This is a genomic window from Monashia sp. HAY1-2A (assembly GCF_056755315.1).
In genome coordinates this window covers 1-47,438 of record NZ_JBNDHY010000013.1, presented here as the reverse complement: position 1 = coordinate 47,438, position 47,438 = coordinate 1, and the positions used below count along the sequence as shown (strand labels likewise).

Genomic DNA, 47,438 nt, shown 5'->3' with positions numbered 1-47,438 from the left:
GTGACGGTGTAGCTGCCGGCGGTCGTGTAGCTGTGCGTCGCGGTGGCCGAGGTGGAGGTGCCGGTGATGGTGCCGTCACCGAAGTCGAAGGCGTAGGACAGGGTCTGCCCCTGCGGGTCCGTGGAGGCCGACGCGTCGGCGGTGACCGAGACGGGCGCGGTGCCGCTGGACGGGGTCACGGACAACGAGGCCGTCGGCGGCCGGATCGCCGCGGAGACACTGACCGTCTTCTGCGCGGTCGCGGTCAGGCCGGACGAGTTGGTGACGGTGACCGTGACGGTGTAGCTGCCGGCGGTCGTGTAGCTGTGCGTCGCGGTGGCCGAGGTGGAGGTGCCGGTGATGGTGCCGTCACCGAAGTCGAAGGCGTACGACAGCGTCTGCCCCTGCGGGTCCGTGGAGGCCGAGGCGTCGGCGGTGACCGCGAGCGGTGCGGTGCCGCTCGACGGGCTGACGGACAGGGCGGCGGACGGCGCGCGGGGCGGTGGCGGCGGTGCCGACACCAGCACCGACTTCTGGTCGGTGGCGGTCAGGCCGGAGGTGTTGGTGACCGTGACGACGACTGAGTAGCTCCCGGCCGAGGCGTACGTGTGCGTCGCCGTGGCTGTCGTCGACGCGGGCACCGTGGTGCCGTCACCGAAGTCGAAGGCGTACGACAGGGTCTGCCCCTGCGGGTCGGTCGACGCCGAGGCGTCGGCCGTGACGGCCAGCGGCGCGGTGCCGCTCGACGGTGTCAGGCTCAGCGATGCCGTCGGCGCCTTGAGCGGCGGGGGCGGAGTTGCGACGCTGACCGTCTTGTGGTCGCTCGACGCCAGGCCCGACGTGTTCCGCACCGTCACGGTGAGTGTGTAGCTGCCCGCCTCGGTGTAGGTGTGCGTCGCCGTCGCGCTCGCCGACGCCGGCGCCGTGGCGCCGTCACCGAAGTCGAACGCGTACGACAGCGTCTGCCCCTGCGGGTCGGTCGAGGCCGACGCGTCGGCCGTGACGGCCAGCGGTGCCGTGCCCGTCGAGGGGCTCACGGCCAGCGAGGCGACCGGTGGCTGGACCGGTGGTGGCGGTGCCGTGACCGCCACGGTCTTGGCCGCGCTGTCGCTGAGGCCGGAGGTGTTCGTCACGGTGACGGTGACCGTGTAGCTCCCGGCCGAGGCGTACGTGTGGGTGGCGGTCGAGGTCGTCGACGCGGGCACCGTCGTGCCGTCACCGAAGTCGAACGCGTACGAGAGCGTCTGGCCCTGCGGGTCGGTGGAGGCCGACGCGTCGGCGGTCAGGGCCAGCGGGGCCGTCCCGCTCGACGGCGTGGCCGTCAGCGACGCCGACGGCGGCTGGACGACGGGCGGTGACGTGACGCCGACCGTCGCGGTCGTGGAGCTGCTGAGGCCGCTGCTGTTGCGCACGGTGACCTTCGCCGTGAACGTGCCGACGGTGGTGAAGACGTGGGTCGCGGTGGGCGAGGCCTGAGCGGCCAGCGTCGTACCGTCACCGAAGTCGAACGCGTAGCTCAGGCTCTGGCCCTGCGGGTCGCGCGAGGCCGACGCGTCGGCGGTGACCGACAGCGGGGCGGTGCCGTTGGCCGGCGTCATGACGAGGCTGGCGGTCGGCGGCTGCACCGGTGGCGGCGGTGCGGCGACGGCGACCGAGCCGCTCGCGGTGCCCACGAGCCCGGAGGTGTTCCGGGCGGTCACGGTGACCGTGTAGGTGCCGGCGGACTGGTAGGTGTGGGCTGCGGTGGGGGACGACTGCGCGGGCAGGGTCGTGCCGTCACCGAAGTCGAACGCGTACGAGAGGGTCTGGCCCTGCGGGTCGGTCGACGCGGAGGCGTCGGCGCTGACGGCGAGCGGAGCCGTACCGCTGGTCGGGCTCAGCGTCAGCCGCGCGACCGGTGGCTGGACCGGTGGCGGCACGTCGGGCTGGAACTCGTACGCGCCGAGGTCGTCGTAGAGCCGCGGCCCGGCCGCGAAGGTGTTGGCGACGTTGGGGTCGCGGACGCGGGGGTAGCCGAGGATGTCGGTGGCCTGGGCTCCGGGCACGCCGCTGTCGCCGCGGTCGATGGCCGGCGACCCCTCGCGCAGCGAGAGGTCCCACGTGCCGACGTTGCTGAACTTGGCGTCCGCCTGGACGCCGGCGGCCTCCTGCCCGGAGGCAGCGCGCATCGCGGTCAGGCTCGTGTACGTCGTGCCCCAGGCGTACATGACGCCGCTCTTGCTGAGGTAGACGAGGTTGTGGTCGACGAGCGTGCTGTTCTGGGCGCCGTCCCAGACGCCGATGTTGCCCGCGCGGCGCGCGCACGCGATGCCGGCATAGGCCGGGTAGACGGCGTTGTCGACGGCGATGTTGTTGGCGATCTGGTAGCTGCCCGCGGACGTGCCCTCGAGGTTGATGCCGGTGGTGCAGTTGCGGTACACGGTGTTGCCCACGATGGTCCCGCCGGTGACGTTGAGGTTGTCGATGCCGTGGTCGCCGTTGTTGTACGTGACGTTGAGGGTGACGAGGTTGTTGTTGCCGCCGGTGTAGAGCTGGATGCCCGTGTCCTCGTTGTCGTGGGTGACGTTCCTCGAGATGACGTTGCCCGGGCTCGTGACGTTGATGCCGTTGGCGTTGCGCTGCCAGCCCTGGGCGTTGAAGCTCGACTGGTTGTTGGTCACGGTGTTCCCGGTCGAGGTGTTCGTGACGTAGATGCCGGTGTCGCTGTTGTGGTTGGTGTTGTTGTCGGCGACGAGCGAGCTGTTCGTCGCGCGGATGCTGATGCCGGGTGCGGTCGCCCCCTGGGCCTGTCGCCCCGTGTTGGTGACGGTGTTGCCGCGGATGGTGACGTGGTCGCTCTTGGTCACGTAGATGCCGTCGCCCGTCGTTCCCGTGAAGGTGAGGTTGGACAGCTCGATGTAGCTCCTCGTCGACAGGTACGCGCCGTTGGTCACGCCGGTGCCGATGACGGGGCTGCGGCCCGGCCAGCTCGTGATGGTGATCGGCGCGCTCGCGGTGCCCGACACCGACGGCTTGACCGTCTCCGCGTAGGTGCCGTCACCGATGTAGAGCGCGTTGCCGGCCTGCAGCCGGCTGACGCCCTTGGTGATCGTGCAGAACGGCGTGCTCGACGTGCCGTTGCCCGAGTCGGTGCAGACGGGGCTGGTCTTGTCGACGTAGTAGTCGGTCGCCACGGGCAGGACCGGCGGCGTGCCGATGACGAACTCGTCCATGACGCTTCCCGCGACGCAGGCCATGTCCTCCTTCGTCGTCGACTCGTCGCACACGGCCTGCAGCTTGAGGCCGGTCGACCCGACGTCGACGCGCAGGTGGGACAGGTGGAAGGCCCGGAACGCGGTGCGCGGGTCGGTGCTGGTCCACGGCGTCTCGAGCGACGACGGCGCGCCGACGGTGACGTGCGTGACGCCCTGGATCGGCTGGAAGCGCTCGTAGTCGTGGGAGTGGCCGTTGATGTTGAGGACGTACTTGCTGTAGGACTGCCCGAACCCGTCGAGGATCGAGGCGATGCCCGCTTCGCCGGGGTGGTAGCCGGTCGAGTAGGCGGGCCGGTGGCCGTACGTGACGATGTACTTGATGGTGGGGTCGTCCTGCGCCTGCCGCATCAGGGGTCCGGCCTTGGACTGCCAGTCGCTCCAGGCACCCGTCCAGGGTTCGGGGTAGGCGATGAACCGGACCGGACCGGCGTCGAACCAGCCCCAGTCGTTGCCGCCGGCGGAGATGGCCGGCGACCCGGGGGAGGCGGCCGCGTTCGGCATGAGGAGCCGGCCCTTGTAGTTGCGCAGGTCGTCCGAGCCGGCCACGTCGTACTCGTGGTTGCCCCAGGCAGGCATGTACGCCACGCGGGTGCTCCAGCGCATGACGTCGTTGAAGTGCTGGTGCACGGCGTCCATCGTCGTGCCGTTGGCGTACGTCAGGTCGCCGACCATGAGCACGAACGACGGGTCGTCGGAGGTGATGTTGTCGAGGGTCGCCCCCAGCTTGGAGAAGTTGACGGTGTCGCCGACGTCACCGATGGCATCGAACCGGAAGCTCGAGGTCGGCGGCGCGTGGAAGGTGTAGTCGGGTCCGCCGCCGATCGAGTAGTGGTAGGTCGTGCCCGGCACGATGCCGTCCAGCTCGAGCTGCCAGAAGGGCCCGGGGGAGTCCCACGGCGTCCATCCGGGGGCCACGCCGGTCGCGGTCTGCCCGTACGTGCTGCTGGTGCCCCACCGCACGTCGTTCGCGCTGCCGCGCCAGTCGAGGGCGACCGACGTCGACCCGGTGAAGGTGTAGTGCACCTCGTCCACCGAACCGGCGGCCCAGCCGGGCTGCATCGGTCCCCCCACGAGGAGCGCCAGCGCGGCGACGATGGCGGGCGGCAGCAGGCGGGCGAGCCACCGTCCCCGCCGGTGCCGGTTCAGGGCAGGAGACGCTGACGACCCCGGGTTCATGGGCTGACGGTAGGTCCGGCCACGAGGGCGGTCGACCCGCCCACGGACGAGCCGTGACTACGTCAGCGGCTGTAGCCCCTCAGACCCAGCTCGGGAACCACATCCGGGCCTGCCACTCCGTCAGCGGGATGACGTCGGCGACGTAGATCGGGTGGAAGAACGCGAACAGGGCCATCGTCAGGAGGACGAACCCGCCGATGACGCCCAGACCGACGCGTCGACGCGTGACGGACGCCTCGCGCCCGCCCATGACCATCCCGAGGACGTACACGCAGGCGAGGACGACCCATGGCACGAACGCGACCTCGTAGAAGGAGTAGATCGTGCGGTTGCCGAGGAAGAACCACGGCAGGTAGCCCGAGAAGAGGCCGCAGAGCACGGCGCCGGCCCGCCAGTCGCGACGCAGGGCCCACATGAACAGCAGGACGAGAATCGCGACCGTCGCCGTCCACCAGATCGACACGGTGCCGATCGAGGTGATGGCCTTGCTGCACTGGTCGACGAGGCAGCCGTCCGAGCCCTTCTTCGGGCCCTCGTAGTAGAACGACGTGGGCCGGCCCTGGATGAGCCAGGACCAGGGGTTGGTCTGGTACGGGTGCGAGGACGTGATCGCCTGGGTCGAGGCGTACATCTGCTGGTGGTAGGCCCACAGCGAGCGCCACCAGTCCGGCAGCCACGCGTACCGGGTGTCGGGGTTCGTGGCGCCCCACGTGCGGAACGAACCGCCCTGCGTGAGGATCCAGCCCGTCCAGCTGCCGACGTAGGTGAGCACCGCCGTCACGACGAGCTGGACGAACGCGAACGGGCCGTCCTTGACCAGCGCCCCGACCCCCCAGCCGCGGACACCGGCCGCGCGGCGGGCGCCGACGTCCCAGAGGACGGTGAGCAGGCCGAACCCGACGAGGAAGTAGAGGCCGGACCACTTGGTGCCGGCCGAGAGCCCGAGCATGACGCCGGCGACCCAGCGCCAGGGCCGCCAGCCGAGCCAGGGGCCGAGCCATGACGTCGCGGCACGCGGCCGGTCACCCACCTTGCGCGCCAGCACCTCCCGCGCCCGGTCCCGGTCGAGGAGCAGCGCCCCGAAGGCGGCGAGCCCGAAGAACATGACGAAGATGTCGAGCAGGCCGGTGCGGGAGTGGACGAAGTGGTGCCCCTCGAAGGCGAGCAGCGCTGCCGCGACGGTGCCGAGCAGGTCGGAGCGGAAGAGCCGTCTCGCAATACGTCCGAGCATGAAGATCGAGATGGTGCCGGCGAGGGCCACGGCGAAGCGCCAGCCGAAGGAGTTGAGGATGCCGAAGGGGACCTCGCCCCAGCCGATGAGCCACTTGCCGACCGGCGGGTGCACGACGAAGTCGCCCTCGGTGCCGTAGACCATCGGGTCGTTGGCGGTGAAGTGCTGGTCGACCTGGTTGGCCTGCTGCAGCACGTCGTCGTTCTTCATCTCGAACCAGAACAGGACCATCGACCAGCCCTGCTTGACGTAGTACGTCTCGTCGAACACGAGCTGGTGCGGCGCCCCGACGTGCCAGAAGCGCATGAAGCCGCCGACGAGCGTGAAGAACAGCGGTCCGGCCCAGCCGAGCCAGGCGATGCGTCCGGCGACACGTCGCCTCAGGCGGAAGTCGTCGGCCGGGTCCCCGAGCAGGCGGACGCGCACCTGTCGGGTCGAGTTCATGCGCGCCATCGTATGCAGTGCCCCTGGGTGCGACGGGCCGGGAGTCAGAGGGAGATGCCGCGGGCGCGGAGCACCGAGTACCCGACGAAGGCGACGACGTCGAGGACCGTGTGGCACACGACGAGGGGCATGACGCGCCGGGTCCGGACGAAGACGAGGCCGAGGAGCAGGCCCATGGCGATGTTGCCGACGAACCCGCCGAAGCCCTGGTAGAGGTGGTAGGTGCCGCGGGTCACGGCGGAGGCGGCGATGACGAGGGGCCAGGCCCACCCGACCTGGCGCCACCGGGTGAAGAGGTAGCCGACCATGACGACCTCCTCGAGCACGGCGTTGCCGACGGCGGCGAGCACGAGCACCGGCCCGGACCACCACACGGCCTCGAGGTTGGCGGCCGACACGGTCGTGTTGACCCCGAGCGCGCGGGCGAGGAGGTAGAGACCGAGGCCGGGGACGCCGATGACGGCGGCGAGGCCGACACCGCGGAGCAGGTCGCGCCGGGGCTCGGTGCGGTCGAGCCCGAGGAACCGGGCGGCCCGGACCGCGGGAGCCGGGCGGCGCACGTGGTCGAGCAGGTAGAGGGCGAGGACCACGGGCACGAGCGGCAGCAGGATGTTGGCCAGCTGGTAGGCGAGGTCGAGCCAGGGCCGGTCCGGCGTGGCCGACTGGTTCATCGCGGTCGTCTGCTGCGACAGCGGCACGGCCCGGGTCAGCTTCTCGATGATCGACAGCACGGCGTACACAGCCGACGACCCGAGGCTGACGCCGAGGACGAGGAGGGTCTCGCGCCGCAGCCCGTGTCGCGCAACGGGGTCGTCGACGGTGACCGGGTCCCAGGGCGAGGGGCGCGAGAGCAACCGCGTCAGGAGGCCCGGGGTCGACATGGCGTCACTGTAGCCACGCAGCAGCTGCGGTCGGAGGGCACGACGCGGTGCGCGGGTACGGTCAGCGCGTGGCGTTGCTCTCCGGCTGGCAGCGCGGCGAGCACGCCGCGGACGGGTTCACCCATCCCGTCTACGAGCGCGGCTCAGGGCCGGGCATCGTCCTCGTGCACGAGAGCCCCGGCCTCACGCCGGAGGTCGTCGAGCTCGGCGACCAGCTGGCCGGTGACGGCTTCACCGTGGCGATGCCGCACCTGTTCGGCTCCGCGCACGCCCCGCCGCGCACGTGGGAGGCCGTCCGCGTCGTGCCACGGCTGTGCGTGACGCGCGAGTTCACCATGGTCGCGGTGGGCCGCACCGCGCCGCTCGCCGGTTGGCTGCGCAGCCTCGCCCGCGACCTGCACGCACGCGCCGGCGGCGTCGGCGTGGGCGCTCTGGGCATGTGCGTCACCGGCGGCTTCGCGCTCGCGATGATGGTCGACCCCGTCGTCGTGGCGCCCGTCGTCGCCCAGCCCGCCGTGCCGCTGCCGCTCGGGCCGCGGCGGGCGGCCGACCTCAACCTCGGGGCCTCCGACCTCGCGGCCGTCCGACGCCGGGTCGCGGACGGGTGCCCGGTGCTCGGCCTGCGCTACCGCGGCGACTGGGTCACCGGGACGCGCTTCGACACGCTGCGGCGCGAGCTGGGTGAGGGCTTCCTCGCGGTCGAGCTGGACGGCGCGGGGCACTCCACGCTCACCGACCACCGGCACCCCGAGGCGGTCGCCGCGGTGCGCCGTTTCTTCCGCGAGCGACTGCTCGAGATCCACTGAGCCGCAGCCATCTTCGTGGCTTCATTCGTGGTGGTGTCGAAATGCGCTGGCTCCCTTGGTGACTCGCGTCTAGCGTCGTCGTCATGACGACCTCGCCCCTGCGCCGCGCCCTGCGCGACCGCCTCACCACCGCCATGCGCGAGCGTGACCGGGACCTCGTGTCGGCGCTGCGGTCGACGCTCGCCGCCCTCGACAACGCGGAGGCCGTGCCGCTCCGCGACGCGTCCGGGGTCGGGCGGCCCCTCACCTCGTCCGAGCACGTGGCCGGCGCGGCCATCGGCGTCGGGGCGGCCGAGGTCGAGCGCCGGGTGCTCGGGCGCGGCGACGAGCGAGCGGTCGTCGCCGACGAGGTCGCGGGCCTGCGCGAGGCGGCGGGGCACCGGCGTCGGGCGGGCGACACGTCCGGTGCGGAGGTCGCGGAGGCGGCGGCCCGGCTGCTCGAGGGCGTCCTGGCGTCCGCCGGCTGACGCGGCGACGCCGCCACCCCGAGGCCCGCCCTCGGCCGTCCACAGGCGCCGGGGGACAACCTGTGCACATAGCAGCTCCGGGTGTGGACGAGCGTCGCCATGCTGTGGACGACACGCGATCGTCCTGTGTACCGGGACTTTCTTGCACGAAAACCCTTGTGGGACAGCCTCGTACCGGATAGAAATCTCTCACGCCCTCCTCCGGGAGAGCGGGACGGGACGGGGACGATGGTCCGTACGGTGGGGTGACCCACTGCGCCAGCCGGGTGACGGGGCTGGTGGGACCAGAGGAACCGAGCCGTCGGCCGGGAGCGTCACCACGACCGGTCGCCCAGAAGGGCCCTTGGGACTCATACTCCCAAGGGCCCTTCGCCTGTCGCTGGCTCGGCTCTCCCGGCTCAGGCCTGCGTCGCCACCGGGGGACGCCACGGCTTGAGCCACGGCGTGTCCGGCCAGCCCTCGCGCCCGGCGACGAGCTCGTACATCGTCGCGCCGTCGATGGACTCCCGGACGATGTCGGCGTGCCCGGCGTGGCGGGCGAGCTCCTCGACCAGGTGCAGCGCCACCCAACGCACGGACCACGCCTCCAGGTCCCGGGGGAACCACGGCGCGTCCCGCGGCACGGGGACCGCGGCGTCGAGGTCGGCGGTGCGCAGCACCTCGCGCGTCACGTCGCCCTGGGCGGCGAGGGCGGCGAGGAGCGAGTCGAGGGTGTCGGAGTCGGTGACGCGGAAGTCGTCGCCCCAGGCCGCGGCCTGCTCCTCGACCGAGGCGTCGGGCGGTGCCGGGGCCCCGGGCGCCGCGGCGATGCGCTCGACCCAGCCGCGTTCGCACCTCGTGACGTGCTTGACGAGTCCCCCGATCGACAGGGTTCCGGCGGTGGGGGTGAGGCGGATCTGCTCCTCGGTCAGGCCGTAGGCGGCCGAGGCGAAGGCGTCGCGCTGCTGGTCGATGTAGGCGATGAGGCCGTGTGACGGTCGGAGGGTGCGGGTCGGTGGGTGCCGGGTCAAGCGGTGCGGTGGGCCCAGAGGTCGCGCAGCAGGGCGATCTCCGCGCCGTGGTGGATCAGCTCGCGGTTGATGTGCAGCACGAGGGTGGCGCGCGACGCGTCCGCGAACAAGCCCTCCGCGGGGCCGCACGGCTCGGTCAGCCCCTCGGCGCCCCAGCTGCGCACGCCGTCGAACCAGGCGGCGTAGGCACTGTCGAGCTGGGCGAGGGCCTGGTCGGCCGTCGCGGCGTAGTCGAAGGTGAAGTAGTCGGCCTCGGGCGCCCCGAAGTGGTTGTGGGCCCGGGCGCCGAGCACCCCGACGACGATGTGGGCCAGGCGCCAGGCGATCGTCGTCACCGGCGTCGGCTCGGGGGCGGGGTAGGCCCAGTCGATCGTCATCGCGCCGCTGCCGCCCTGGATCTCGGTGCTGCCCTCGCCGCGCCGGTGGACGTTCCAGGCGCCCGGGACCGGCTCCCAGAAGTACTCGTCGTCGGTCAGGCCCTCGAAGCGGGCGCGCAGCTGGTTCTTCCAGTGCCAGTCGGCCTGCTCGACGAGGGTCTCGTTCCAGTCGATGGTCGTGCTGGTCGTGCGTGTCGTCCGTGTCATGGCTCGATCGTCGCAGGCATATAGGACAGGAACTGTCCTGAGTGAATGGCAGACTCCGACCATGTCCACGACGAGCGACGGCAACGGCACGACCGCCCGCGTGCTCCGGCTGCTCGACCTGCTCCAGAGCCGGCCGGTCTGGAGCGGCACCGAGCTGGCCGAGCGCCTCGGCGTGACGACCCGCAGCGTGCGGCGCGACGTCGACCGCCTGCGCGAGCTCGGCTATCCCGTCAACGCGGCGCACGGCGCGGGCGGCGGCTACCAGCTCGGGGCCGGGCGCCGGCTGCCGCCGCTGCTGCTCGACGACGACGAGGCCGTCGCCATCGCCGTGTGCCTGCGGCTCGCGGCGGGCGGCACCGTCGAGGGCCTCGGCGAGGCCGCCGTGCGCACGCTGGCCAAGCTCGACCAGGTGCTTCCGGGCCGGCTGCGCTCGCAGGTCGAGGCCATCCACGAGGCCACCGTGACGCTCGACAGCACGACCTCACCGGTCGACGCGTCGACGCTCCTCGTGCTCGCGCGGGCCTGCCGCGAGACCGAGCGGGTCAGGTTCGCCTACGACGGTCCGCGCGGGGCGGGCGAGCGGACCGTCGAGCCCTACCGCCTCGTCGCCACCGGCCGTCGCTGGTACCTGCTCGCCTACGACCTCGACCGGCAGGACTGGCGCACCTTCCGGCTCGACCGGATCAGCGGCCCCGAGGCCCGCGGCTGGCGCTTCAAGCCCCGGGACGACGCCCCCGACGCCGCGGAGCACGTGCGTCGGTCGATCTCCCGCGGCGCCTACGACCACGTCTGCCGCGTCCGCATCCATGCGTCGAAGTCCGTGGTGGAGCAGCAGATCCCGCCGTCGGTCGGCACCGTGACGGCCGACGGCCGCGCGCACTGCATCCTCGAGGCCGGCGGCAACCACCTCGGCTGGATGGCGATGCACCTGGCCGTGCTCCCGTGGGAGATGACGGTGCTCGACCCGCCCGAGCTGCGGGACGTTATGCGGGAGCAGGCCGAGCGCCTGCTCCGGGCCGCGGGCAGCACAGTCGGCTGACGCGTCAGCCGGTGTTGCGCAGGCCGGCCGCGATGCCGTTGATGGTCAGCAGCAGCGCCCGCTGGACGTCGTCGTCGGGCTCGGCGTCGTCGGGCACGGCACGCGACCGCGCGAGCAGCGAGGTCTGCAGGGCGTGCAGGGGAGCGAGGTAGCTGTCCCGCAGCTGCAGGGTCCGCCGCAGCACGGGCGCCGACTCGAGCAGCTCCTTCTGGCCCGTGACCCGCAGCACCTCCTCGACCGTCCGGGCGTGCTCGGCGCGGATCGTGTCGAAGATGCCGGCGACGTCCTCGGGCACGAGCGCCCGCACGTACCCGGCGGCGATGTCGAGGTCGGTCTTGGCCAGCGTCATCTGGACGTTGGACAGGAAGGTGCGGAAGAAGGCCCACGAGCCGTACATCTCGCGCAGCGTGCTCTCGCGGCCGTCCTCCCGGGCGGCGGCGAGCCCGGAGCCGACGCCGAACCAGCCGGGCAGGATGATCCGCGACTGGGTCCAGCCGAAGACCCACGGGATGGCGCGCAGGTCATCGAGGCCGCCGGCGCCACCGGGACGCTTCGAGGGGCGCGAGCCGATGTTCATCTTGCCGAGCTCGTCGACGGGCGTCGCGGAGACGAAGAACGGGACGAGTCCGGGGTCGCGCACGAGCGCGCGGTAGGCGTCCTGGCCCCGACCGGCCACGACGTCCATCGTGCCGTTCCAGCCGTCGAGGACGTCCCGCGGCAGGAGGGACCGCCGGTGCAGGGCCGACGCCTCGAGCACCGCGGCGAGGGCCACCTCGAGGTTGAACCGGGCCAGGCCCGGCAGCGTGTACTTGTCGCTGATGACCTCGCCCTGCTCGGTGATCTTGATCGGCCCGTCGAGGCTGCCGTAGGGCTGGGAGAGGATGGCCTCGCCCGTGGGGCCGCCGCCGCGTCCGACCGAGCCGCCGCGGCCGTGGAAGAGCCGCAGCACGACGCCGTGCCGACGCGCGACGTCGCGCAGGGCGCGCTGCGCGCGGTGGATCTGCCACTGCGACGCGGCGATTCCCGCGTCCTTCGACGAGTCGGAGTAGCCGAGCATGATCTCCTGCACGTCGCCACGCGCCGCGACGACGCGGCGGTAGGACGCGTCGGACAGGAGCGCGTCGAGGAGGGGGCCCGCGGCCTCGAGCTCGGCGACCGTCTCGAACAGGGGCGCGAAGCCGATCCGGGCCGTCGCCGCCGTCGTCTCGCTTCCCGTGTCGACGAGTCCGGCCTCGCGGGCCAGGACGACGACGGCGAAGAGGTCGTCGACGTCGTGGGTCATCGACACGATGTAGGTCTCGATGCACTCCTCGCCGTACGTGTCGAGCGCGCGGCCGATCGCGGCCATGAGGGACAGCGAGGCCGTCGCCGCCTCACCGAGGTCGTGCGTGCCGGCGCCGGTGAGCGGGCGGCGCGAGGCCATCTCCCGCGACAGCACCTTGATGCGGCCCGCGTGGTCGAGCTCGCCGTACGGGGTGTCGAGCTCGTCGAGGCGGTCGTACAGCTCGGCGAGCGCGGCGTGGTGCTTGTCGCTGTGCTCGCGCACGTCGAGGGTCGCCAGGCCGGTGCCGGTGGCGACCGCCGCGCGGATGAGCCGCAGGATCGCGCCGTCGGCGGTCAGGGTGTCACCGCCCGCGACCATCGACTCGCGGATGAGGACGAGGTCGGCGAGCAGCTCGTCGAAGGTCGCGTAGTCGCGGCCGGGCTCGTGCGGCGTGCCGTGTGCGAGGCGGTCCCGGGTCCGCAGCAGGCGGACCCGCACGAAGCTCAGCTTGAGCCGGTACGGCTCCTCGGCGTTGAGCCGTCGGACCGACTCGTAGGTCACCGGCAGCGCCGTGGCGTCGCGCTCGAGGCTCTCACGCAGGGCGTCGGTGACCGTGACGACACGGGTCGACGAGGACAGCTCGTGGAGCATGTGGTCGAGCTTGTCGACGAGCTCCTCGAGGCCCACGTCGTGCTGCAGGCCGATGACCTCCAGCGTCACCTCGGGCGTCACGTTGGGGTTGCCGTCGCGGTCACCGCCCGCCCAGGCGCCGAAGCGCAGCGGACGCGCGGACGCGGGCAGCTCGACGCCGATGCCGGCGAGGGTGCGGTCGAGCTCGCCGAGGAGGTCCGGCACGACCTGGGCGGCGAGGAAGCGCAGCGTGTGCATCGCGGTGCGCGCCTCGTCGGTGGGCTCGGGCCGCACGATGCGCAGCTCGTCGGTCTGCCACAGCATGTCGACGAGCTCGGCGAGGCGGCGCTCGGTGCGCGCACTCTCGGTGGCCGGGCGGCGCGGGTCCTCGAGCTCGGTGACGGTGGCCGCGATGCGCCGTAGGAGGTTCAGGACGGTGCGCCGGGTGGCCTCCGTGGGGTGGGCCGTGAAGACCGGCCGGTACTCGAGCCGGGCGAGGACGTCGTCGAGCTGCTCGCGCTCCAGGCTGCCGGACTCGAGCGCCTCCCCGATGCGCCGCACCGTCGCGGCGAGCGGTCCCTCGTCGACGGCGCTCAGCTCCTGCCACCGGTGCAGCTGCTCGGTGACGTTGACGAGCTGGAAGTAACCGGTGAAGGCCCGGGCGAGCACGACGGCGGTCGGTGCGTCGACCCCCTCGAGGAGCGCACGCAGCTCGTCGTCCTGGGGCTGGCGGGCCAGACCACGGACCTTCTCGACGAGCTCGAGCAGCTCGGGTCCCTCGTGCCGCGTGAGCGCCTCGCCGAGGAGCGTCCCGAGCTGGCGCACCGACGCCCGGAGGGCAGCGTGCTGCTGCGCGGAGGAGACGCCACCGGCAAACGTCGCGACGTTCGGCTCGCGCCGGTCGGCCTCGAGGAGCTGCTCGGTGGTGGCCCGGTCCTGGGTGCTCATGCGTCAGTGGTACCGCGTCGAGGTTTCCGGATGGTTACCGGTCCACGATGGGGGACGGAATCTGGACACCTGGGTCGCCGTCCGTCCGGCCCGCCGTCCCCGGTGGCCGGGCGGTGGCCCTGCGAGGATGACGCCATGAGCACCGGCACCCTCGTCCTCGCGGCCACCCCCATCGGCGACCCGCGCGACGCCGCGCCCCGGCTCGGGGCCGAGCTCGCCGAGGCGGACGTCGTGGCCGCCGAGGACACGAGGCGGCTGCGGCGGCTGCTGACCGAGCTCGACGTCACCCCGCGCGGCGCGGTCCTCAGCTACCACGAGCACAACGAGGCGAGCCGGACGCCCGAGCTCGTCGAACGGCTCGTCGCGGGCGAGCGCGTCGTCGTCGTCACGGACGCGGGCATGCCCTCCGTCAGCGACCCGGGCTACCGCCTCGTCGCCGCGTCCGTCGAGGCGGGGGTGCGCGTCACGTGCGTGCCCGGGCCGAGCGCCGTCCTCATGGCGCTCGCCGTGTCGGGCCTGCCCGTCGACCGGTTCTGCTTCGACGGGTTCCTCCCGCGCAAGCCGGGCGAGCGGGCCCGCGCCCTCGCCGAGGTGGCCGAGGAACGCCGGACGCTCGTCTTCTTCGAGGCGCCGCACCGCCTCGCCGACACCCTCGCCGCGATGGGCGACGCGTTCGGGGCGGACCGTCGGGCCGCGGTGTGCCGCGAGCTGACGAAGACGTACGAGGAGGTCCGACGCGGCACCCTCGCCGAGCTCGTCGAATGGGCACAGGCGGGGGTCAAGGGCGAGATCACCGTCGTCGTGGCGGGGGCGGATCGACGCCTCGCCTCGGTGGACGACGCCGTCGAGCAGGTCCGCCGACGCGTCGGGCAGGGGGAGCGGCTCAAGGACGCCGCCGGCGTCGTGGCCGCCGAAACCGGCCTGTCGAAGAAGGTGCTCTACGACGCGGCGGTGTCCCGGGGCTGAGGCATGCCGGCCACGACCGCGGCTCCCGGCGTCCCGTCGTACGGGTCGGCGGGTCGGGCTGGTAGGTCTTGAAGGGTGGACGCCCTGGGGTCAGGGTGGAACACGGCCGGGACGCGGCGCGTTGCGCCGGCGGGTGCTGCGACCGGCGCCGCATCCAGACACACGAGGCAAGGAGCAGGGATGGCTACGATCCGCAACGCGTCCGCGCACTGGGAGGGCTCGCTCATGGAGGGGTCCGGACAGGTCACCTTCGAGTCGTCGAACCTCGGCACCCACGAGGTCACGTGGGCCTCGCGCGCCGAGCAGCCCGGCGGGCGCACGAGCCCGGAGGAGCTCATCGCGGCGGCACACTCGACCTGCTACTCCATGGCGCTGTCGAACGGGCTCGCCAAGGCCGGGACGCCGCCGGAGAGCATCGACACCAAGGCCGCCGTCACCTTCCAGCCCGGCACCGGCATCACCGGCATCGAGCTGTCCGTCACGGCCAAGGTTCCCGGCCTGACGGCCGAGCAGTTCGAGGAGGCCGCCCAGGCCGCCAAGGAGGGGTGCCCGGTCAGCCAGGCGCTCAAGGCGGTGCCGATCAGCCTCGAGGTGAACTTCACCGAGTGACCCGTCGGCCACGGCCGACCAGGGCGACGACACAGCCGTGCCGGCGTCACCCCTGCCGGGTGGCGCCGGTTCGGCTGTGTCCCAAGGGTCTCGGCCCGTCAGCCTCGTTCGGCGACGGCCTTGAGCCCCTCGAGCATCGACTGCCAGTTCTGCGAGAACTGCTCGGCCTGCGCGGCCGACTCGTTGCCGTCCTGCTCGAGCGACACGGTCGTCGGTCCCTCGCCCGCGCCGTCGAGGGTGTAGGTCACCGTGTGGTAGTTCTCCGGGACGTCGTCCTGGCCCATGAGCGGGCTGTAGTGGGTCACCGACAGGCGTCGGGGCTCGTCGACCTCGAGCACCTCGCCCCTGTCCTCGTAGGCCCGACCCTCGATCTCACCCGCCCAGGTGATGGGTCCGCCCACCGACCAGTCCGTCGTCAGCGTCGTCCCGGCCATCCACTGCGTGACCCGCTCGGGGTCGGTCAGGGTCTGCCACGTCCGCTCGGGTGACGCGTCGACCGTCACCTGTGCCGTCGCCACATGTCCAGTCATGCCTCCGTCATACCCGCCCGGCCGCGTCGGCGCTTGAAGGATTCCGACACCGGCGCGACCCCATCCGGCGGGTGCCTAGGATTCACCGCATGAGTCATGTCCTGTCAGCCGTCGCCTGGCCGTACACCAACGGCCCGCGCCACATCGGCCACGTGGCCGGTTTCGGCGTGCCCTCCGACGTCTTCAGCAGGTACATGCGGATGGCGGGGCACGAGGTGCTCATGGTCTCCGGCACCGACGAGCACGGCACGCCGATCCTCGTCCTGGCCGAGGAGGAGGGCCTGACGCCGCAGGAGCTCGTCGACAAGTACAACGCGGTCATCGCCCAGGACCTCACGGACCTCGGCCTGTCCTACGACCTCTTCACCCGCACGACGACGCGCAACCACTACGCCGTCGTGCAGGAGCTGTTCCGGCAGGTGCACGCCAACGGCTACATGATCGAGCAGACGACGAAGGGGGCGATCAGCCCTTCGACGGGTCGCACGCTGCCCGACCGCTACATCGAGGGCACCTGCCCGATCTGCGGGTTCCCCGACGCGCGCGGCGACCAGTGCGACAACTGCGGCAACCAGCTCGACGCCGACGAGCTCATCGACCCGCGCAGCAAGATCAACGGTGAGACGCCCGAGTTCGTCGAGACGCAGCACTTCTTCCTCGACCTCCCGGCGCTCGCCGACGCGCTCGGGCAGTGGCTCGACGGCCGGGAGGCGTCGGGCACGTGGCGCCCGAACGTCATCAAGTTCAGCAAGAACCTTCTCAAGGACGTCCGGCCGCGTGCCATGACCCGCGACATCGACTGGGGCATCCCGGTGCCGCTGCCGGGGTGGCAGGACAACCCGAACAAGCGCCTCTACGTCTGGTTCGACGCCGTCATCGGCTACCTCTCGGCCTCGATCGAGTGGGCGCGTCGTCTGGGCCCCGGCCGCGAGGACCGCTGGCGCGAGTGGTGGAACGACCCCGAGGCCGTGTCCTACTACTTCCAGGGCAAGGACAACATCACCTTCCACAGCCAGATCTGGCCGGCCGAGCTGCTCGCCTACGCGGGCCACGGTGACAAGGGCGGCGTGCCCGGGCCGTACGGCCAGCTCGACCTGCCGACCGAGGTCGTCGCGTCCGAGTTCATGACGCTCGAGGGCAGGCAGTTCTCGACGAGCCGCAAGCACGTCATCTACGTGCAGGACATCGTCGCCCGGTACGGGCCGGACCCGATCCGGTACTTCATCTGCGCGGCCGGGCCCGAGAACCAGGACGCCGACTTCAGCTGGGCCGAGTTCGTCCAGCGCAACAACAGCGAGCTCGTCGCCGGCTGGGGCAACCTCGTCAACCGCACCGCCGCGATGGTCGCCAAGAGCTTCGGCCAGATCCCGGAGCCCGGCCCGCTCGAGCCCGTCGACGAGGAGCTGCTCGCCACCGTGCGCGGTGCCTTCGAGACCGTCGGGGGCTCCCTCGAGCGGCACCGGCAGAAGGCGGCGCTCGCGGAGGTCATGCGCGTCGTCGGCGAGGCCAACGCGTACGTCTCGAGGACGGAGCCGTTCAAGCTCAAGGGCGATGACCAGCGCGAGCGGCTCGGCACGGTGCTGCACACGCTGACCCAGGCCGTCTCGGACATCAACACGCTCATCGCGCCGTTCCTCCCGCACGCCGCGAACCGGGTCCACGCGGTGCTCGGCGGCGAGGGTGAGCTCATGCCGATGCCTCGCCTCGAGATGGTGCGCGACCTCGACGACGACAGCCGCTGCTACCCCGTCATCACCGGCGACTACTCCGCGACCCCGCGGTGGGAGTCGAGGCCGGTCGTGCCGGGAACGCCGATCGCGAAGCCGACCGGCGTCTTCACCAAGCTCGACGCCGAGGCCGTGATCGAGGCCGAGCGCGGTCGCCTCGGCGACGCGTCCACCGATTCCGACGAGCCCGCCGAGTCAGTCGAGTCCGGCGAGTCCGGCGAGTCCGGCGCGGAGCCGGACGCCGACGAGGCCGCGGGCGCATGAGCCCGCACTCGTCGGGACACCACGGTCTGCCGGACCGGCCCGACCCGCTGCCGATCGACGTCGTCGACAACCACGTCCACCTCGACATCACGCGCGAGGGCGACGCTCCCTTCGACGTCGCCGAGGCGGTCGCCTGGGCCAGGTCGGTCGGTGTGACCCGGATGGTGCAGGTGGGCTGCGACCTCGAGGGCATCGCCTTCACCGTCGACGCCATCGACCGCTTCCCCGAGCTGGTCGGCGGGATCGCCTTGCACCCCAACGAGGTTCCGCGTCTCGCGGCGGCCGGTCGGCTCGAGGAGGCCTATGCACAGGTCGAGCGGCACGCCGCCCACGAGCGCGTCCGCGCCATCGGCGAGACCGGGCTCGACTACTTCCGCACCGGCCCCGAGGGCATCCCGGTGCAGCAGGACGGGTTCCGCTGGCACATCGACCTGGCCAAGCGGCTCGGCAAGGCCCTGCAGATCCACGACCGCGACGCCCACGACGACGTCCTGCGCATCCTCGACGAGGAGGGCGCGCCCGAGCGCACCGTGCTGCACTGCTTCTCCGGCGACCTCACGATGGCGCTGCGGTGCGTCGAGCGCGGCTACTACCTGTCCTTCGCCGGCACCGTCACGTTCAAGAACGCCCGGGGGCTGCGCGACGCCCTCGCCGCGACCCCCCTGGACCACCTCCTCGTCGAGACCGACGCGCCCTATCTCGCACCGAGCCCGCACCGGGGCGCGACGAACGCGTCCTACCTCGTCCCGGTGACCCTGCGGGCCATGGCCGGGGTGCTCAACGTCGACGTGCCGTCGCTGTGCCGGGCGGTGTCGGAGAACAGCGAGCGGGTATACGGCTCATGGCGTCCGGCCGGGACAGCGGGCGCGGCCGAGGCTGCGTCCGGACCCGGACGAACCGCCTAGCGCAGGCCCTGTCGGCCCGCCCGTCGACAGGCCGCGTCGTTACCGAAACTTGACCTGACGGCCGGTCGTCGGTCACTGTGGACGACTGTTGGCCGGCTGCAGCCCCGCATCGACCTCGTCCCGACGCCGCGACGAGGGCTGTTCGAGAGCGCGTTGCACCCGGGACGTTCGACGTTCGGAGTGTTTTGGTTTCGCGCAATCTCAAGGTCCTCGCCCTCGCCGGCGCGGCCGTCGTGCTCACCAGTGGCGCGGTCGGCGCAGCGCAGCTCGACAAGGCCGTGACCCTCTCGGTCGACGGCAAGACCACCGCAGCCCACGTGTTCGGCAGCACCGTCGGTGACCTCCTCGACTCCGAGGGCATCACCACCAAGCCCGGCGACGTCGTCGTCCCGGCTGCCGACAGCCCGCTCAGCGACGGCGAGACGGTGACCGTCCGGTACAGCCGCCTGCTGACCCTGACCATCGACGGCAAGCAGCGCCAGATCCGCACGACCGAGACCACGGTCGACGGAGCCCTGCTCGCCCTCGGCCTGCGCAGCGACGGTGCCCGCATCTCGGTGTCCCGCTCGCAGACCATCGGCCGTCAGGGCCTGTCCCTGACGATCGTGACCCCCAAGCCGGTCACCGTCGTCGCCGACGGCCGCACGACGACCAAGACCGTCGCCGCCGCCACCGTCGGCGAGGCCCTCAAGCAGCTCGGCGTCCACCTCGGCTCGACCGACCGGGTCACACCGGCTGCGACGACGCCGCTCACCGCCGGTACGACGATCCGCGTCCAGCGCGTCCAGCAGAAGTCGGCCACCGTCACCGAGACCATCGCCCACGGCACGACCAGGCGCAGCTCCTCGGACCTGTACACCGGCCAGACCAAGGTGCTGCGTGCCGGGAGCGACGGCACCCGCGTCGTCACGGTGCAGCGCACCGTCGTCGACGGCAAGGTCGTCGCCACCAAGCGCCTGTCCGCCAAGGTGACCAAGGCCCCGGTCGACCGCGTCGTCCTCGTCGGGACCAAGGCGCGGCCCACCACCTCGAGCACCTCGAGCACCTCGAGCGGCTCGACGGGTGGCTCCGGGGCCGCGATCAACCTGGCCCGCGCGTCGATGTGGGACTCGATCGCCCAGTGCGAGTCGAGCGGCAACTGGCACATCAACACCGGCAACGGCTACTACGGCGGTCTGCAGTTCCTGACCTCCACGTGGCTCGCCTACGGGGGCGACGACTTCGCCTCGCGCGCCGACCTCGCCTCGCGCGAGGAGCAGATCACGGTGGCCAACCGCGTCTACGCCGACAACGGCACGTCGCAGTGGAGCTGCGGCTGAGCCCACGGGCCGGCCGCGGCACCCGCGCACACGCCCGCTCGACCCCCTCGGGTCGGGCGGGCGTCGCCGTCCGGTGGCCGGGGTGGGCCATAGGGTGAGGCCATGGCGAAGAAGGACGCGACCGGGGCGGCCCAGGTCGACGACTCGGCGCTGCTCGGCCCGGCCCAGGTGCGGCAGCTCGCCGAGCGCCTCGAGGTCCGCCCGACCAAGCAGTGGGGCCAGAACTTCGTCGTCGACCCGAACACCGTGCGCAAGATCGTGCGCGTGGCGGGCGTCGGCCCCGACGACGTGGTCGTCGAGGTCGGTCCGGGGCTCGGTTCGCTGACCCTCGCGCTGCTGCCCGTCGTCCGGCAGGTCACCGCGGTCGAGGTCGACCCGCGCCTCGCCGGCGCCCTGGAGGACACCGTGGCGCGTCTCCAGCCGCAGCACGCCGACCGGTTGCGCCTCGTCGCCGCCGACGCCCTCACCGTGACGAAGCTCCCGAAGCCGCAGCCGACCGCGCTCGTGGCCAACCTGCCGTACAACATCTCCGTCCCGGTGGTGCTGTCCTTCCTCCAGCACTTCCCGAGCCTCGAGCGCGTCCTCGTCATGGTCCAGCTCGAGGTCGCCGAGCGGCTCGCGGCCAGGCCGGGCAGCAAGATCTACGGGGTCCCGAGCCTCAAGGCCGCGTGGTACGCGGACGTCGAGCTGGCCGGACGCGTCGGACGAACGGTCTTCTGGCCGGCCCCCAACGTCGACTCCGGGCTCGTGTCGCTGCGCCGACGCACGCCCCCGGTGACGACGGCCACGCGGGAGGAGGTCTTCCGCTGCATCGACGCCGCCTTCCTCCAGCGGCGCAAGGCCCTGCGCGGCGCGCTCGCCTCGTGGGCCGGCTCGCCGGCGCTGGCGGAGGAGGCGCTCCGGGCGGCCGGCGTCGACCCTCGGGCGCGCGGGGAGCAGCTCGACATCGAGACGTTCGCCCGTATCGCCGCGGCGCGGCCACAGGCCGGCTCGCCGTCGCCCTCGACGTCTCGGTCGACATCTCCCTCGCGGTCGCCGAAGGGTCGGGGGTCAAAGAAGAGCCGGTCGCACGAGTCCTCGACGCCGCCGGCCACGGACGACTGACCGGACCCATAGGGTGGGCGCATGACTGTCGCTCCGACCCTGCCGGGCGCGGTGACCGTGCGGGTCCCGGGCAAGGTCAACCTCGAGCTGCGCGTCGGCCCCTGCCGGGCCGACGGCTACCACTCGCTCGCGACCGTCTACCAGGCCGTCTCCCTGCACGACGAGGTGTCGGTGGCTCGCTGGGACGACTGGCAGGTCGTGCCCGCCGGCACGTACTCGGACCGCATCCCGACCGACGGCGACAACCTCGCCGTCCGCGCCGCCCGACTCGTCGCCGAGCGGTGGTCGGTCGACGAGTCCCTCTCGATCCGCATCGACAAGGACATCCCGGTGGCGGGCGGCATGGCGGGCGGCTCGGCGGACGCCGCCGCCACCCTCCTCGCCTGCGACCACCTGTGGGGCCTCGGCCTCGACCGTGACGAGCTCACCGAGCTCGCGTCCCTGCTCGGCAGCGACGTCCCGTTCCCGCTCGTGGGCGGCAACGCCATGGGGTCCGGGCGTGGCGAGCAGCTCGCACCGGTCCTGGCCCGCGGCACGTTCCACTGGGTCTTCGCCATCAGCGACACCGGCCTGTCGACGCCGCAGGTCTACGCCGAGTGCGACCGGCTGCGCGAGCGCGACGGCGTGCACGTCCCCGAGCCGCGGGTCAGCCCCGGCCTCATGGCGGCGTTGCGCTCCGGCGACCCCGCGGCGCTCGGGGCCGCGCTGCACAACGACCTCGAGCCGGCCGCGTTCTCGCTGCGCCCCCAGCTGCGCGAGCTGCGCGACGCGGGCGTCGAGTTCGGGGCGCTCGGCGGCGTCGTGTCGGGGTCGGGCCCGACCGTCGCGTTCCTCACCGAGAGCCACGAGGCCGCGCTCGACCTGTCGGTCTCACTGGCTGCCTCCGACCTGTGCCGCGACCTGCGTCGCGCCAGGGGCCCGGTCCACGGCGCCCAGGTCGTCACGAGCCCCCGCCCCGCCGACTGACCGCCGGCCGGCCCACGTTCGCGGGGGCTCGTCGCGAGCGCATAGGGTCTGCTCCGATGGCCAACCTCGTCTCCCTCGAACGCGTCTCCCTCGTCTTCGGCACGACCCACGTCCTCGACGACGTCAGCATCGGTGTCCTCACCGGCGACCGCATCGGCATCGTCGGCGTCAACGGCGGTGGCAAGTCGACGCTGCTGCGCGTCATGGCGGGTCTGCAGGAGCCGGACTCGGGCCGCATCAGCAAGCAGGGCGGCCAGGGCGGCATCCGCGTCGGCATGCTGAGCCAGGACGACGCGCTGGAACCGGCGTGGACGGTCCGGGAGGCCGTCCTCGGCGACCGGCCGGAGCACGTCTGGGCAGGTGACCCCCGCATCCGCGACGTGCTCACCGGGCTACTGGGTGGCATCGGTGCCGAGGCCATGGGCGGTCTCGACAGCCGCGTCGGCCCCAAGTCCGGCGGGGAGCGGCGGCGGCTGGCCCTGGCGCGCCTCCTCGTCGAGGACCCCGAGCTGCTCCTGCTCGACGAGCCGACCAACCACCTCGACGTCGAGGGCGTCGCCTGGCTCGCCGACCACCTGGCCCACCGTCGACCGCGCCCGGGCAACGCGACCGTCGCGATCACCCACGACCGCTGGTTCCTCGACGCGTACGCGACGGTGACGTGGGAGGTCGAGTCCGGTGGCGTCAGCTCGTTCGAGGGCGGCTACGCGGCCTACGTCCTCGCCAAGGCCGAACGGGACCGCCTCGCCGGCGTCGTGGCCGACCGGCGCGCCAACCTCATGCGCAAGGAGCTGGCCTGGCTGCGCCGCGGCGCGCCGGCCCGCACGAGCAAGCCGAAGTTCCGCATCGAGGCCGCCAACGCCCTCATCGCCGGCGAGCCGGAGCCCCGCAACAGCGTCGAGCTGGCGTCGTTCGCCACGCGTCGCCTCGGCAAGGACGTCATCGACCTCGAGGACGCGACCCTGACGGTCGGCGAGCCGCCGTATGCACGGACCCTGCTCGACCGCGTCACGTGGCGCCTGGCGCCGGGGGAGCGGGTCGGCATCGTCGGTGTCAACGGCGCCGGCAAGTCGACCCTCCTGCGCGCCCTGACCGGCGAGGTCCCGCTGACTGCCGGTCGGCGCCGGGTCGGCAAGACCGTCGCGATCGCGCACCTGACCCAGGAGGTGCGCGAGCTCGAGCGGTTCGAGCAGTGGCGGGTCATCGAGGCCGTCGAGGACGTGCGCCAGTACACGATGCACGGGGGCAAGGAGGTGAGCGCGGGCCAGCTGGCGACGCGGCTCGGGTTCCCGGGTGGCCGGCAGCAGACGCGCGTCGGCGACCTGTCGGGTGGCGAGCGGCGACGCCTCCAGCTGACGCGGCTGCTGCTCACCGAGCCGAACGTCCTCGTCCTCGACGAGCCGACGAACGACCTCGACATCGAGACCCTCACCTCGCTCGAGGACGTCCTCGACGGGTGGGCCGGCACGCTCGTCGTCGTCTCGCACGACCGGTACCTGCTCGAGCGGGTCTGCGACCACCAGCTGGCCCTGCTCGGTGACGGGCGCGTCCGCGACCTGCCCGGTGGCGTCGACCAGTACCTCGAGCTGCGCGCCGCCGCTGCGTCGCAGGCGGCGACGGGCGGGGGGCCGGCGTCGTCGTCCGGCGCGGCCGGGGCGGCGTCCCGGGGAGCGGCCCCGTCCGGCGCGGCCGGTGCCACCGCCGCAGCGGCGCCGGCGAGCGGGGCGGTCACGACCGCGAGCCCCGGCGAGGTCCGCGAGGCGCGCAAGACGATGGCGCGCGTCGAGAAGCAGCTGTCGCGCCTGGCCGACCGCGAGGAGCGGATCCACGGCGAGATGGCCCAGCAGGCGACCGACCCCGCCGCCCTCGCCGACCTCAACGCCCGCCTCCAGGAGCTCGTCGCCGAGCGCGAGGGGCTCGAGCTCGAGTGGCTCGAGGCCGCCGAGGTCGTCGGCTGAGGGGCGGTCCCGGCGGAGGGTTGCCAAGTATCTTGATGTCAAGATACTTTCGAGGCATGGAGATGACCCTGCACCACGTCCAGGTCTCCGGTCCCGCCGGCTGCGAGGATGCGATGCGCGACTTCTACGCCGGGGTCCTCGGTCTGACCGAGCTGCCCAAGCCCGAGAGGCTGCGCGCCCGCGGCGGTGCCTGGTTCCGGGCGGGTGGCGAGCCCGGCGCGGCGGAGGTGCATGTCGGCATCGAGGAGCCCTTCGCCCCCGCCCGCAAGGCGCACCCCGGGATCGCGGTGGCCGACGTCGACGCGCTCGCGGCCGCGCTCGCCGCGGCCGGTGCCCCGGTCGTCTGGGACGACGCCATCCCCGGCCTGCGCCGCTTCCACACCAGCGACCCCGTCGGCAACCGCCTCGAGTTCCAGCAGCGGACCGACGCGTGAGCCGGCCGGCGTCCGGCGTCCCGGTGCGGCGCCCCCTGTCAGCCCGTGGGGTCGGTCGGGCGTGCCTCGAGCGGGGCGAGCATCCGGCGCAGCAGCGCGGCGAGGTCGCGGCGCTCGGCCGGGCCGAGCTCGGACAGGAGCGACTTCTCCTGCTCGATGAGGTCGGCCATCGCCGAGTCGACGACATCGCGCCCGGCGGGCGTCAGCCGCACGAGCACGCCGCGGCGGTCGCCCGGGTCGGGGCGCCGCTCGACGAAGCCGCTGCGCTCGAGCCGGTCGACGCGGTTGGTCATCGTGCCCGAGGTCACCAGCGTCTGGTGCACCAACGCCCCGGGCGAGAGCTGGTAGGGCTCCCCGGCACGACGCAGCGCCGACAGCACGTCGAAGGCCCAGCCCTCCAGCAGGTGCTCGGAGAAGGCTCGCCCCCGCGCGAGATCGAGGCGGCGGGCGAGCCGGGACACCCGCGAGAGGACCTCCAGCGGCGACACGTCGAGGTCGGGCCGCTCTCGGCGCCAGGCCGCGACGATCTCGTCGACGTCGTCGCCGCCGACGCGGGCCGGGCTGCGGTCCTGGCTCATGCCGTCAGCGTAGTGGCCATCAAGACTCTTGACATCGAAAGAAAGTGAGGTCGCCGTGTCCGACGCCACACCTCCGACTCCCAGCGACCAGGTTCCGGACGGCTCCGCCTGGGACCCCGGCCAGTACGGGCTCTTCGCCGACCATCGCGGCCGGCCGTTCGCCGACCTCCTCGCCCGGGTCGACGCCCCGAACCCGCGGCTCGTCGTCGACCTCGGCTGCGGCCCGGGCGAGCTGACGCTCGGGCTGGCGCGGCGCTGGCCCGAGGCTCGCGTCATCGGCGTCGACTCCTCGCCCCAGATGCTCGAACGGGCCCGGGCCCTCGACACCGGCGGCCGTGTCGAGTGGGTGGAGGCGACGGCCGAGGACTGGGACGCCACCGGGTGCGGCGGCCCCGTCGACGTCCTCGTCACCAACGCGACGCTCCAGTGGGTCCCGACCCACCTGCGGCTGATCCCGCGCTGGCTCGACGCGCTGACGCCCGGGGGCACCTTCGCCATGCAGGTGCCGGCCAACTTCGACGCCCCGTCGCACCGGCTCATGCGCGAGGTGGCCGCCCGCCATCCGCGCGCCGACGACCTGCGCCCCGGCCTCGACCGGGCCGCTGCCGTCGCCCTGCCGGGCACGTACGCGGCGCTCCTGCTCGACCGCACCCCGGACGTCGACGTGTGGCAGACGACGTACGAGCACGTCCTCGACGCGCCCACAGCAGGGCCGCACCCGGTGCTCGAGTGGGTCCGGGGCACCGGCCTGCGCCCGGTCCTCGGAGTGCTCGAGGACGCCGCGGAGCGCGAGGCCTTCGAGCAGGAGTATGCGCGCGAGCTCGAGGCGGCCTACCCGCGTCGGCCGTTCGGGGTGCTCTTCCCCTTCACCCGGACCTTCGCCGTCGCCCGCACCCGCCGGCCCGACGGGCAGGCCCCGGCACGGTAAGGCGCCGACCACGACCTGCCCAAGGCCTTGCCAACACGTCCCATGGGCCCTGCTGCTACCGACGGGTCGAGGTCAGTTTCTGGCATTTGCCCACATTTGCACCGAAGATGACGTGAAATAGGAAGTGGCACGTCTCACGGTTGACGGCACCGCACGGAGCGTCCCGCTCGGTCAGGGGAGGGAGCGGCTCCGCGCCGGCACCCGTGGTGTCGCCAGGTTTCGTCCTTCCGCGATGGTTTCGTGGAGGGGACCATCCGGAAGGGCGAAACCTGCCAACGCTCCCGCGGTGCGAGTCGACGCGCGCGGCAGGCCGGGGCAGACTGTCCAGCACCGGAAAGTGGCTGGAAGGGCTCGAGGTGTCGGCTGACCTGACCATGTGGTCGAGCGAGGCGTGGTCCTCCGCTGCCGACGTGCAGCTGCTCGCCCGTAGTCGCGAGGGGTCGGCCGAGGCGTTCGGCGAGCTGTGGCGCCGTCACCTGCCCGCGGCCTATGCCGTCGCGCGTCGCTACCGGGGGCGCACCAGCCCCGACGACGTCGTGGCCGAGGCCGCCGCCCGCGTCTTCTCCCTCATCCGCGACGGTCGCGGGCCGGAGGAGCACTTCCGTGCCTACTTCCTGTCGGCGGTGCGCACCGTCGCCCTCGACGCCGGCAGCCGTGACCTGCGGCTCGTGCCGACCGAGGAGGAGGACCTCGACGCGCTCGCCGAGCCCGTCGACCAGCCCGAGCCCGACCTCGGCGACGACGAGACCGTCGCCCTCGTGCGCGAGGCGTTCCGGTCCCTGCCCGAGAAGGACCAGCGGGTGCTGTGGCACACGACCGTCGAGGGCGCCGCACCGCGGGTCGTCGCGCCGAGCCTGGGCATGACGGCGAACGCCGTCAGCGTCCGCGCCATGCGCGCCCGCGAGAACCTGCGCGCCCTCTACCTCGACGCCCGCGCCGAGCGGGGCCTGTCCGAGGCGGACACGGACGAGTGCCGGTGGACCATCACCCACCTCGGCGCCCTCGTGCGCGGTCGGCTCCCCAAGCGGCAGACCGAGCGCGCCCGGGCCCACGTCGCCTCGTGCTCGCACGCCGCCCGCATCGCCGCCGACCTGCGCGTCATCCACGACGGCTTCCCGGCGCTGCTCGTCCCCCTGGTCCTCGCCGCCGGGGTCTCGACCCCGGGCTTCGTCACCGCGGGTGGTCTGGGTCTGGTCGGCGGCGCCGCAGGAGCCGCGGGTGCGGGTGCAGCGGGGGTCGTCGGTGGAGGCGGCGCCGCTGGCGGGGTTGCGGGCGCGGGTGCGCCGCCAGGGTCGTCGGTCGCCGCCGCAGGAGCCTCGGGTGCCTCGGGCGTCGGCCGTCTCGGCTCGGGTGCCGACGCCCTGGCGCAGGTGGCCAGCCGCGTCGCGAGTGTCGTGGCAGGCGTCGCCGTCACGGCTGGGGCCACCGGCCTGCTCGGTGCCCCGGCCTCCACGACGCTTCCCGCCGGCGCGTCGCCCCGACCGTCCGTGTCCGCCTCGCCGAGCCCAGGGACGCCGTCCGTCCCCGGCGCCCCGGGAACAGCGGCGAACGCGGGGGCTGCGGGGGTCGCCACGGCGGTCCCGTCGGTGGCCGCACGCGTGGCCCGGGGTCTCACCGGCACCCCGGCACCGCCGGCACCGGGCGGCGCGGCGACGCCGACGCCCGGTGGCGTGGGCGCCGGCAGCACGGACCAGACCGGCGTGACCGTCGCACCGGGGCCGAGTGACGCGGCCGGCTCTGCCGGCTCGACCGGTTCGGGCGGTTCGGGCGGCGACACACCGGCCACGCGCCCCCCTGCCTCGTCGACGCCGCCGGCCGTCTCGAGCCCGCCCGCCCCGCCGCCGACGACGCCTCCCGCGCCGCCCACGACGCCACCGAGCCCGCCGCCGACGACCGATCCGTCGCCCCAGCCCTCGAGCCCGCCGACGATGACGGTCAAGGTCATCGCGACGGGCGACCCGAGCAGGTTCACGCTCTCGGTCCGCACCACCGTCGAGGGACGGCTGCGCATCTCCGTCGCCAACGCCTCCGGAGCCGGGTCGCTGGTGGCGAGCAACAGTGCCTGGACGTGCTCGAACACGTCCGCCTCGCGGGTCACCTGCTCGGGGTCGGCCAGTGCCGGACGCATGCAGCTGACCCAGGGCGGCCTCGGGGGGCTCGGTCCCGTCCTCGTGACCGTCACCGACGGCGCCGGCGACACCTATCGCCGGACCTTCTTCGGCTGACACGCCGGCACGGGGCCCGGAGTGTGCCGGCACGCGCGCCGGGGGTCAGCGACGCCGCAGCGTCACGAGGCGCGGTCTCCGATCGAGCCCGGACAGCCCGTTCCAGGCGAGGTTGACCAGGTGCGCGGCCACCTGGTCCTTCTTGAACTTGCGCTGGTCGAGCCACCACTGGCCGGTGAGGGCCACCATGCCGACGAGCATCTGCGCGTGGATCGGCGCGGACTTCGGGTCGAGCCCGCGGGCCTTGAACTCGGCGGCGAGCAGGTGCTCGACCCGCGTGGCGACGTCGCCGAGGACGCTGGCGAACGAGCCGGTCGACTGGCCGGGTGGGGAGTCCCGGACGAGGATCCGGAACCCGTCGGGGTCGCTCTCGACGTAGTCGAGCAGGGCGAGCGTCGCCCGCTCGAGGAGCATCCGGGCGCCGTCGCCCCCGTCGAGCGCGCGCGTGATGCCGCCGAGCAGGGCCTGGATCTCACGGTCGACGACGACGGCGTACAGGCCCTCCTTGCCGCCGAAGTGCTCGTAGACGACGGGCTTGGACACGTTCGCCTTGGCCGCAACCTCCTCGACCGTGGTCGCTTCGAAGCCCTTCTCGGCGAAGAGCCTCCGACCGACGGCGACGAGCTGCTCGCGCCGCTCGGGCCCGGTCATCCGGGCGCGGGTGCGCGGCCGCTCCCCGCGCGCGGCGCGCCGGGGCCCTTCAGCACTGGCTGCCCTCGCTGCCCTGTCTGGGCTGTCCGGCCGGTCGGCGGTCACGCCGTCATGGTGCCACCCGCCGACCCGGCGCGGGCCCGACCGGCCGTCGGCGCGTCGGCTCGGGCATCCCGGGACGCGCGCTCCCGGCAGGGACGCGCGCATCATGTCCGCATTGCACAAACCACGCACGCGACGCCGGGCCATGTCGCACACTTGGGCTCTCTCCACACCCGAAAGGAACCCGGTGTCTGCGAACGCCATCGGTGCGACACCCGACTCCGTCCTGCTCACCGACCTCACGGATGCGGATCTGCTGCACCGCGTCAGGCACGGGGACGACGACGCGTTCGTCGTCCTCTGGCGGCGGCACCTGCCGGCCGCGCACGCCGTCGCGACCCGCTTCCGTGGCCGCGTCGCCCCGGAGGACCTCGTCGCCGAGGCGTCCGCGCGGATGCTGCGGCTGCTGCGCGAGGGCGCCGGACCGCGCGAGAACTTCCGCGCCTACTTCACCTCGACGGTGCGCACCGTGGGGGTCGACGCCGTCCGCCGCGACCTCAGCGTCCTGCCCACCGACGGCGCCGAGCTCGACGGCGTACCCGACGTGGCACCGGCCACGGGCGCAGATGACGTGCTCGGCAGCGACCTCGTCCGCGAGGCGTTCGCGCGCCTGCCCGAGCCTGAGCGCCGTCTGCTGTGGATGACGCTGGTCGACGGGGACGCGCCCCGGGCGGTCGCGCCGCGGCTCGGGGTGTCGGCGAACCTCGTCAGCGTCCGCGTCATGCGCGCCAAGGAGGCGCTGCGGGGCCACTACCTCGATGTCTGGGTGCAGCAGCGCAGCAGCGGGTGCGCGACCCCCGAGTGCCGCTGGACCCTCGACCACCTCTCCGCCCACGTGCGCGGGCGCACGACGCCGCGGCGGCGCGCCAAGGTCGAGGCCCACCTCGCCTCGTGCCCCCAGGACGCCGCCCTCGCCGACCACCTCCGACGCATCAGCACCGGCTTCGCGGGCCTCGTCATCCCGCTCCTCGTCGCCGGCGCCAGCCAGGCCCTCGGATCGGGGGCCGGCCATGGTGCTGCGGGCCTGCTCACGACCGGCGGCGCCGGGGCGGGCGCCGGCCTGACCGGAGTGTCAGGCGGTGGCGCCTCTGCGACGGCGAGCGGCACGGCCGTGACCACCGCGTCGGCGACGGCAACCGGAGCGAGCGCCGCCTCGTCCGCTGCCTCGACCGCTGCCTCGACCGCTGCCTCGACCGCTGCCTCGACCGCCGCCTCGACCGCCGCCTCGACCGCTGCCGTCACGGGCTCGTCCGCGGGCGTCGTCTCCTCCGGTGCGGTGGCGTCGGCTGCCGTCTCCGGGGGGTCGGGTCTCGCGGCCTCGGGTGCTGCGTCGGGTGTCGCCGCGTCAAGTGCTGCGGCCTCCGGCGTCGTGTCCGGCGCGCTCGTCTCGGGTGCTGCCACAGCGGGCGCCTTCGTCCCCGTCGCCGTCGCGGCGGGTGGCGCGACGATCGGGGGCCTGACGATCTCGCCACCGGTCGCCACCGCCGTCGCCGGCCTCGTCATCGGCCTCGGCGTCGCCCCGGCCGTCGTCCTCACCCACGGCAAGCCCGCCGTCGTCCAGCAGCTGCCCTCGCCCGCGTCGACGTCGGCGCGTCCCGGCGGGCTCGGCCCCACAACGCTGCCCGACCTGGGCTCAGCGGTCGGGGGAGCGGTCGCGGGAGCGGTCGGGGTCGTCGCCGGGCCGCTCGTCAGCCCGTCGGCGGTGGCTCTCGACGCCGCGACGGCCGTCGCGCCCATGGACCCCGCGAGCACGCCCTCGTCGCCGACGGCGACCGCTGCCGTCCCGGAGACCGGTTCGCCGGCCCCGACCTCCTCCCCGACGCACCCTGCCGACGGCCTCGAGACCCCGGCGGTGCCGTCGCCCACCGCGCCCACCGCGCTCACCGCGCCCACCGCGCCCCCGACGTCGACCCCGACCGCCGACGGCGCGGGCGACGCTGCGACGGCGCCCTCGAACGGCTCCACGGCTGCCCCGTCGGGTGGCCTCGCGGGAGCCCCGGCGTCCGACGGCCCGGGCGAGGCGGCGCCGGGAGGCCCTTCCGGTCCCTAGCAGCCATCGGTGCGCCGGCCCCGGCAGACCGCGGCCGACGCTGTCGACCCGGGCGACCTGGGCGACGGGCGGGACGCCTCGCTGCACTACCCTGTCCCCGTCCTCGTGGACGTTCCCCGGTTGGTCTGTCGGCAGGGCCCGCCTGACTTTGAATCAGGACTAGCGACGTAGGTTCGACTCCTACCCGGGGAGCGCGGTCGGCAGGGGGCCGAGCCGAGGGCGCCCGGCCGCGCCAGGCCCTGTGAGCGGCGTCACGCGTCGCCCACGGACGCGCGGGAGCCCTCCCGGCCCCACGAGTAGAGTGGCCGCGGCGCACCCCCGGTGCCACCGCGTGGGCACGCGCTCCACGGCCGGTCCGGGGCTGCAAGGCACCGCACCCGACGACAAGGAGCTGCGCCCCGTGAGCGATCCGCGGCCGACCGCCGTGATCGTCCTCGCCGCCGGCGAGGGCACACGCATGAAGTCCACGACCCCCAAGGTCCTCCACACGATCGGTGGCCGCAGCCTCGTGGCCCACGCGGTCCGCGCGGCCCGGGGGACTCGGCCGGAGCACCTCGCCGTCGTCGTCCGGCACGAGCGCGACCGCGTCGCCGAGCACGTGGCCCTCGTGGACCCCGACGCCGTCATCGTCGACCAGGACGAGGTCAAGGGCACCGGCCGGGCGGTCGAGTGCGCGCTCGAGGTGCTGCCACCGGGTCTGTCCGGCACCGTCGTCGTCACGTACGGGGACGTCCCGCTGCTGACGACCGAGACGCTCGAGGGACTGGTCGCGGCGCACGCTGCCGGCGGCAGCGCCGTCACCGTTATCACCTCGACCCTGGCCGACCCCACCGGGTACGGCCGCGTCCTGCGCGACGCCGACGGCCGGGTCGAGGCCATCGTCGAGCAGAAGGACGCCACGCCCGAGCAGCGCTCGATCCGCGAGGTCAACAGCGGCCTCTACGCGTTCGACGCGCTCGTGCTGCGCCAGGCGCTGGCCGAGGTGGGCACCGACAACGCGCAGGGCGAGAAGTACCTGACCGACGTCGTCGCCATCGCCCGGTCACGCGGTCTGGGCGTCGACGCCCACCTCGTCGACGACCTCTGGCAGACCGAGGGCGTCAACGACAAGGTGCAGCTGGCCCGGCTCGGCGCCGAGCTCAACCGCCGAATCGTCGAGCAGGCCATGCGCGACGGCGCCATCGTCATCGACCCGGCCACGACGTGGATCGACGCCGACGCCACCGTCGGCGCGGACACCGTGGTGCACCCGAACACCCAGCTGCTCGGGGCGACGAGCGTCGGCCGCGACTGCGTCGTCGGCCCCGACACGACCCTCAAGGACACCGAGGTCGGAGACGGCGCGAGCGTCGTGCGCACCCAGGCCGAGCTGGCCCGGATCGGGCCGGCTGCCACGGTCGGCCCCTTCTCGTTCCTGCGCCCCGGCACGGTCCTCGGCCGCGCTGGCAAGATCGGCGGCTTCGTCGAGACGAAGAACGCCCGGATCGGCGACGGCGCCAAGGTGCCGCACCTGACCTACTGCGGCGACGCGACCATCGGAGAGGGCGCGAACATCGGCGCGGGCACGATCTTCGCCAACTACGACGGCGTGACCAAGGGGCACACGAACGTCGGCCGCTGGAGCTTCGTCGGCAGCAACTCGGTCATCGTCGCGCCGCGCACCATCGGCGACGGGGCGTACGTCGCGGCGGGCTCCGCCGTGGTCAGCGACGTCGCCCCGGGGCAGCTGGCGGTGACCCGGGCCCAGCAGCGCAACATCGACGGCTGGGTGGCGCGCCGCCGGGCCGGCACGAAGACCGACGCGGCGGCACGGACCGCTGTGGAGGCCGAGGCGGCACTGGCCGGCGAGGCAGGAGCCGTGGTCGACAACGACCGGCTCGGGAGCGACGAGAAGGACGCGCACGCATGAGCGGCATCAACAAGACGACCGAGAAGCACCTCATGCTCTTCTCCGGTCGCGCCCACCCGCAGCTGGCCCAGGAGGTCGCCAAGGAGCTCGGCACCGACCTCGTGCCGACGAGCGCCTACGACTTCGCCAACGGCGAGATCTACGTGCGCTACGAGGAGTCGGTGCGGGGTTCGGACGCCTTCGTCATCCAGAGCCACACCTCGCCGATCAACGAGTGGATCATGGAGCAGCTCATCATGATCGACGCGCTCAAGCGTGCCTCGGCCAAGCGGATCACCGTCGTGCTGCCCTTCTACGGCTATGCCCGCCAGGACAAGAAGCACCGCGGTCGCGAGCCCATCTCGGCCCGCCTCATGGCCGACCTGTTCAAGACCGCCGGCGCGAACCGGCTCATGGCCATCGACCTGCACACGGCGCAGATCCAGGGCTTCTTCGACGGCCCCGTCGACCACCTCATGGCCCTGCCGATCCTGTCGGACTACGTCGCGGAGAAGTACGGCCACCTCGACCTCGCCGTCGTCTCGCCGGACGCCGGCCGCATCAAGGTGGCCGAGGACTGGTCGACGCGCCTCGGCGGCGCGCCGCTGGCCTTCATCCACAAGACGCGCGACATCAACCGGCCCAACGAGGTCGTCGCCAACCGCGTCGTCGGTGAGATCAAGGGCCGCGTCTGCATCCTCGTCGACGACATGATCGACACCGCCGGCACCATCACCAAGGCGGCCGACGCCCTCATCGAGGAAGGCGCCCAGCAGGTCGTCATCGCCGCGACCCACGCCATCCTGTCCGGACCGGCCGTCGACCGGCTCAAGGCGTGCAAGGTCGACGAGGTCGTCGTCACGAACACGCTGCCGATCCCCGACGACCGGCGCTTCGACAAGCTGTCCGTGCTGTCCATCGCGCCGCTGGTGTCGATGGCGATCAGGGAGGTCTTCGAGGACGGCTCGGTGACGAGCCTCTTCGACGGCAAGGCCTGACGACGCCGCACCTGCTGCGACGGTCCCGACGCCGGCCCGCCGCCGACGCGCCGCCGACGCGCCCGAGGCCGCCGACGCGTCAGGAGCCGGCCCGCCGGGCCCGGTAGGCGGCCGTGTGCGCGCGGGCCGCGCACCCTCCGTCGCAGTAGACCCGCGACCGGTTGCGCGACAGGTCGACGACGACGTCGTCGCAGTCGTCGGCAGCGCAGACGCGCAGGCGCTCCAGCTCGCCGGCGCGGACGACGTCGACGGCGGCCAGGGCGGCCTCGACGGCCATGCGCCGTGCGAGCGGTGCGTCCGCAGGGGTGGCGTGCACGTGCCAGCCGAGGCCGTCGTGCTCGACGAGCTGGGGCAGCGCGGGTCCCTCCCGGAGCAGCTCGTTGACGAGCGTGACGACGCCGGCCTCGTCGTGCTCCCACATGCCGCGCAGGCGGGGGCGCAGCGCGCGGACCGCGTCGAGCTCGGCGGTGTCGCGGTCGAACCGCCCGGTCCACCGCTGCTCGGCGTAGAGGGCCTCGAGGTCGGCGACGGTGACGAGGGTGTCCGCGTCGGAGTCACCGGGCACGCTGCCCGGCATCGTGTTGACGAGGGCCGCCGCGGCGAGGAGAGCCGCCTCGGTGTCATGGGTGAACACGCTCTTGACTCCTGACATCGCGGGTCGCTACCGTCAGGAGTCTAGTCGCTGACGGTCCTGACAGGATGATGGGGCGGTGACCGCTCCCACCCAGCCCTCCGCCGGCAGTCCCTCGTAGGAGCAGGAGGTCGTCGTGTCCCCACTGACGAGCGCCCCCGCGTCCGGCGTCCTGCCGCCGCCCGGTCCGACGGTGGCCCCGGCGCTCGCCGGTGGACCCAGCCTCGGACCGGCCGCCGCCGGCGGGACGGCGGCGACGCGGCACCCCCTCCTCGGTCTCGGCCTGGCCCTCGCCTCGGCGGCGGCCTTCGCGACCTCCGGCGCGTTCGCCAAGCCGCTCCTGCTCGCCGGCTGGGCGCCGGGCGCGGTCGTCACGCTGCGCATCACCCTCGCCGCGCTCGTCCTGCTGGTGCCCACCGCGCTGTCCCTCCGCGGCCGCTGGGGCGTCCTGCGCCGCAACGCCCGCGCGGTCGTCGGCTACGGCCTGACCGGGGTCGCCGGCTGCCAGCTGGCCTACTTCAACGCGGTGACGCACCTGTCCGTCGGCGTCGCCCTCCTCCTCGAGTACCTCGCCCCGGTCCTCATCGTCGGCTGGCTCTGGGCCCGGCACCGCCGCGCGCCCCGCCGGCTCACCCTCGCCGGCATCGGGCTGGCCCTCGTCGGCCTGCTCCTCGTCCTCGACGTCGTCGGCGGAGCCCACCTCGACGTCGCCGGCACCCTGTGGGGCCTCGGCGCCGCCGTGTGCCTCGTCCTGTACTTCCTCATCGCCGACCACGTCGACGCCGACCTGCCGCCGCTCACGCTCGCCGGGACCGGGCTCCTCGTCGGGGCCGTGGTGCTCTGGGGTGCGGGCCTGGGCGGGCTGATGGACGTCACTCGCGGCGCCGACACCGTGACGCTCGGCGGATCCGCCGTGCCCTGGTGGGTCCCGGTGCTCGTCATCGCCCTCGTCGCAGCCGCGTTCGCCTACGTCGCCGGCATCGCCGCGGTGCGCCTGCTCAAGGCCAAGGTCGCCTCCTTCGTCGCCCTGACCGAGGTCCTCTTCGCGGTCCTCTTCGCCTGGCTGGTGCTCGGCGAGCTGCCCACCGTGCTCCAGCTCGTCGGCGGCGTGCTCATCGTCGGTGGCGTCGTCGCGGTCCGCGCCGACGAGTCCCGGCCGCGTGGCGACGCCGCCGGCAGCGGCCCGGCGACCTAGGCTGGACCGGTGCTGCGGCGACGGGTCCCTCTCGCCGCGACGGCCCTCGCACTCGTCGCGGCCCTCGCGGCCTGCGCGCGCACGTCACCCGCCTCGAGCTCGTCGGGACCGACCACCACGGCGTCCCGGGCGGCCGTCGCCACCGCGGACCGTCCCTCCGGCACCCGGACCGCGTCGCCGCAGGCGAGCGCCGTGACGCAGCCGCCGCGCCTGCGCCCCGCGACGCTCCACGTCACGGCCGCCGGCGACTACGGCTCGACGAGCGCCACCTCCGGCGTGCTGCGGGCCGTCGCTGCCGCGCAGCCCGACCTGCACCTGGCCCTCGGCGACCTGTCCTACGGCTCCGACGGTGGCGAGGCGGCCTGGTGCCGTTTCGTCACGGACCGCGTCGGCCCGAGGCTGCCGTTCGAGCTGCTCTCGGGGAACCACGAGAGCAACGGCCGCAACGGCCGCATCGACGCGTTCACCGGCTGTCTGCCCAACCGGCTGGACGGGCTCGTCGGCCGGTACGGACGGGAGTGGTACGTCGACGAGCCGGCGGTGCAGCCGCTCGTGCGGTTCGTCATGGTCTCCCCGGCACTGACCTTCGCGGACGGCACGTGGAGCTACGCCCGGGGCACGACCCACTACGCGTGGACCGCCTCGGCGATCCGCGGCGCCCGCGCGGCGGGCATCCCGTGGGTCGTCGTCGGCATGCACGAGCCGTGCCTGAGCCTGGGTCGCTACGGCTGCACCGTCGGCGCCGACCTCGTCGACCTGTTCCTCGCCGAGCACGTCGACGTCGTGCTCACCGGCCACGAGCACCTGTACCAGCGCAGCAAGCAGCTGCGGCTCGGCCCGGGCTGTCCCGGGATCACGCCGGGCCGCTACGTCCCGGCCTGCGTCTCCTCGGCCGGCAGCTCGCTCGTCGCGGGAGCCGGCACCGTCTTCGTCACCGTCGGCACCGGCGGCATCCCGTTGCGCGACGTGTCGACGAGCGACGCCGAGGCCGGTTACTTCGCGGCGTCCTCCGGTGCCAACCGCGCCCCGACGCACGGCTTCGCCGACCTCGCCGCGACGCCCTCGACGCTGCGCGTCGGCTTCATCGGCACGTCGGGGGCCGGGTTCGCCGACCGCGTCGTCCTGACGCGTCCGGCGGCACCCTGAGCCGTGCGGTCATCGGATTTCGTCCGTACGGTGATGTCCCCTAAGATCGGGGGGTTGCCTCGGCGAGGGACGACGCACGGCTGCTGCGGCAGCCGGGCCGGGTCCGTGATCGACGCGGCGGACCGGCCACCCGCTTCACGGGTCAGGTCCGCCTCTGCGTGCGGACCCTGCTGACAGGTCTCTCTCCGCTCTCCATCCGCGCGACGTCCCGCGTCGAGGCCGACCACACCGCCAGAGACCCATTCCACGACTCGAGGAGTCCCCGTGTCCTCCGACATCACCAAGCTCGTCGCCAGCAAGCGCACGGAGTTCGGCAAGGGCGCCGCCCGCAAGATCCGCCGCTCCGGCAACATCCCCGCCGTCATCTACGGCCACGGCACCGAGCCCGTCCACATCTCGCTGCCGGGCCACGACACGATGCTCGCGCTCAAGCACGTCAACGCCCTGCTGACGATCGTCGTCGACGGCGACGAGCAGCTCGCGCTCGCCAAGGACGTCCAGCGCGACCCGATCAAGCCGGTCATCGAGCACGTCGACCTCGTCGTCGTGCGCCGTGGCGAGAAGGTCACCGTCGAGGTGCCCGTCCACCTCGAGGGCGAGGCCGCTCCCGACACCGTCGTCACGCTCGACCACGCGGCGCTCCAGCTCCTCGTGGCCGCCACCGACATCCCCGAGAACGTCGTCATCTCCGTCGAGGGCCTCCAGGCCGGCACGCAGGTGCTGGCCGGGCAGCTCGAGCTGCCCGCCGGCGCCGAGCTCGTCACCGACGCCGAGGCCCTCGTCGTCAACGTGACCCAGGCCGTCTCGGCCGAGGCCCTCGAGGCCGAGCTCGCCGAGGCCGAGGCCGAGGCCGGCATCGAGCGCGAGGAGCACGAGGAGCCTGCCGAGGCCCCGGCCGCCGAGAGCGGTTCCGAGACCCCCGTCGCCGAGGGCGCCGAGGCCTGAGCCTCCCGACGAGGCCGCCGGCCCCAGCTGAACCGGGCCGGCGCACCCCACACCACCGAGGAAGGTCATGGACACCTGGCTCGTCGTCGGACTGGGCAACCCCGGTGCGGAGTACGCCGGCAACCGCCACAACGTCGGCGCCATGGCCATCGAGGAGCTGGCCGCCCGCGACGCCGCGGGCGGCCGCGCCTCGTTCAAGGCGCACAAGGCCCGCGCCCGCGTCGCCGAGGTGCGCCTGCGCGTCGGCGGCCCGAAGGTCGTGCTGGCCGTGCCGTCGACGTACATGAACACCTCGGGCGGCCCGGTCGCCGGGCTGCTGCGCTACTACGACGTGCCGGTCGACCGGCTCGTCGTGCTCCACGACGAGCTCGACATCGACGCCGGACTCGTCCGGCTCAAGCGGGGCGGTGGCGAGGGCGGCCACAACGGCCTGCGCTCGATCAGCCAGTCGATCGGCTCGAAGGACTACTACCGCGTCCGCCTCGGCATCGGCCGCCCGCCCGGCCGGCAGGACCCCGCGGACTTCGTCCTGCGCGACTTCGGCAAGGCCGAGCGCGAGGAGCTGCCGTTCCTGCTCGGCGACGCCGCCGACGCCGTCGAGGCCATCATCGAGGTCGGGCTCACCGACGCCCAGCAGCGCTTCCACGCCCCGCGCTGACGCGGGCGCCGGCGTGACCCGCCTGACCCGCGTGACCGGCGGACCGCGGTCCGCCTGCCGCCGGGTCCACGGGCGGGACCTGCCGGGACGGTCGGCGTCCGTGACCGTCACCGGCCCGACCTAGACTGGGAGGTCTGATGCCGCACCCTCTGCTCTCTGCCTTCACGACGCTCCCCGACGTCCGCCACGTGACCGAGCAGGTGGGCCGGGCCCGCCTCGTCGACGTGTCCGCGAGCGACGGCACCCGGCCCTTCCTCGTCGCCGCCCTCGCCGCGCGGGCCGACGACGTCCACGGCGGCCCCGGCGCCGCCCCCGTCGTCGTCGTCACGGCGACGACCCGCGAGGCCGAGGACCTCGCGTCGGCCCTCGGCGCGTTCCTGCCGGCCGACCGGGTCGCCGTCTTCCCCTCGTGGGAGACCCTGCCGCACGAGCGGCTCTCGCCGCGCAGCGACACCGTCGGCCGCCGGCTCGCGGTGCTGCGTCGTCTCGCCCACCCCGACCCCGCCGACGCCACGTACGGCCCGCTGTCGGTCGTCGTCGCGCCGGTCCGCGCGGTCCTGCAGCCGATCACCCGCGGGCTCGGCGAGCTCGAGCCGGTCGCCCTGCGCAGCGGCGACGAGCGCCCGCTCGAGCAGGCCGTCGACGCCCTCGCCGCCGCGGCGTACACGCGCACGGACCTCGTCGAGCGACGCGGCGAGTTCGCCGTGCGTGGCGGCATCCTCGACGTCTTCCCGCCCACCGAGGAGCACCCGGTCCGGGTGGAGTTCTGGGGCGACACCGTCGAGGAGGTGCGCTGGTTCAAGGTCGCCGACCAGCGCTCGCTCGAGGTCGCCGAGCACGGGCTGTGGGCGCCGCCGTGCCGCGAGCTGCTCCTCACCGACGCCGTGCGCGAGCGTGCACGTCTGCTCGCCGACCAGCTGCCCGGCGTCGCCGACATGCTCGGAAAGCTCGCCGAGGGGATCGCCGTCGAGGGCATGGAGTCGCTCGCGCCCGCCCTCGTCGACGGCATGGAGTCGGTCCTCGACGTCCTGCCCCGGGCGTCGACCGTGCTGTTGGCCGACCCCGAGCGCATCCGCCGCCGGGCGCACGACCTCGTCGCCACGAGCGAGGAGTTCCTCGAGGCGAGCTGGGCCAACGCGGCCGCCGGCAACGACGTCCCCGTCGACCTCCAGTCGCTGCTCGGCAGCGCGTCCTACTGGACGCTGGCCCAGGTCCGGGCGCACGCCATCGCGCACGAGCGGCCCTGGTGGACCCTCACCCCGTTCGCCTCCGACGAGGACCTCGTCATCGAGGACGACGACGTCGACCAGCGCCTCGCGGTGCGCACCGTCGACGCCGAGGCCTTCCGCGGCGACACAGAGCGGGCCGTCGAGCACCTGCGCGAGCGCGCCCGCGAGGGCTGGGTCGTCGCCGTCGTCACGGAGGGGCCGGGTCTGGCCAAGCGCGTCGGCGAGGTGCTGCGCGAGCACGAGGTGCCGGTGCGGCCCCTCGACCGCTCCCACGACGCCGGCGCCTCCGGCGCCTCCGGCGCCTCCGAGCAGCTCGAGCCGCTCGAGGCCGGTTTCGTCACCGTCACCTGCATGCCGCTCGGGCGCGGCTTCGTCCACGAGGGTGCCCGCCTCGAGGTCCTCACCGAGACCGACCTCACCGGGCAGGCGGGGTCCACCTCGACCAAGGACATGCGCCGGATGCCGTCCCGTCGGCGCAACCAGGTCGACCCGCTCCAGCTGCGCCCGGGCGACCACGTCGTCCACGAGCAGCACGGCGTCGGCCGCTTCGTCGAGATGATGCAGCGCACCGTCGCCGGCGCGACGCGCGAGTACCTCGTCATCGAGTACGCGGCGAGCAAGCGCGGGCAGCCCGGCGACCGGCTCTACGTCCCCACCGACCAGCTCGACCAGGTGACCAAGTACGTCGGTGGCGAGCAGCCGACCCTCAACAAGATGGGCGGCTCGGACTGGACCAAGACCAAGTCGCGGGCCAAGCGCTACGTCAGGCAGATCGCCGCCGACCTCATCCGGCTCTACAGCGCGCGCCAGGCCACCAGGGGCCACGCGTTCGGGCCCGACACCCCGTGGCAGCGTGAGCTCGAGGAGGCCTTCGCCTACGTCGAGACGCCCGACCAGCTCTCGAGCATCGACGAGGTCAAGGCCGACATGGAGAAGCAGGTGCCGATGGACCGGCTCATCTGCGGCGACGTCGGCTACGGCAAGACCGAGATCGCGGTCCGCGCCGCCTTCAAGGCCATCCAGGAGGGCAAGCAGGCGGCCGTGCTCGTGCCGACGACGCTCCTCGTCAGCCAGCACTTCCAGACCTTCTCCGAGCGGTACGCGCAGTTCCCGGTGGTCGTCAAGGCGCTGTCGCGGTTCCAGTCCGACAAGGAGGCCAGGGCCGTCCTCGACGGTCTGGCGGACGGTGGCGTCGACCTCGTCATCGGCACGCACCGCCTGCTGTCCAAGGAGGTCCGCTTCAAGGACCTCGGCCTCGTCATCGTCGACGAGGAGCAGCGCTTCGGCGTCGAGCACAAGGAGCTGCTCAAGACGATGCGCACGGCCGTCGACGTCCTGTCGATGTCGGCCACGCCGATCCCGCGGACCCTCGAGATGGCCGTCACCGGCATCCGCGAGATGTCGACCCTGGCGACGCCGCCGGAGGAGCGCCACCCGGTCCTGACCTACGTCGGCGCCTACGACGAGAAGCAGATCACCGCGGCGGTCCGCCGCGAGCTGCTCCGCGAGGGCCAGGTCTTCTTCGTCCACAACAAGGTCAGCTCGATCGAGAAGGCGGCGAGCCGGCTGCGCGAGCTCGTCCCGGAGGCGCGCATCGCCACCGCCCACGGCCAGATGGGCGAGCACCGGCTCGAGCAGGTCGTCGAGGACTTCTGGCAGAAGCGCTTCGACGTCCTCGTCTGCACGACGATCGTCGAGACCGGCCTCGACATCAGCAACGCCAACACGCTCATCGTCGAGCGTGCCGACGTCCTCGGCCTGTCCCAGCTGCACCAGCTGCGGGGACGCGTCGGGCGGGGCCGCGAGCGGGCGTACGCCTACTTCCTCTACCCGCCCGAGAAGCCGCTCACCGAGACCGCACACGACCGGCTGCGCACCATCGCCAGCCACACCGACCTCGGTGCCGGCATGCAGGTGGCGATGAAGGACCTCGAGATCCGCGGCGCCGGCAACCTCCTCGGCGGGGAGCAGTCCGGGCACATCGAGGGTGTCGGGTTCGACCTCTACGTGCGCCTCATCGGCGAGGCCGTGGCCGACTTCAAGGGCGAGACGACCGACGTGCCGGCCGAGATCAAGATCGAGCTGCCCGTCGACGCCCACCTGCCGCACGACTACGTGCCGGGGGAGCGGCTGCGCCTCGAGGCCTACCGCAAGCTGGCCACCGTCGAGACCTTCGAGGCCGTCGACGAGATCGAGGCCGAGCTGCGCGACCGCTACGGCGCCCCGCCCGGGCCGGTCGAGAACCTCCTCGAGGTGGCCCGACTCCGGGTCGTGGCGCGGCGGGCGCGCATCGGCGACATCGGCGTCCAGGGCCGGACCATCCGGTTCGGGCCGGTCAGGGACCTCCGCGAGAGCCAGCAGCTGCGGCTCATGCGGCTCTATCCCGGCACCATCGTCAAGGAGGCCCTGGGGACCATCCTCGTGCCGGCCCCGATGACGGCCCGCGTCGGCGGCAAGCCGCTGCGCGACGTCGAGGTCCTGACGTGGGCGCGGCAGCTCGTCACGGCGGTCCTGCTCGACGACATCGCCGCCGGTCACGCGGTGGCGAGCGCCGGTGCCGGCGCGGCGGCGGGTGCCCCGTAGGATGTCTGACGCATCCGCCTGAGGAGGAACCAGTGAAGTCTCTGTCAGCACGGCCCACCCGTACGGGCCGGCGTCTCGTCGCGGCCGTCGTCGCCGGCGCGGCCGCCGCCACGCTCCTCGGTGGGTGCGGCTTCGCGACGCGCCAGGAGGCCGCCGCGGTCGTCAACGGCCACGTCATCTCCGAGGCCGACGTGCAGGAGGCGCACGACCAGCTGCAGACGGCCAAGCTCGACTTCAGCGAGGACGCCATCGTCATGGGTCTCATCGCCGGGCCCCTGCTCGACGAGGCCATGAAGCCCTCCGGCGGCTGGAAGCCCGACCAGACCTACGCCACGGTGCTCGCGACGATCCCGGATGCGACGCAGGCGACGAAGGACTTCGTCGCGGCAGCCGCGCTCATCAACTCCCAGACGATGACGCCCGCCGAGGTCGCGGCCTACCGCAAGGCCCTCGGCAGCGCGGACATCTCCCTCAACCCGAGGTTCGGCAAGCTGACCCCGGTCGACCAGGGTCCCGTCTACTTCAGGTTCGGGTCCACCAACCCGAACTGGATCAAGCCGCAGACGAACGCCCCTGCGTCGGCCGCGACGCCGGCGCCGGGCGGGACGACGGCGCCCTGACCGGCCGGCTGGTCCTGCTCGTCTCGACGCCGCGCATCGCGCCGGGGCTGCTGACGCGCGAGGCGTGGACCACGCTCGAGGGTGCGTCGACCGTGTGGGGCCACCCCGACGAGCCGCAGGTCGCGGCGATCGTCGAGGCGGGGATCGAGGTCGGGGTGCCCGGGGCGCGACCCACGGCCGACGAGCCGGGCGGCCCTCCGGCCCCCGCGGGTGCATCCGATGTCGGGGCGCCGGAGCTGGCGCGGGCGCTCGTCACGGCCACGGCGCACGGTGACGTCGTCTGGGTCGGGTCCTCCGACGGCGACCCCGGACTGAGCGAGGCCGTCGCCGTCGAGGTGAGCCGCCTGCCGGAGCCGCCAGACGTCGAGCTGCTCATCGGCTCGTTCGACGTGCCCGGCTCGCGCCTGCTCGACGTCGTCGCCGTCATGGACCGGCTCCGCTCGCCGGGCGGGTGCCCGTGGGACGCCGAGCAGACCCCGCAGACGCTCGTGCCCTACCTGCTCGAGGAGGCGCACGAGGTGATCGAGGCGATCGAGTCCGGCGACCCGGCGCACGTGCGGGAGGAGCTCGGCGACCTGTTGCTGCAGGTGGCCTTCCAGGCGCGGGTGGCCGAGGAGCACCCGGCCGAGCCGTTCGGCATCGACGACGTCGCCGGCGAGCTCGTCGACAAGCTGGTCCGGCGCCACCCGCACGTGTTCGCCGACGTCGACGCGGACACACCCGACGCCGTCGCCGCGAACTGGGACCGGATCAAGGCGGGGGAGAAGCAGCACCGCACCCATCCCGTCGAGGGGGTGCCGACCTCGCTACCGGCCCTCGCCCGGGCCGAGAAGTACGTCGGCCGGCTCGAGAAGGCCGGGCGCGCGGACCTCGTCGACGCGGCCACGGCGGGCGACGACGTCGGGGCCAGGCTGCTCGCGATCGTCCGTGCGGCCCGGTCGGCCGGGGTGGACGCCGAAGGCGCCCTGCGCGAGACGCTGCGCCACCTTGCCGACGCGAGCGCGTCCGGCGTCTCCGACGCGTCCTGACGGACGCTTCGCGCGCGTCTGTGCCGCACGGGCGGCTCCCGGGTAGGGGTCAGCCGCAGGGATCACGGGGCCATGCCACTCCGGGTGAAGTGGCATGGCCCCGTCCCCACCCCACGGCGGTCAGGGAAGCACCGCGGGACCTTCCCGCCGACCGACGCTCAGGACGGCAGCCGGCGGGAGCATCGGGCCGTCAGTACGCGCCGCGCGAGCGGACGACGGCGTGGATCGTCTTGGCGAGGATGGACAGGTCCTGGACGACGGACCAGTTGTCGACGTAGTAGAGGTCGAGGCGGACGGTGTCGTCCCACGAGAGGTCGCTGCGCCCGGAGACCTGCCAGAGGCCGGTGACACCGGGGCGCACGTGGAGCCGGCGCTGGACGTCCGGCGCGTACCGGCGCACCTCGGCCGGCAGGGCCGGGCGCGGGCCGATGAGGCTCATGTCGCCGTTGATGACGTTGATGAGCTGGGGCAGCTCGTCGATCGAGTAGCGCCGCATGACCGCCCCGACCCGGGTGACCCGTGGGTCGTGCTGGGCCTTGAAGAGCAGGCCGTCGGCGTTGGCGTTGAGGTGTCGGACGGTCCCGAGCCGGGCCTCGGCGTCGACGACCATGCTGCGGAACTTCAGGCACTCGAACAGCTCGCCGTCACGACCGACGCGCGTCTGGCGGAACAGGACCGGCCCACCGTCCTGCAGCCTGGTCGCGAGGGCGAACACGAGCATGACCGGCGAGGCGAGCAGCAGCAGGAAGGTCGCGCCCAGCAGGTCGAAGGCCCGCTTGGACCACCGCGAGGCGCCGAGGCTCCGCGGTGGCTCGACGTGCACGAGCGGCAGGCCGCCGACCGGGCGCATCGCCATCCGGCCCGACGAGATGTCGCTGAGGCTCGGCACGACCGCCATCTGCACGTGGTGGCCCTCGAGGTCCCAGGCGATGCGGCGGAAGTCGACGGCCGAGGGAAAGGCACCCTCGGTGAAGACGATGAGATCGGCCTTCGTCGCGAGGACCGACTCGGCCGCGCGGGTCGTCGTGCCGACGACGGGCACGCCGCCCGGCGTCGAGGGTGTCGGGTGCGAGGACGGGACGAGCGCCCCGACGATCCGGTAGCCGAGCCAGACCTCCCGCTCGAGGACCCGGGCGACGTCGTCGACGTGCGAGGCGGTGCCCGAGATGACGACGCGCGTCAGCAGGTGGCCCCGGACGTGCGCCCGGTGCACGAGCCGGCGAGCGCACCAGCGCCACACGAGCAGCATCGGCACCCCGACGAGGAAGATGAGGACGAAGAACCCGCGCGAGAGATTGAACTTCGTCAGGTAGCTCGCGATGCCGATGCCACCGGCCGTCAGACCCGCCGCCGAGCAGACGCGCGCGTACTCGACGGTGCCGACGCCGAGCGTGCTCGACGCGTACGAGCCGACGAGCAGGTTCGCGACCATCCAGGCGGCGACGATCCACAGACCGACCGACTGGGCGACGACGTTGACGTCGTTCGCGGCGTTGAACACGTCGAGGCTCGTGCGACCGATGGCCGCCAGCGCCGTCGCGATGGTGATGAGGACGAGATCACCCCCACCGATCCCCAGCTGGAGGAGACGCTGTCCCCTCGACCGCTCGGTGAGCGGCTGCGTCGTCGGACGCGCGCTCACGTCGAGCAGGTAGACCCCCGTTTCACGCATGGGTTGACCCATGACTCCCCACCCCACCCCCCGACGCCTGCCGGCGCCGTCTTCAGCTGCCTCCACCCCCCCGGATGGCTTGGTGTGAGTATGCCCGGTATAGGTCAGGTATTGGTAAGGAAACGGTAAAAAAGTGTGTTCCGCTCCGGCGTGGCTCGTCCCGCCCCACCCGGCGGGCCCGTCGTCCGTCCCGGGCGGCGCCCTTGTGCCACGGGGCGATCCGCACGGGCCTCCACCGCGGCTGCCCGGATGCCGGGTCGGTCCGACGGTCGGCCGCACGCACGGGCTACGCTCGGGGGCGACAGCGGCCGCCACCGGCCGCACCCCCGTCTCGAGCACCACAGCACAGGAGAGTCAGTGGCCAGCATTGAGGAGATCGGAGCCCGGGAGATCCTGGACTCGCGCGGCAACCCCACCGTGGAGGTCGAGATCCGTCTCGACGACGGCACGTTCGCGCGCGCGGCGGTCCCGTCGGGTGCCTCCACCGGAGCCTTCGAGGCGTCCGAGCGTCGTGACGGCGACAAGGGCCGGTACCTCGGCAAGGGTGTCGAGCAGGCCGTCGACGCCGTCATCGAGGAGATCAACCCCCGACTGGTCGGGTTCGACGCGAGCGAGCAGCGGCTCATCGACGCCGAGATGCTGACGCTCGACGGGTCCGCCAACAAGGAGACCCTCGGCGCCAACGCCATCCTCGGCGTCTCGCTGGCGGTAGCGCACGCCGCCGCCGAGTCGGCCGGCCTGCCGCTGTTCCGCTACGTCGGTGGGCCCAACGCGCACGTCCTGCCCGTCCCGATGATGAACATCCTCAACGGTGGGTCGCACGCCGACTCCAACGTCGACATCCAGGAGTTCATGATCGCCCCGATCGGGGCGCCGACCTTCCGCGAGGCCCTGCGCTGGGGCGCCGAGGTCTACCACGCGCTGAAGAAGGTGCTCCAGGACCGCGGTCTCGCGACGGGCCTCGGCGACGAGGGCGGCTTCGCCCCGAACCTCGAGTCCAACCGCGCCGCGCTCGACCTCATCCTCGAGGCCATCCGCGCCGCCGGCTACACGCCCGGCACCGACATCGCCCTGGCGCTCGACGTCGCGGCCTCGGAGTTCTTCCAGGACGGCTCCTACGCGTTCGAGGGCGGCAGCAAGTCGGCCGACGAGATGGTCGCCTACTACGCCGGTCTCGTCGACGCCTACCCGCTCGTCTCGATCGAGGACCCGCTCAACGAGGACGACTGGGACGGTTGGAAGTCGATGACCGAGATGCTCGGCGGCAAGGTGCAGATCGTCGGCGACGACCTGTTCGTCACCAACCCCGAGCGGCTCGCCCGCGGCATCGGCTCGGGCACCGCCAACGCGCTGCTCGTCAAGGTCAACCAGATCGGCACGCTCACCGAGACGCTCGACGCCGTGACCCTCGCGCAGACCAACGGCTACCGCTGCATGATGAGCCACCGCTCCGGCGAGACCGAGGACGTCACGATCGCCGACCTCGCCGTCGCGACGAACTGCGGCCAGATCAAGACCGGCGCCCCGGCCCGCTCCGAGCGCGTGGCGAAGTACAACCAGCTGCTGCGCATCGAGGAGGAGCTCGACGACGCGGCGGTCTACGCCGGCGCCGGCGCGTTCCCCCGGTTCGACGCCACCCGCTTCGGCAGCGAGGACTGAGTCCCGTGGCCGACCGCACGCCGCCCCGGCCCGGCCGCTCGTCGTCGTCCTCGGCGTCGGGTCTGTCTCTTATACACATCTCCGAGCCCACGAGACGCGTAGTAATCTGGGGGGGGGGGTTGCTGTTTGGGGGGGGGGGGGGGGGGGGGGGGGGGGG

The 47,438-nt window shown here is 73.3% G+C and carries 36 protein-coding genes and 1 tRNA gene; 26 read left to right on the top strand and 11 right to left on the bottom strand.

Going from position 1 to position 47,438, the window contains the following annotated elements; translation table 11 throughout:
- The 3 genes from ACPYOM_RS03525 to ACPYOM_RS03515 form a co-directional block, all read right to left on the bottom strand.
- Window positions 1-4,409, bottom strand: a 4,409-nt coding sequence (locus ACPYOM_RS03525) for a PKD domain-containing protein (RefSeq protein WP_481344901.1), incomplete at its 3' end; no start/stop codon positions are given.
- Between the two features lie 79 nt (window positions 4,410-4,488).
- Window positions 4,489-6,084 carry a dolichyl-phosphate-mannose--protein mannosyltransferase gene (locus tag ACPYOM_RS03520; protein ID WP_481343531.1) on the bottom strand — a complete coding sequence of 532 codons (1,596 nt, stop codon included), beginning with the start codon at window positions 6,082-6,084 and terminating at the stop codon, window positions 4,489-4,491.
- Window positions 6,085-6,128: 44 nt separating this feature from the next.
- The gene (locus ACPYOM_RS03515) at window positions 6,129-6,965 is read right to left on the bottom strand and encodes a CPBP family intramembrane glutamic endopeptidase (RefSeq protein ID WP_481344900.1); all 837 of its coding nucleotides are present in this window, start codon (window positions 6,963-6,965) and stop codon (window positions 6,129-6,131) included.
- Window positions 6,966-7,033: 68 nt separating this feature from the next.
- On the opposite strand from ACPYOM_RS03515, the gene ACPYOM_RS03510 reads away from it, so the two are divergent.
- Window positions 7,034-7,771 (top strand): dienelactone hydrolase family protein, encoded by a 738-nt coding sequence (locus ACPYOM_RS03510; RefSeq protein WP_481344899.1) that lies wholly within the window; start codon window positions 7,034-7,036, stop codon window positions 7,769-7,771.
- Window positions 7,772-7,854: 83 nt separating this feature from the next.
- Entirely contained in the window at window positions 7,855-8,238 is a 384-nt protein-coding gene (locus ACPYOM_RS03505; RefSeq protein WP_481343535.1) for a hypothetical protein, read from the top strand.
- 398 nt (window positions 8,239-8,636) lie between these two features.
- On the opposite strand, the gene ACPYOM_RS03500 is transcribed toward ACPYOM_RS03505, so the two are convergent.
- Together ACPYOM_RS03500 and ACPYOM_RS03495 are read right to left on the bottom strand one after the other, a co-directional pair.
- The gene (locus ACPYOM_RS03500) at window positions 8,637-9,248 is read right to left on the bottom strand and encodes a DinB family protein (protein ID WP_481344898.1); all 612 of its coding nucleotides are present in this window, start codon (window positions 9,246-9,248) and stop codon (window positions 8,637-8,639) included.
- Complete coding sequence (locus ACPYOM_RS03495) at window positions 9,245-9,832, bottom strand: DinB family protein (RefSeq protein ID WP_481344897.1); 588 nt, start codon at window positions 9,830-9,832, stop codon at window positions 9,245-9,247. Before ACPYOM_RS03495 ends, ACPYOM_RS03500 begins: the two co-directional genes overlap by 4 nt.
- A 61-nt stretch (window positions 9,833-9,893) precedes the next feature.
- On the opposite strand from ACPYOM_RS03495, the gene ACPYOM_RS03490 reads away from it, so the two are divergent.
- The gene (locus ACPYOM_RS03490; protein ID WP_481344896.1) at window positions 9,894-10,871 is read left to right on the top strand and encodes a helix-turn-helix transcriptional regulator; all 978 of its coding nucleotides are present in this window, start codon (window positions 9,894-9,896) and stop codon (window positions 10,869-10,871) included.
- A gap of 4 nt (window positions 10,872-10,875) precedes the next feature.
- Here ACPYOM_RS03490 and ppc read toward each other — a convergent pair whose 3' ends face one another.
- Window positions 10,876-13,713: a phosphoenolpyruvate carboxylase gene (gene ppc / locus ACPYOM_RS03485; RefSeq protein WP_481344895.1), complete on the bottom strand. Its 2,838-nt coding sequence runs from the start codon at window positions 13,711-13,713 to the stop codon at window positions 10,876-10,878.
- A 135-nt stretch (window positions 13,714-13,848) separates the two neighbouring features.
- Here ppc and rsmI point away from each other — a divergent pair, with 135 nt between their 5' ends.
- Window positions 13,849-14,679, top strand: a complete 831-nt coding sequence (rsmI, locus tag ACPYOM_RS03480; protein ID WP_481344894.1) for a 16S rRNA (cytidine(1402)-2'-O)-methyltransferase — start codon at window positions 13,849-13,851, stop codon at window positions 14,677-14,679.
- A 180-nt stretch (window positions 14,680-14,859) separates the two neighbouring features.
- Window positions 14,860-15,288: an OsmC family protein gene (locus tag ACPYOM_RS03475; RefSeq protein ID WP_481343484.1), complete on the top strand. Its 429-nt coding sequence runs from the start codon at window positions 14,860-14,862 to the stop codon at window positions 15,286-15,288.
- A gap of 98 nt (window positions 15,289-15,386) precedes the next feature.
- On the opposite strand, the gene ACPYOM_RS03470 is transcribed toward ACPYOM_RS03475, so the two are convergent.
- Entirely contained in the window at window positions 15,387-15,818 is a 432-nt protein-coding gene (locus ACPYOM_RS03470) for an SRPBCC family protein (protein ID WP_481343485.1), read from the bottom strand.
- Between the two features lie 89 nt (window positions 15,819-15,907).
- Between ACPYOM_RS03470 and metG the strand changes: the two genes are divergently transcribed.
- The 7 genes from metG (at window position 15,908) to ACPYOM_RS03435 (ending at window position 24,495) form a co-directional block, all read left to right on the top strand.
- Window positions 15,908-17,809: a methionine--tRNA ligase gene (metG, locus tag ACPYOM_RS03465; RefSeq protein WP_481344893.1), complete on the top strand. Its 1,902-nt coding sequence runs from the start codon at window positions 15,908-15,910 to the stop codon at window positions 17,807-17,809.
- On the top strand, window positions 17,806-18,714 hold the full coding sequence (locus tag ACPYOM_RS03460; RefSeq protein WP_481343487.1) for a TatD family hydrolase: 909 nt from the start codon (window positions 17,806-17,808) through the stop codon (window positions 18,712-18,714). The genes metG and ACPYOM_RS03460 overlap by 4 nt, the downstream gene beginning before the upstream one ends.
- A 185-nt stretch (window positions 18,715-18,899) precedes the next feature.
- The gene (locus ACPYOM_RS03455; RefSeq protein ID WP_481343537.1) at window positions 18,900-20,033 is read left to right on the top strand and encodes a transglycosylase family protein; all 1,134 of its coding nucleotides are present in this window, start codon (window positions 18,900-18,902) and stop codon (window positions 20,031-20,033) included.
- 102 nt (window positions 20,034-20,135) lie between these two features.
- Complete coding sequence (rsmA, locus tag ACPYOM_RS03450) at window positions 20,136-21,137, top strand: 16S rRNA (adenine(1518)-N(6)/adenine(1519)-N(6))-dimethyltransferase RsmA (RefSeq protein WP_481344892.1); 1,002 nt, start codon at window positions 20,136-20,138, stop codon at window positions 21,135-21,137.
- 21 nt (window positions 21,138-21,158) lie between these two features.
- Complete coding sequence (locus tag ACPYOM_RS03445; protein ID WP_481344891.1) at window positions 21,159-22,103, top strand: 4-(cytidine 5'-diphospho)-2-C-methyl-D-erythritol kinase; 945 nt, start codon at window positions 21,159-21,161, stop codon at window positions 22,101-22,103.
- Window positions 22,104-22,159: 56 nt separating this feature from the next.
- Window positions 22,160-24,061 (top strand): ABC-F family ATP-binding cassette domain-containing protein, encoded by a 1,902-nt coding sequence (locus ACPYOM_RS03440; RefSeq protein ID WP_481344890.1) that lies wholly within the window; start codon window positions 22,160-22,162, stop codon window positions 24,059-24,061.
- Between the two features lie 56 nt (window positions 24,062-24,117).
- Window positions 24,118-24,495, top strand: coding sequence for a VOC family protein (locus ACPYOM_RS03435; protein ID WP_481343541.1), 378 nt, complete (start codon window positions 24,118-24,120; stop codon window positions 24,493-24,495).
- Between the two features lie 38 nt (window positions 24,496-24,533).
- Here ACPYOM_RS03435 and ACPYOM_RS03430 read toward each other — a convergent pair whose 3' ends face one another.
- Window positions 24,534-25,073, bottom strand: a complete 540-nt coding sequence (locus tag ACPYOM_RS03430) for a MarR family winged helix-turn-helix transcriptional regulator (protein WP_481343542.1) — start codon at window positions 25,071-25,073, stop codon at window positions 24,534-24,536.
- A 55-nt stretch (window positions 25,074-25,128) separates the two neighbouring features.
- Here ACPYOM_RS03430 and ACPYOM_RS03425 point away from each other — a divergent pair, with 55 nt between their 5' ends.
- Window positions 25,129-26,001 carry a methyltransferase domain-containing protein gene (locus tag ACPYOM_RS03425; protein ID WP_481344889.1) on the top strand — a complete coding sequence of 291 codons (873 nt, stop codon included), beginning with the start codon at window positions 25,129-25,131 and terminating at the stop codon, window positions 25,999-26,001.
- Window positions 26,002-26,357: 356 nt separating this feature from the next.
- Window positions 26,358-28,226, top strand: coding sequence for a sigma-70 family RNA polymerase sigma factor (locus ACPYOM_RS03420; RefSeq protein ID WP_481344888.1), 1,869 nt, complete (start codon window positions 26,358-26,360; stop codon window positions 28,224-28,226).
- 45 nt (window positions 28,227-28,271) lie between these two features.
- Here the strand turns inward: ACPYOM_RS03420 and ACPYOM_RS03415 are convergent, their stop codons facing one another.
- Window positions 28,272-28,877: a TetR/AcrR family transcriptional regulator gene (locus tag ACPYOM_RS03415; RefSeq protein ID WP_481342728.1), complete on the bottom strand. Its 606-nt coding sequence runs from the start codon at window positions 28,875-28,877 to the stop codon at window positions 28,272-28,274.
- Window positions 28,878-29,166: 289 nt separating this feature from the next.
- On the opposite strand from ACPYOM_RS03415, the gene ACPYOM_RS03410 reads away from it, so the two are divergent.
- From ACPYOM_RS03410 to ACPYOM_RS03395, 4 genes are all read left to right on the top strand, one after another.
- Window positions 29,167-31,029: a sigma-70 family RNA polymerase sigma factor gene (locus ACPYOM_RS03410; RefSeq protein WP_481344887.1), complete on the top strand. Its 1,863-nt coding sequence runs from the start codon at window positions 29,167-29,169 to the stop codon at window positions 31,027-31,029.
- Between the two features lie 113 nt (window positions 31,030-31,142).
- Window positions 31,143-31,221: transfer RNA gene (locus ACPYOM_RS03405), tRNA-Gln, on the top strand.
- A 208-nt stretch (window positions 31,222-31,429) separates the two neighbouring features.
- Complete coding sequence (gene glmU / locus ACPYOM_RS03400) at window positions 31,430-32,938, top strand: bifunctional UDP-N-acetylglucosamine diphosphorylase/glucosamine-1-phosphate N-acetyltransferase GlmU (RefSeq protein WP_481344886.1); 1,509 nt, start codon at window positions 31,430-31,432, stop codon at window positions 32,936-32,938.
- Window positions 32,935-33,915 (top strand): ribose-phosphate diphosphokinase, encoded by a 981-nt coding sequence (locus tag ACPYOM_RS03395; RefSeq protein ID WP_481342718.1) that lies wholly within the window; start codon window positions 32,935-32,937, stop codon window positions 33,913-33,915. Before glmU ends, ACPYOM_RS03395 begins: the two co-directional genes overlap by 4 nt.
- 79 nt (window positions 33,916-33,994) lie before the next feature.
- Here ACPYOM_RS03395 and ACPYOM_RS03390 read toward each other — a convergent pair whose 3' ends face one another.
- A complete protein-coding gene (locus ACPYOM_RS03390; RefSeq protein WP_481344885.1) occupies window positions 33,995-34,567 on the bottom strand; it encodes a CGNR zinc finger domain-containing protein in 573 nt (190 codons plus the stop codon).
- A 115-nt stretch (window positions 34,568-34,682) separates the two neighbouring features.
- Between ACPYOM_RS03390 and ACPYOM_RS03385 the strand changes: the two genes are divergently transcribed.
- The 7 genes from ACPYOM_RS03385 to ACPYOM_RS03355 all read left to right on the top strand — a co-directional run bounded on the left by ACPYOM_RS03385 (window position 34,683) and on the right by ACPYOM_RS03355 (window position 43,950).
- Entirely contained in the window at window positions 34,683-35,741 is a 1,059-nt protein-coding gene (locus tag ACPYOM_RS03385) for an EamA family transporter (RefSeq protein WP_481344884.1), read from the top strand.
- Between the two features lie 9 nt (window positions 35,742-35,750).
- A complete protein-coding gene (locus ACPYOM_RS03380; RefSeq protein ID WP_481344883.1) occupies window positions 35,751-36,887 on the top strand; it encodes a metallophosphoesterase in 1,137 nt (378 codons plus the stop codon).
- A 264-nt stretch (window positions 36,888-37,151) separates the two neighbouring features.
- Window positions 37,152-37,832: a 50S ribosomal protein L25/general stress protein Ctc gene (locus tag ACPYOM_RS03375; protein ID WP_481342722.1), complete on the top strand. Its 681-nt coding sequence runs from the start codon at window positions 37,152-37,154 to the stop codon at window positions 37,830-37,832.
- 67 nt (window positions 37,833-37,899) lie between these two features.
- Complete coding sequence (pth, locus tag ACPYOM_RS03370; RefSeq protein WP_481342723.1) at window positions 37,900-38,490, top strand: aminoacyl-tRNA hydrolase; 591 nt, start codon at window positions 37,900-37,902, stop codon at window positions 38,488-38,490.
- Window positions 38,491-38,627: 137 nt separating this feature from the next.
- On the top strand, window positions 38,628-42,302 hold the full coding sequence (mfd, locus tag ACPYOM_RS03365; protein WP_481344882.1) for a transcription-repair coupling factor: 3,675 nt from the start codon (window positions 38,628-38,630) through the stop codon (window positions 42,300-42,302).
- A 32-nt stretch (window positions 42,303-42,334) separates the two neighbouring features.
- Complete coding sequence (locus ACPYOM_RS03360) at window positions 42,335-42,922, top strand: SurA N-terminal domain-containing protein (RefSeq protein WP_481344881.1); 588 nt, start codon at window positions 42,335-42,337, stop codon at window positions 42,920-42,922.
- Between the two features lie 92 nt (window positions 42,923-43,014).
- Window positions 43,015-43,950, top strand: a complete 936-nt coding sequence (locus tag ACPYOM_RS03355; protein ID WP_481344880.1) for a nucleoside triphosphate pyrophosphohydrolase — start codon at window positions 43,015-43,017, stop codon at window positions 43,948-43,950.
- Between the two features lie 190 nt (window positions 43,951-44,140).
- Here ACPYOM_RS03355 and ACPYOM_RS03350 read toward each other — a convergent pair whose 3' ends face one another.
- On the bottom strand, window positions 44,141-45,622 hold the full coding sequence (locus ACPYOM_RS03350; RefSeq protein WP_481344879.1) for a sugar transferase: 1,482 nt from the start codon (window positions 45,620-45,622) through the stop codon (window positions 44,141-44,143).
- 357 nt (window positions 45,623-45,979) lie between these two features.
- Between ACPYOM_RS03350 and eno the strand changes: the two genes are divergently transcribed.
- On the top strand, window positions 45,980-47,281 hold the full coding sequence (eno, locus tag ACPYOM_RS03345) for a phosphopyruvate hydratase (RefSeq protein WP_481342248.1): 1,302 nt from the start codon (window positions 45,980-45,982) through the stop codon (window positions 47,279-47,281).
- Window positions 47,282-47,438: the final 157 nt, after the last annotated feature.

Excerpts from the sequence above, each read along its gene's own strand:
- pth (WP_481342723.1), top strand. The coding sequence starts at position 37,900 with ATGGACACCTGGCTCGTCGTCGGACTGGGCAACCCCGGTGCGGAGTAC.
- ACPYOM_RS03350 (WP_481344879.1), bottom strand. The coding sequence starts at position 45,622 with ATGCGTGAAACGGGGGTCTACCTGCTCGACGTGAGCGCGCGTCCGACG.
- ACPYOM_RS03520 (WP_481343531.1), bottom strand. The coding sequence starts at position 6,084 with ATGAACTCGACCCGACAGGTGCGCGTCCGCCTGCTCGGGGACCCGGCC.
- rsmI (WP_481344894.1), top strand. The coding sequence starts at position 13,849 with ATGAGCACCGGCACCCTCGTCCTCGCGGCCACCCCCATCGGCGACCCG.
- ppc (WP_481344895.1), bottom strand. The coding sequence starts at position 13,713 with ATGAGCACCCAGGACCGGGCCACCACCGAGCAGCTCCTCGAGGCCGAC.
- ACPYOM_RS03390 (WP_481344885.1), bottom strand. The coding sequence starts at position 34,567 with ATGTCAGGAGTCAAGAGCGTGTTCACCCATGACACCGAGGCGGCTCTC.
- ACPYOM_RS03445 (WP_481344891.1), top strand. The coding sequence starts at position 21,159 with ATGACTGTCGCTCCGACCCTGCCGGGCGCGGTGACCGTGCGGGTCCCG.
- mfd (WP_481344882.1), top strand. The coding sequence starts at position 38,628 with ATGCCGCACCCTCTGCTCTCTGCCTTCACGACGCTCCCCGACGTCCGC.
- ACPYOM_RS03505 (WP_481343535.1), top strand. The coding sequence starts at position 7,855 with ATGACGACCTCGCCCCTGCGCCGCGCCCTGCGCGACCGCCTCACCACC.
- ACPYOM_RS03475 (WP_481343484.1), top strand. The coding sequence starts at position 14,860 with ATGGCTACGATCCGCAACGCGTCCGCGCACTGGGAGGGCTCGCTCATG.
- ACPYOM_RS03415 (WP_481342728.1), bottom strand. The coding sequence starts at position 28,877 with ATGACCGGGCCCGAGCGGCGCGAGCAGCTCGTCGCCGTCGGTCGGAGG.
- ACPYOM_RS03435 (WP_481343541.1), top strand. The coding sequence starts at position 24,118 with ATGGAGATGACCCTGCACCACGTCCAGGTCTCCGGTCCCGCCGGCTGC.
- ACPYOM_RS03515 (WP_481344900.1), bottom strand. The coding sequence starts at position 6,965 with ATGTCGACCCCGGGCCTCCTGACGCGGTTGCTCTCGCGCCCCTCGCCC.
- ACPYOM_RS03490 (WP_481344896.1), top strand. The coding sequence starts at position 9,894 with ATGTCCACGACGAGCGACGGCAACGGCACGACCGCCCGCGTGCTCCGG.
- ACPYOM_RS03395 (WP_481342718.1), top strand. The coding sequence starts at position 32,935 with ATGAGCGGCATCAACAAGACGACCGAGAAGCACCTCATGCTCTTCTCC.
- ACPYOM_RS03440 (WP_481344890.1), top strand. The coding sequence starts at position 22,160 with ATGGCCAACCTCGTCTCCCTCGAACGCGTCTCCCTCGTCTTCGGCACG.
- metG (WP_481344893.1), top strand. The coding sequence starts at position 15,908 with ATGAGTCATGTCCTGTCAGCCGTCGCCTGGCCGTACACCAACGGCCCG.
- ACPYOM_RS03495 (WP_481344897.1), bottom strand. The coding sequence starts at position 9,832 with ATGACACGGACGACACGCACGACCAGCACGACCATCGACTGGAACGAG.
- ACPYOM_RS03430 (WP_481343542.1), bottom strand. The coding sequence starts at position 25,073 with ATGAGCCAGGACCGCAGCCCGGCCCGCGTCGGCGGCGACGACGTCGAC.
- rsmA (WP_481344892.1), top strand. The coding sequence starts at position 20,136 with ATGGCGAAGAAGGACGCGACCGGGGCGGCCCAGGTCGACGACTCGGCG.
- ACPYOM_RS03460 (WP_481343487.1), top strand. The coding sequence starts at position 17,806 with ATGAGCCCGCACTCGTCGGGACACCACGGTCTGCCGGACCGGCCCGAC.
- ACPYOM_RS03470 (WP_481343485.1), bottom strand. The coding sequence starts at position 15,818 with ATGACTGGACATGTGGCGACGGCACAGGTGACGGTCGACGCGTCACCC.